Source organism: Alkalibacillus haloalkaliphilus, assembly GCF_007991275.1.
In the GTDB taxonomy this organism is placed as follows: domain Bacteria; phylum Bacillota; class Bacilli; order Bacillales; family Alkalibacillaceae; genus Alkalibacillus; species Alkalibacillus haloalkaliphilus.
Window position 1 is genome coordinate 1 of sequence record NZ_BJYA01000013.1, and the last position, 57,337, is coordinate 57,337.

Consider the following 57,337-nt stretch of genomic DNA (forward strand, 5'->3'; position numbering starts at 1 on the left):
ATGGGCGTTTTTTCATGAAACTCCTCCTTTTCTTAAATAATTTGTTATATCCTTAACAATCCGTTAGCACCATTAATTACTTGCAAAAACATGTCTTGCTTCCTCTGATACCCAGTCACTTAGTAATTTTAATTTTTCTAATTGTTCACTTGATATCATTTTAGATTCATCTGTAGCATACAATGCTATTTTTATCTGTTCAGCCTTGTTGGGGTAGCAGTTCATAAATAATTTAGCCATATCTTCTCGATCTGTAGCCCAGACACCTTCTTTTGCAGATGCAAAACAAGACCCTGTACGAATGACCTTCCTAGCAATGCTTCTTTGAATTCGAGCTTTTTCTAAAGCAGTTTGTCCCTCTCTATATTTCTTCCAAAGCCTGTTCAAAACGTCTGGTGCATCACCATTTAATGCTACAGCAACTCGTTTTGTCGGTTTATAGTACGGATAATCAACACTCAGGTCACTCCCATATAAACATACACATAAATGTTTTAAAAATACTTTCAGCCCAAGAGAATCTGGCCCTTCATGTATTTCTTCCAAATAAGTATAGGCTAAACCAACTTCTCGTAACTTACCTTTAAATGTTTGACTTAATTCTTGGGAAAGTTCATCAATTTCTTTAGATATTTGTTCGTTTGGCTGGTATTTAAAAACAACTAAAACATCAAGGTCTGACTTTCCTACTATTGCTCTCCCTGCTACAACACTCCCATATAAATATATACTATGAATATATGATCCTAGCTTGGACTCAAGACTATTAATGGTTAAGTGAACAACTTCATCGAATTGTGATGAAATGTTTTGTTTTGAAACTTCCGTTATTATAAAGCCTTGATCATTCACAAATGAATTAGCGCGATTGCCGTTCACTATCATCCCTCCCCAAATCCCTATTTTTTCTTTATTAATCACAATTTACTCATTAATAAGTCTTTATGATTTTTATAAAGCTTTAATACCTCGAGCTGATTCAACTCAACTAACTGAAGGATTCTATTAGCTTCATTGTATGCTAGATTAAATATCTCCTTATTAACAATCCCCTTATTAAAGGCTTGTTGAAGTTCATCCTCATCTAACAAAAATACTTGTCCGTTCGGCAAAACGACTATATCTAAAAATAAATCATCATAATATGGAATGATATTCTCTATACCATTCCATAGCGATAAATCGATATACCATTGAACTACTTCACCTTTTGCGTTAAACATTGTTGTTACTGTAAAATGCTGCCCTTCTGGAAAGTGCTGTAACCATAAATACCCATTATCAACAACACAAATTTCATGAACTCCATAAGAAACCTTCAGCGGCTCAGAAACTTGATTAATTTTTAGTAAAGTCACATACCCTTTAAAATAATCGTCATCAAAATATGATTGTGTATAGTCTCTAGCTTTTACTCTCGCCCACTCGGAACGATCGGCATACCTTCTCTTCAACACTTATTGATACTCTCCCCAAATCACTAATGTCACTCTCTACCTTATTCGACAAATCGTGTTCTACTTCCTTGAAGATGGACTTGAAAATAAATAAGTGCTCGTGAAATTTATTTGGCCTTCGCGGCACCTTTTTTGGCGCTCACGAAATTTTTCTGGCGTTCGCGGCTCTCTTTTTGGCGTTCATGAAATTTTTCTGGCGCTCGTGAACTCTTTTCTGGCGCTCCCTGATATTATTTGGCGTTCGTGGAACTTTTTTGGCGCTCACTTAATTTATTTGGCGTTCGTTCGAGAAATTTTATCAGCGCTCGTAAACTTTTATCAGCGTTCGCACACCTTTTATCAGCACTCACGTAATTTTATCAGCGTTCGCACACATTTTATCAGCACTCACGTAATTTTATCAGCGTTCGCACACATTTTATCAGCGCTCACCAACACTAAGTAGCCATCACAGCTGATCGCGGTGCCCTAGACTGGTACCATTGATAAAATAAAATAACAATAATAACCGCATCGATGACGTCTCCGCCATAGTACATCAGCATCCCACCGCTTTGGGCTTCGCTAGTTGGCACACCAGCAGGAGGGTAGGCATAAATTTGTTTAGACAAAATGCCATGACCGGCTAAAGCAAAAATAAAGACGATCGTTCGGTACATATAAGTTCTCCGATGTGGGACTGGGTCAAAATAAATGAGTGAAATCGTAAATAAATAGCCCGCTAAAAACACGTGCATATGAATGAGCAAATGAAGCAGCAGTGATTCGTGCATCGTCATATATAGTTCTGTACGATAAAGAACCCAAAGACCGCCAATGTTTAGAATGGAAGCAACGATTGGGTCAGTAAAGAACCCCGCAACGTTGGACCGTAAAACCTTCGTTAGTTTTTTGGCATTCCTAACAGATAGTGCTCGTAAGACTAGCGTCATCGGAGCCGATAAAACGATTAACAAAGGCGCTAACATACCGAGCAACAAATGACCTAACATATGATAGGTGAAATCTATATGAGCTCTTACACCAAGAGGCCCAATGACAGAAACGAGTGCTAAACTCGTCCCCAAAACAAATAAAACCAGTCGATATATCGGCCACTCTCGACCTTTCTCTTTTGACCTTTGATAAGCATATAGGTAAATTACAAAAGCTATAACAAAAGGAATCGCAAGTAAAACTTGTGACAAAAGCCCATCTACATCTAACACTGAACTCGAATGATGTACATGCCCCTCCATTCAAATCACCCTTCTTTCACTTCATGTTGAGTCGCTTTTCTTAATAACAAGATGCCAATAATAATTAAAATGATTGAACCGATATTCCAAACTAAATCGTAAACGATCAAATTATCGACATAGCGGATTTGGTGAACGCGCAAAATTTTATGTAACACAATGCCATCAAATAACTGAAATACTCCAGCGCCTAAAATGACCGCTCCCCACCATCTTGTCCGTTGGAAAATTTGCTGTCGTTTTAAGTCTGCCAACAGAAACAACCCACCGATCGTTGCAAACCAAGCAAACGCATTAAAAAGACCATCTGCAAAAATTCCAACTTCAGTGGTCGACCAGTCATAAAAGTGATGCCACTGCAAAAGTTGGTGAAAGACTAACTCATCAATAAATCCCATAACGCCAATTCCGAATAATATACCTGACCATATATTCCTTTTCTTCATAACAAACGCTCCTAAACACATTTTTAACTATATATTGTGCCCATTTCACAAATAATTATTCACTTTTTTCTGAAATGATCTTTGACATCAATAACAAAATCATGTAAATTACAATTGTAATGCGAACAATTAAATACAAACTAAAAATATCATTCGTTATTCAAGGAGAGATCTCAATGGAAAATGTGTTTGATTATGAAGACGTACAGTTAATCCCAAACAAATGTATTATTAATAGTCGCTCAGAGTGTGATACAACGGTTCAATTCGGTAACCATTTCTTTAAGCTTCCAGTCGTACCTGCCAATATGCAGACGATTATCGATAAAAATATTGCGACGCACTTAGCGCAAAATGGATATTTTTATATCATGCATCGCTTCAATCCAGAAACACGAACGAATTTCATTAAAGATATGCAAAGGCAAAACCTTGTATCATCTATTAGTGTTGGCGTTAAAGAAGATGAATTTGATTTCGTTAAACAATTATCTGAAGACCAACTAGTGCCTGATTACATCACAATCGACATTGCGCACGGACACTCGGATTTAGTCATCAACATGATCGAACACATTAAATATTACTTACCGAAAAGTTTCGTCATTGCTGGTAATGTCGGAACGCCAGAAGCTGTAAGAGAGTTAGAAAATGCAGGCGCTGATGCAACAAAAGTTGGTATTGGACCAGGTAAAGTATGCATTACGAAGATTAAAACTGGATTTGGAACAGGTGGTTGGCAACTAGCAGCTCTTCGTTGGTGTGCTAAAGCCGCTTCAAAACCAATTATTGCTGACGGAGGCATTCGTACTCACGGTGACATTGCCAAGTCGATTCGTTTTGGTGCATCAATGGTTATGGTCGGCTCGTTATTTGCAGGCCATGAAGAATCACCCGGTCAAACAGTAGAAAAAGACGGAAAACTTTATAAAGAGTACTTTGGTTCTGCTTCAGAATTCCAAAAAGGCGAGAAGAAAAACGTAGAAGGTAAAAAAATGCACGTTGAACATAAAGGGGCATTACAAGATACTTTAACGGAAATGGAACAAGACCTGCAATCAGCCATTTCTTACGCTGGTGGCAAACAACTTGATTCCATTCGCCAAGTTGATTATGTCATTGTAAAAAATTCAATCTTTAATGGTGATAAAGTATTATAATTAAAAAGGTGAGCTCATCTCACCTTTTTTATTTTGTCCGATTATTATATACTAGCAAAAATACACTTTGTACGAAGGAGCATCGCGATTATGACAGAGCAATCATTTAACACAAAAATCGTCCATAATAATATTTCACAACAAAATGTCGGTAAATCTAAATCGACACCGATCTATCAAACATCTGCTTTTACGTTTAAAGACCTAGACCATGTTGAAAGCTACTACGCTGGAGACGTCCCTTATTTATACACTAGAGAAAATAATCCAAATACAAATGAACTAGGACAAGCTGTGGCCCAGTTAGAAGGTGCTCCAGCGGGGGTCGCTTCATCTTCAGGTATTTCTGCAATTATGGCTGGCATTTTCTCAGTCGTTGAAGCAGGTGATCACATTGTGGCAGCTGAAGACTTATACGGCGGTACACAACAACTCATCACAAAGCAGTTATCTAGCTTCGGTATCGAATACACGATTGTTGACTTTAGTTCTGAAAAGGCAATCAAAGAAGCAATCCAACCAAATACGAAGTTGTTATATACTGAATCAATCACAAACCCATTTTTACGTGTAGAAAACATTGAGCAACTCGTTAACATAGCCAAAGAGCATAATTTAAAGACAATGGTCGATAACACATTTGCGACTCCGTACCTTTTACAACCATACACACAAGGAGTTGATCTAGTCGCCCATAGTGCTACGAAGTATATCGGCGGTCATAGCGATGTTACTTCAGGTGTTGTCGTCGGACATGAAGAATTAATTAATAAAGCCAATCAAAAAGTCGTTGGTCTCGGTACTAACTTAAGCCCATTTGAAGCTTGGTTAACACAACGCGGTTTAAAAACGTTAGCATTAAGAATGAAACAGCAATCAGAAAATGCAAATGCTGTAGCTGGACAACTACAACAATCAGAAGACATCAAACAAGTTTACTACCCTCAAAATGTTTCTGAGAATGGTCATGGTGCGATCGTAACAATTGAGTTAGCTCACCACGTTAATGTGGACACGTTTTTCAAATCATTAGATTGGATCAAAATTGTACCAACGCTCGCTGGTGTGGAGACGACGGTTTCATACCCTATTGCGACATCTCACCGCGCCCTAACTGATGAAGAACGACAAACGGTAGGCATTAACGAGTACGTCGTTCGAATCTCAATAGGGATTGAAGAAGCTCAAGACATCATCAGCCAGTTGTTGAAAGCTGTACAAACTGCAAAATAACACTATTTACCATACCCAAGTTTAGGAATATATGTGCTCTTTTCTTCAAACAATACGTGAAGAAAGGAGCACAACTTTTATGCGCGAAAAAATGACTACTGTATTTATAGCTTCCTTAGCCATCATGCTAATACTCGTTGGTCTAGGTATTTTTTGGCCAGATGGACTTGAAGAGATCACAACTAATGTACAAGCATTTATATCAGAATCTTTTGGCTGGTATTATTTACTGGCTGTTACCTTTTTCACGATCGTTTGTTTAGTGTTTTTAATTACTCCTCTAGGGAAAATTAAACTAGGTAAACAAGATGAAAAACCAGAGTTCAGCCGCCCAACATGGATTGCTATGCTGTTTAGTGCTGGTATGGGGATTGGGTTAGTCTTTTGGGGATCTGCTGAGCCAATAAACCACTACTCCTTGATGTCGCCTACAGCGAGTGAGCTCGGAACAGATCAAGCAGTGAAAGAAGCCATGTACTATACATTTTTTCATTGGGGAATTCATGCATGGGGGATATATGGAATAGTCGCATTAATTTTAGCTTATTTTAGCTTCAGACATGACAGATCAGGATTAATAAGCGCTACACTGCATCCATTATTCGGTAGAAAGAGTATGGAAGGTAGTCCTGGTAAAATAATTGATATATTAGCAGTGATCGCTACCGTCATTGGTGTAGCTACAACACTAGGGTTTGGGGCAGTTCAAATAAACGGTGGGTTAGCATACTTACTCGATATCCCAAGTGGTTTTATGCTACAACTTATCATCATTTCAGTCGTAACCGTATTATTCATGATCTCTGCTTGGACCGGGCTTGCTAAAGGGATTAAAATTTTAAGTAACGTCAACATGGTACTAGCTGTCCTTCTATTTTTATTTATGATTATAGTTGGACCTACTTTATTTATTATGAATATGTTTACAAACTCAATAGGTAGTTACGTGCAAAACTTACCCACAATGAGCTTCCGAATAGCACCACTTAATGAAGAAGTTCGCGAGTGGATTGACGCGTGGACAATTTTCTATTGGGCATGGTGGATTGCTTGGTCACCATTTGTCGGAATCTTCATCGCCAGAGTATCGCGTGGCAGAAGCATAAGAGAATTTGTCTTTACTGTTCTCATTATTCCTTCACTGATCGGATTTTTATGGTTTTCAACTTTCGGTGGTTCAGCAATTTCGCTTGAACACAACGGTGTTGATACACTATCGAACTTAGCAACTGAGGAAATGTTGTTTGGAGTATTTTCTCACTATCCATTCGGTATGGTTGCATCAGTGATTGCGATTATTTTAATTAGTACATTCTTTATTACATCTGCTGACTCAGGTACGTATGTATTAGGCATGATGACAACGAATGGTTCGCACCATCCAGGTAGAAGAATCAAGCTAATCTGGGGTGTTATTTTATCTGCAACTGCTTTAGCCTTACTTTACACAGGTGGTCTACAAGCTCTAGAGAATACGATGATCGTCGCCGCTCTACCTTTCTCAGTTATCATGTTACTCATGGTAGTCAGCTTCGTTAAAGCGATCTATAAAGAAGGAAAAGAGCTTGGTATTGGTGATATTAAAAAGCAAGAAAAGTAAAAAGAAGGTCTAGAGTTTGTTAAGCTCTAGACCTTTAGTTATTTAAAATCTTTTTTACTTTTTCGACTTTCTCAACTTCTAAACCATCAACCACTAAACTTGAACTTTCAATTGGTGCGCCTACTCTAGGTTTAGCAAGGACTTCATCATCTAAATATACAGGTAAATACTGACCCTGATGCTCTTCTGTAAATTCTTTAACTAAGCTTGCGTCATAAAATTCAATTACTAGTGCTTCATAATCTTGATTTTCAATATCAGTTGTTGATGCTCCTTCAAAGTCTGACATAGTCGCGACTTTTTCCCCTTCATCATTAGCGATATACACTTCATGTTCGTTACTCAAATCATTACCCGCTCCAGCTGTTCCGCAACCATATAAAAATATAAGTACACCAATTATTAATAATTTTTTCACTGTCTGTAAACACCCCTTAATTAATAACTATACACAATTCCAAATATATCCTAAAAGAAGGAATTTAGCAATACGAAATAGAATAGGTTTAAAGTGAATTAATGACTATAAGAAAGAAGGCGATTTTGATGTCTGAAAACATTAAAGCGGTAAAAAAGTACACAATCGAACAATTTCAAAACACAGAGAATATTGCAGGGGCTGCTTTATCTCATGATGGCTCTTCCATTTTATATGCTAGTGATCAAACAGGTGTATTTAATGCGTTTTCCATTCAGATTAAGGACATGCTACCGACTCAATTAACAGAGTCGGCGACGAACGCTATCTTCCCGATTAGCTACTTTCCTCAAGACAAACGTTTCTTATATGAAAGTGATGAAGGGGGAAATGAATTAAACCACATTTACTTACGTGAAGAAAACGGTAAAGTAACAGACTTAACACCTAGTGAACAAGCAAAAGCAGAATTTTTCGGGTGGGCTGAAGACGAGAGAAGTTTCTTCTATGAATCAAATAAGCGTGATGAACGATTCATGGATTTATACGAAATGGACATTGATTCCTTCACTTCTCAACTGGTTTTCAAAAATGAAGAAGGCTATAACATTGCATCGGTTTCACCTAACAAGAAATATATTGCTCTATACAAAACGGACAAACCTAATAATTCAGACATGTACATTTATTCTAAGGAATACGGGATTAAGCATATTTCAGAACATGTAGGTGATGTTGACTACCTTCCTGTAACATTCGACCAATCTTCAAATCATCTATACTATTTAACAGATGAAAACCATGAGTTCTCATACTTAAAGCGTATGAATTTAACCACTCAATCAACTGAGACAGTTGCCATTGAGGATTGGGATATTGTAATGGCTAAATTCTCTTATAACTATAAATATCTTATTTACGCTATTAACAACAATGGAAAAACAGAAGTTAAACTATTGGATACAGCTACTGGCAATTATGTTGAAATAGAAAATTTACCCGAAGGACAAATAAGTAGTGTGTCGATCTCAAAAAATGAAGGGAAACTAGCTTTCACATTGAACAGTTCAAATGCACCGAGCAATCTATATTGTTATAACTTAACAACAAAATCCCTTACTCGTTTAACTGACACGTTAAACCCAGAAATGAATCCAAACGATTTGGTGAAGGCTGAAGTCGTCCATTATTCATCGTTCGACGACTTATCGATTCCTGCAATATATTATAAACCTCACCTTGAACATAATGAAAAGATACCAGCGCTCGTCTTTGTCCACGGTGGACCAGGTGGACAGTCAACTGTCGATTATAATCCTCTGTTTCAATACTTAGCGAATCATGGTTATGCCATCTTAGCTGTTAACAACCGTGGTAGTTCTGGATATGGTAAGACGTTTTTCAAAGCAGCTGACAAAAAGCACGGAGAAGTAGACCTTCAAGATTGTATTGAAGGTAAAAACTACTTAGCCTCCCTAGAGTATATTGACGAAAATCGTATCGGGATTATTGGCGGTAGTTATGGAGGGTACATGGTCCTTGCAGCCATGGCTTTTCAACCCGAGGAGTTTGAATTAGGCGTTGATATTTTCGGCGTTTCAAATTGGGAGCGAACATTGAAAAGTATTCCACCTTGGTGGGAAGCAATGCGCGATGTTTTATATAAGAAAATTGGTGATCCATACGAAGAGAATGAATACATTAGAAGCATTTCACCTCTATTCCATGCTAAGAACATTTCAAAGCCACTGATCGTCTTACAAGGAGCTAATGATCCAAGAGTTCTTCAAGAAGAATCAGATGAAATTGTAGAAGCTGTTAAAGATAACAACGTGCCTGTTGAGTATATCATCTTTGATGATGAGGGCCATGGATTTACTAAAAGGAATAACAGAATCAAGGGATATCAAGCTATTAAACAATTTCTAGACCAACATATGTAAAACCGACTTAAAAGGGTAGTCATTAAGATGGCTGCCCTTTTATATTATCGAGCATTTTATCGTCCAACCAATGTTTCTTTCTATTCATATACTTTAATAGAGACTACTTGTAAAGGAGAGTAGATGATGGGAAATTGTACAACATGTCACTTTGATAAACCAGGGCACAGCTTAGTGTCAGATGATTTTTGTGGCAATTTTTTAGTTCCTTGTGATGGAGAGATGCATATATTGTGGCAGTTGGACCCTAGTTTTTTTGCTGGTGGAGCCCAGTCAGCTGGTACTGTAAGTATTTATTACGGGCATAGTTGTGACGAAGATTTAACTGTCATCATAACAAGAGAAGATTTTACAACAGAACAATTTCAAGTTTCAAATGGTAACACACGGTCACTTACTGTTTTAAACTTAAACTCTGTTGCCATTGTTTGTCCTAACCAAAATCAAAACCGCAACAGATGTGAAGGGAAGTACTGTATAGACCTTCATTACGCAGTGGAGTGACGACATACTTCACTGCTCTTCTATATCCACCCCTGCTATACGTGGCAAGCACTGGTTAGCCGGAACTTTAACTGTCGTTTTGTAGACGACTTTAACTTCAATACACAAGTCAACTTCTAAATCTATTCGATAACAATCCTTAGACCTTCGAACATGCGTAACCTGAGAATGAAACGATATTAAGTCACATACAACCTTAGTCCCGGCTGGAGCACATAACAAAAGAGTTCGCGTGAATTTAAAAGGCACTACACAAGCTTTACCTTCGTAGATCAACTTAATTGCGCCTTCTATTAACAAAAAGACTTCCTGCAAAATGATCAGGCGTCCATCAGGCAACCTGATTTCCTTACACTTTCGAGACGCTATTTCCTTACAAGTCAATTTTACAGCTTTATCCTCAACTTCGATAACCTCTTTGTTCATGTTAGGAAAATGAAAAAAGTTATAATGCAAGATTAAGCAATACTTACCTCTTATCGGTAATGATGGACGGTTTAACCTCACCTCAAGCATCCTTATGTTCCTTGACGTTTGTGATAATTGCATTCCTTCTGTCTCTACTTCTTTACCATTTATGAAAACAGATAAATAACTTAAATCACCATACTCTAAATTTAATGAAATTGTCCCTGATATAGGGTCATCAAGTGTAGATTCCCACAATTTCACCTTCTCATTAACGTTAGATAATAAAAAGTTGCCACAAACATCATCTGTTACGATATGACTTGGACATGGGACTATAGCGCATAATTGCTTATGCCAATCAAACGTGATCCAATCATATACTTTTTCGACATTAATACAATACTCAGCCATCCAACCACACCTCAACTAAACTTCTATCACCTAATATATGTAATTTCACAATATATGATTGTATATTTACCTTTATCTATGTAAGAGTGAAGAACTCACCCAAGAAAAAAGCTTGAGTGAGCTCTATAAATTATGGGCGTGATGTTTGAATTACATTGACCGTTACTTGACCAATAATTGTTTCACCACCAGTAGAAAACACATACAACTCTTGTAAATCCGGTACATAAACTGTAAAACTACTATCTTGTTCAGCTGTTGCAATAATTTCAGTACCAGCGGCGTCAGTACTAACATTCGCCTCATCACCACTAGCATTAAAGTTTGCTAACGTTACATATCCTGAAGCACGCCCGTTTGCATGCTCAAAGATTTGGACCGCATCCGCTGCTACAGCATCTGTATTAAATGTATTACATGTCTGAACGGTCACCACCTGAGGTTCAGGACAACAACTCATAGGAACTCCCTCCCAACTGCCATATTTGGCTGTTCTATTATAGTAAATTCAATAGACTCTACTTTTGTATGTACTCTTGTGCAAACAAAAATAAAAGGGCATCTCTATTTATAGAAATGCCCTCTTTCCGTTTATAATTAAATTAAGCCGATTAACTTCAAACCATTCATCACACCATCTTCATCGACGTGTTTCGTTTCATAGCTTGCAGCTTTCTTAGCTCGGTCATGACCATTCCCCATCGCCACTCCTAAAGGATACTGTGACAACATTTCAAGATCATTTAACGAATCACCGAATGTCGCAACACGCTCTTTCGAAATATTTAAACGTTCAATGATTTTTTCAATCCCCTCTGCTTTTGACCCACCAGCTGGAATGACATCTGTTGATAGCTCATGCCAACGAATGAAATCAAAGTTGTCAAATTGCTTTTCATACACCGCTTCTTCACCCTCTTCACAAAAAATGAGCGCTTGATAAAGTTCACGATTTTTATACTCCGGGTCATATGTTGGAAACTGATCTATTTTAAGAGAAGATATGCTCTCAGTAATGTAATCATGTTCAGGTACGTTAGCCTTCATATCTACATGATCCATATAAACGACTGGGTGGTTATTTTTAATCGATTCATCCACCATTCTTTCAAGTGACTTTGTATCTAATGGATTCTTATAGATTACTTCACCTTTCAACACAACATACTGGCCATTGAAACTAACATATGTATCAATGCCTAATTCATCTCTAAGATCTTCATACATAAAAGGAGCTCTTCCTGTTGCGATTGCAACTTCATGACCGTTGTCTTTTAATTGTTGGATTGCTTGTTTAGCTGAAAGTGGTAAGTTTTTCTCTTCATCTAAAAGGGTACCGTCTATATCAAAGAAAACGATATGTTGGTTTGTCATAATTAATGCCTCCATCGAAATAATGAAATTCCCCATCATTATATATGAGGCTATATAATATGCCAACTTAAAAGCAAAACTAATTTTTACTCACAATTCTTTATATTTATTAATAATTTCATGGTTTTTGCTTGTATTTTTAAATCTACTTTGGTACATTATAGGTAACTAAATAAAACCTTTCTTATTTTAAACTTTTTTAAAGTAAGGATAGAGGAGCAAAAACCATGAGTACATATGTGGAAGAGAGTGAGCTCTTTTGAAGCATATGAAAAGGGGAATTTGCCGAAGCTTTAATGATTCTCACAATCGTGAAGCTGGTTCTGATATTTAAAAGATGCAGAGCTGTCATATAGGAGACTATATGGAGGGCTATCTCTGACTTAGGACTACATGATGTTCTTAAGCAACAACGAGCCCTCTCGTTGTTGCTTTTTTGGTCCTCCACACCTAGAGGTGAACGATTTACAAATTTTATTGAAAAGGGTGTGTGTATCATGAATTTTGGTCAAGTAATTACAGCAATGGTAACGCCATTCGATCAAAATGGTGAAGTCGACTACGATGCAACAAGAAGTTTGATTAACTATTTAATCCAAAACGGATCAGATGGTTTAGTTGTTGCAGGAACAACAGGTGAATCACCAACATTAACACATGAAGAAAAATTACATTTATTCCGTCTAACAGTTGATGAAGTTAACGGGCGTGTGCCAGTTATTGCAGGTACTGGCTCTAATAACACTAGAGAATCAATTGAACTTTCTAAAGAAGCAGAATCAATTGGTGTTGACGCGGTTATGTTAGTAACACCATATTACAACAAACCATCCCAAGAAGGTATGTACCAACACTTTGGTACAATCGCAAATAGCATTAACTTACCAGTAATGCTTTACAATATTCCAGGCCGTAGTGCTGTTGGCATGTCACCAGATACGATTATTCGTCTATCACAAATCGAAAACATTGTATCAGTAAAAGAAGCAAGCGGTGACTTAGACCAAGTGACTACCATTATTAACAACACTGCTCCTGAATTCACTTTATACACAGGTGAAGACAGTCAAACATTACCGACCGTTGCAATAGGTGGTACAGGTGTTGTTTCAGTATCAGCACATGTGATTGGTAATGAGATGCAACAAATGTTAAATGCACTACACAACGGAGATGTCGCATTTGCTTCTAGAATGCATGGTTATATCGTACCGTTTATGAATGCGATGTTCTCAGCACCAAGCCCAACACCAGTTAAAGAAGCATTGAACCAAATCGGTGTATCAGTTGGCGGTGTTCGTTTACCACTTATCCCGTTAAACGACACAGAACGCGCTTCACTAACACAATTAATTAACGAGTATAGAAGCCAAGAAGACGTTGGCTAATAAACCTTTTTAAAAGAACAAGTGATGTGATCGCTTGTTCTTTTTTTTATGTTGTCTGTTATGAGAAACAGTTATAAAGTCAATACTACTAATGTTATGATAGAAATAAATACATAATAGTAAGATCAATAGAATTGAGGTATAGTTTGATGTTAACGGATCGTTGGATACAAGACTTATTTTCTACCACAGTCTATCAGAGAGGATTAGTCTATTATAATCTAGGAAAAGTTGTTCATATGCAATATAATGAGGATATTGATCAATACCAAGCGAGAGTTCTTGGAAGTGAGCTATATAATGTAAAAGTGAAAGTTGACTCTTCGCAAGTTTCCTATTCTTGTGACTGCCCTGCTCACAGTCAATATAATCAATGTAAACATTCTGTTGCTGTTTTACTTAAAATTTCAAATCAACTAGAAGCAGAGATTACACATTATGACGACATTCATAGCCGTCTTAAACGATACAATAGTTTTCAAGAACAACGTGATTATTCAACTGAAATGATTCAATTACTTTCTAACCACCTTCAAGGAACTTCAACTAACAAAGATACGTTACAAGTTGAGTTTATTTTAAAACCTTATGACCCGTTGTTACATGATCATATGTTGTCTATAGAAATGAAACTAGGGGTTGGAAGAACATATGTCGTCAAAAGCTTGAAAAAGTTTTTAGAAAGTGTAAATGAGCAAAAAGAACACTATTTCACACCGAACTTTAGCTATGACCCTGAACTTCATCAGTTTACTGATGAAGACCAACGAGCGGTGAATTTATTACTCGAAATGTACCGTAACGATGTATTTTATGATAATAGGTGGCAAACACCACCAAGTTCTAAAGCTATGACTATTCCGCCTGTAATCGCCCAACAATTACTACGAGCACTTGCGGACTGTCATTGTCAGCTAGAATATAATAACGAATATTACGGTGAGATCAATTGGGTTGAAAATGGTACGCCATTCCAATTTTCATTAAACCAAAATGAAGAGCAATACGAGTTATCTTTAGAAGACTTTCATGATGCTCAATACTTCAAAGATTATGGGATCATTCGTGAAAGCGAAACCTTTTTCAAACTTAATAACAAACAAATGAACATTATGAACGACTTGTATAAGCTTTTATACAGAAGTAAGCAAGCATCAGTCCCAATAAAAAAACAACAAGCTGATTCGTTCATCTCACATGTTATTCCTAACTTAGAAGAACTCGGTCAAGTACAAATGTCTGAAGAAGTGCAGCAATCCATCGTTAACCCATCTCTTCAAGCGACGATACATTTAGACCTTGATGAAGACCGGTTAACGGCTAACGTTCGTTACAATTATGATGATATCGTTATTGATCCAATGCAACCAGATCACATACAAAAGCAAAATCATGATCACATTTTAGTCCGTGATGTCGTTGAAGAGAATAAAATTATGAGTTTAATTGAATATGCATCATTTAAGTTCAATGGCCAAGAGCTTTATTTAGATGATGAAGAAGAAGTTTTTACGTTTTTATATGATGTTCTTCCTCAACTAGATGAGTCCATAGCAATTTATTCAACTCAAACGGTTAGAAACTTATTATTAGACGACATTGAATATCCGACAGTAAACGTTGAATACGACTCTGGCGAAAACTTTTTAGAAGTTGATTTTGACCTTGGTGACATTGACCAGAGTGAAATTAGTCAAATCATCCAATCTGTCGTTGAGAAGAAGCGTTTTTACCGCTTACCGAACGGGTCTTACGTGCCACTTCAGGACGATTCTTTTGCCGAAATGTCACACATGTTAAAAGAACTTCGATTAAACACACAAGACATTAACGAAGGAACAATACAGCTTCCGGCCTATCGTGGACTACAAATCGACGAGATCTCTCAAGGGTTAAAACGAAAGTATAACGAAGCTTTTGAAAAGCTCATTCAAGACATTAAAAACCCAGAAAACTTTGAGGCTACTATTCCATCATCACTAAATGCCGACATGCGAGAATATCAAAAAGTCGGATTCCAATGGTTGAAATCGCTGAGCCGTTATCAATTTGGTGGCATTTTAGCCGATGACATGGGGTTAGGTAAGACGCTACAAGCAATCGCTTTTCTTCAGTCTGAAAAAGATGAAAATGCAAGCGCTCAACCAGCAATCATTGTAGCGCCAGCTTCTTTAGTTTATAACTGGCAAGCTGAATTTGAGAAGTTTGCCCCAACTATGAACATTAAAGTCGTTCATGGTTCAGTCGGAGAGCGTGAAACCGTATTAAAACATGTCGATCAATACGACGTGATTATTACGTCATACCCTTTAGTTCGACAAGATATCGAGCACTATCAATCGATGCAGTTTTCAACGCTAATTTTAGATGAAGCACAAGCGATTAAAAACAGCTTAACGAAACAAGCTAAAGCTGTAAGAGCTATTCGAGCTAGAAAACGTTTCGCACTAAGCGGGACACCAATTGAGAATTCACTCGATGAGCTTTGGTCGATATTTGACGTTATTTTACCAGGCTTCTTCCCAGCGAAAAAAGAATTCCGTAACTTATCGGAAGAACAAATTTCAAGAATGAGCCGACCGTTCATATTAAGAAGAATTAAAGAAGATGTATTAACTGAATTACCCGATAAGATCGAAACAGTCCAACATTCAGAACTGACAACGAAACAGAAACAGCTTTACCTCGGTTACTTAGAAAAAATTCAAGGTGAAGCAGCTAACGCTTTATCGACAGAAGGGTTCCAAAAGAACAGGATGAAAATATTAGCCGGGTTAACTCGACTGCGCCAGCTTTGCTGTCACCCATCACTCTTCATTGAAGATTATGACGGAGAATCTGGTAAACTCAATCAATTACTCGAAATGGTCGAAACAGCACGTGAAAGTGGCAAGAGGATATTAATCTTCTCACAATTTTCGAGCATGCTTAAAATTATTCACAACAAGTTATCCGAATCAAATCAGGACGCTTTTTATTTAGACGGACAAACACCTTCCAAAGATCGCGTTGAAATGGTTGAACGATTTAATGAAGGTGAGAAAGATATTTTCCTCATTTCATTAAAAGCTGGTGGAACGGGGCTTAACTTAACTGGGGCAGACACCGTCATCTTATATGACTTATGGTGGAACCCTGCCGTTGAAGAACAAGCAGCAGGACGTGCGCACCGAATGGGACAACAAAACGTCGTCCAAGTATTCCGTCTCATTACGAGAGGAACAATTGAGGAGAAAATCCATTCCTTACAACAACGTAAACGTGAGTTAATCGAAAATATTATACAACCAGGTGAAACGACATTCCAAAGCCTTAGCGAACAAGATATTCGTGAACTGCTTAATGTCTAAAAAATCTCAGCTCTATGGCTGAGATTTTTTTCTTAAAGGTTGTGATAAAATTTATAACCATTCTTCCCACTCTTTTTAGCTCCATACATAGCCGCATCAGCATATTGAAACAATTCTATAGCACCTTTACTATCATCAGGATATAGACTAATACCTAGACTAGGTGTAACACGTAATACATGTCCGTCAATTTCAACCGGCGCATTAAGAGTGTCTAGGATTTGTTCAACTATTTGCTCACACTTTTGTCGATCTGCATCCTTAGAGATAATTACAAACTCGTCACCGCCAATACGGTAGATTCTCCCTTTACCCTTTACAGAACGAATGAGGCGTTCGGCTACAGATTGCAATAAATCATCGCCTATATGATGACCATATTGATCATTCACATCTTTAAAACCATCTAAATCTAAAACAATTAAACCTACTTTTTCATCAGTTTCAAAAGCTTTGTTTAGGTCTTCTCTAAACTTTGAACGATTATACATTCCTGTTAAGGAGTCATGGTAAGCTAAATACTTATACTCTTCCATGAAATTTTGATTATGACGTAATAAGATCATGTTTCGTACAAGAATAAGAACAAAGATAAAAAATAACCCAATTCCAAGAGCATTCATTTTCCAATCGTAACTATGAAAAACGAGTAAGGCTAAAACTACAACAAGAATTGAAGGATATACTTCATTTTTTAGAACTAAACGGTTCTCTTGCTCTTTGTCCCCTACCTCAACATGCTCCTCAGCATAAAAACTAGCATAGCCGATTAATAAAATAGCTAATAGCCAAAATGGATCAATGTATCCACCTAAACGGTAAGCATCATGAATGACGTAGTAAATATAAAACGAATCTGCAAAAACTAAAATGATAAAACCTAAAGCAATATAACGGTTCGTATTATTAGCCTGACGAGATAAATAGTATAAAATAAGAACCATTGAAACAATCACTAAATCTAGTAAAGGATAAATAATGGTTAAATTATTAACCTCTATTGGCGAATTAATAAAAGATAAAATTGGATTAATTAAATAATAAACACTTAAAGAAGTCGCCACAGTTATTAAAATAATAATATTAAAGACAAACTGCTGACCAGCCTTATAAACACTGATTAAATGGACTTTATAAACAAGTGCCAAAAAGAAAAACGCATATGCCATAATCCATAAAAATCCTGCAAAATCGCTAAATTGTTCTGTACTGCTTGTTAGTTGACGAGATAACCAAACGACATTAGTCAAAACGTAAAATAACATTCCTAAACTTAACAACAACCAAAAATGCCGATTATTTGTGTTCAACCTTTTATAAGCCTTCAAAAGCCATACTAAAGCAATACTGCCACCGATCGTTGGAATAACTGATGCTCCAACAAGTCTCACATATTGGTTATGTTCAAATATAGCAATCCAAATTAAAAGAATAGTAACTATAGTGACAATGGTTATAATCGCGAATTTTCTTGATGTGTTCATAGATAACTTCCTCTCATCTATCAATCTAAAGAACTATTTCATTAATAGTACCATATTACTATATTGAAATTAAACAAAAACAGAGAAGAGGAACCTCCCCTTCTCTGTTTAGTCTAATACTCTTAAATCAATACCGTGAGGGTCACCACTTAACTCGATTAAACCAACTTTCTCTTTACTTTCAACATCAATAATCGCAACACCTGGTGTATCCCCTGCCATATCGTGCGTTCCTGTTGCTGGTTCAGGACCACGTAACGAAATATAAGCATACTTACCATCTGGACTGAAAACGAGTAGATCTGGTGCATCTCCTACAAAATCAACCATTTCAATAACTTCAAATGTTTCAGGATCGATAATTGAAGCATCGTCTGTTACACGGTTAAGCATCCATAAATACTCATCATCTGGCGTAAACTGAACTCCATGAGCATCAATTCCACCTGTTTCACCTGTATAAATCAACTCATCTGTTTCAGTATCAAACACATAATACTCAGCTAACTCAGTTGAACCTGAGTTGGCAAACATATGTTTTCCATCCGGTGAAAGAATTGTTCCACAACCATGTGCACCAATATCTGATTTACCAAAAGCTTTTACTTCTTCAAATTCTTCAACGTCCATAATAAACAATCCACCGCCACCTAACGTGACATAAGCTTTACTACTATCTGCTGTATACTCTAAACAAATTGGTCGATGATTCGGAAACTCTTCTTCATCTTGTAGCAAATCTACTTCAGTTAGTTCAAGGTGACGACCAACAGCATATTCTTCATTGTCATGATCAATTAAGATCTCAGTCATCGATTCACCCGGTGTATTGGCTACAAGTACACGGCTTCCATCAGGTGTTGGTACTGCAGCGTGCGCCCCTTCATCCGTTTCAAGAGTCGCTACCACTTCACGTTCTTCTGCTCTAATTACAGATACCGTACCAGACCCCATATTAGCTGAATACCCATATTCACCTGCACTATCAAAAACAAGCATATGTGGTTTATCACCAACGTCTCCAAAATCAACCATATCTATGATTTCATGAGTAACCCCGTCAATAATATGAATTTCATTCGTCCCTTGATCAGCAATCCATACTTCATATTGCGGTCGTTCTTCACTTTCAGCCGTTACCTCTTCTTGGTCTTCTTCCTCTGACTGAGATTCATCTATCTCTTCAACCTCTTCTTCAGTTTCCTCTTCGACTTCTTCCGGCTCTTGTTCACCACTTTGACAAGCAACAACAGTCATTAACATAACTAAAACTAAACCAAACCAAATTTTATAACCTTTCAACGTTTAATCTCCTTCCATCCCTCAATAACTTACCTGTTTACTCGGAATTCCTTTTCTTTTAATCATTGTATGTAACAGTTAAAATAAGTTTCCTACAAAATAAAAAAAACGTGTGAAAACCACACGCTTAAATGTTTACTAAAATAAAATCTAATAATCTTATATCCAGAGCATCAAATGAATCGATCGGTTCTAAGCCATCCCATAGCATAATATTAGAAGTTTCGTCGTTCGTTTTAAATGGTTGCAACTCTTCTAGTTCTCCATAGAATACTGGATTGTATTTAACGGCTCCACTCTTTATAACTTTTGATTTCAAAAGTCCTTTAAATGTAAGGTTCTTAACCTCTTGACCTGTTTCTTCATAAAGTTCTCGTTTTGCACAACTCTTTGGTGTTTCCTCACCTTCTCGACTACCAGCTGGGAACTCCCATTGCCCACGCCAAATGTTATAACAGATTAAAAGTTTACCCTGGCAGTTGATGATAGCATATGAGCCTTTAATCGGTTCGTATTGGTCTATTTGGGCTTCAGAAACTTCAATAAAACTCACAAACTCGACACCATGGCTTTGTAACTTGACCACCTTTTACACCTCATTTGTTGTATAAGTTGATGGAATGACAACTGCACCACAAGCCTTTTCAAAAAACTCAATTGGCCCCGCACCACCAATAACAGCATACGCATAACCAATCTTCTTCATATCTCGTAAACAATAATGTAATAAAGCATATCCTACTCCACCTATTCTATTAGAAGAAGTTACTCCTATTGGGCCTATGTAGCCTTTCTTTCCTTCAAACACATCGTATGCAGCAAAACCTATTAACTGGTCGAAATCATCATATGCATTAAATTTCACGATCTCTTTTCACTTCAAAATTTGGTCTTGTTAAATAATCCATATACTTCACTCGCTCATCATCTAAATAGCTTTGATATCGTGTACGAATGGCTGAAGCTTCAATCCAGTCTAACACGTCATTCTTCGGTACCCATCTGCTGTCAGTTGTTTCTTCTGAAGTGGTTAACTCACCACCAATGGGCTCACAAACAAAGTCAAACATAACTTTTGTTGGAACATCTGTTACACCATCATGCCACTTATGAATCCCTGTATTTGAATAAACTCCCACTAAGTGAGATACGACAACATCAATTCCACTTTCTTCTTTCACCTCTCGAATGACACCATCTTCAAGATTTTCACCGACTTCAACTTGCCCACCAGGAAAGACCCAACCACCATGATTCTCTTTTACAAGAAGAATATTTCCACCTTCATCTACAACAATTCCACCGCATGCAACTATATGTGTTGGAAAGGACACCTTATTACCTCCTAAATTTTGGTCTTAATATAAAGTAATTCTACAAAAATTTACATCCACCTTCCTAAAATTAGAAAGTACGACAAAACATTCTTAATTTTATGATATTATATGAGAAGCATTGAATGATAGGAGAGAACACATTGATTGATGTTACGAAGTTGAACTTAGAAAAGAACAGACGAATCATTTTAATATCAGATATTCATGGTAGTTTAGATTTATTCAAAAAACTATTAAATAAAGTTGATTATACAACTGACGATTACTTATTTATAAATGGTGATCTTTGTGAGAAAGGTGACAACAGTCTTGGCGTGATTCATTATGTAAGACAATTATCATCAAAGTCTGAGCGAGTATTCGTGACGAAAGGTAATTGTGATATTCTCCACCGTTATGTTTTTGAAGGTCACGAAGCCATTTTAGACTATATGAAAGACGGTAGAAAATCTATCCTTAATGAAATGCTAGAGGTGAATGATCAGGCATTAGACGACTTTCACGACATAAACGATTTAGCTAATTATTATTATAAGAACTTTAAAGAAGAAATAGATTGGTTAGATTCATTACCTACAGCTTATGAAACAGAACAATCCATTATCATTCATGCAGGGTTAAATGAAACTTTGGAGCAAACTGATGAAAAGGCAGCATTAACTACTTCTTCTTTCTATGAAAAAGGACATTCAGAACAGAAAATAGTAATCGTAGGTCATTGGCCTGTATCTAATTATCGTATAAATGACATAAGTTCCAATAATCCATTGATTGACTATGATAAGCGAATTATTGCCATCGATGGCGGCAATAAAATTAAAAGAGACGGTCAACTAAATGCTTTAATCATTGAAGATGACCATTTTTCCTATAGGTTCGTTGACTCATTACCCTATCAATCTTACATACAAAGAGATTACACACCTACACAACCAATTAAGGGAACAGTAAGTTATCCCCACTTTGAAGTATCTATTATTAAAGAAGAAGAAAACTTCACATTATGTAAAAATATTAGTCTCAATATAAAACAATGGATTAAAAATGAATATTTAAAAGATCGTAATAGGGACAAAGCTAAAACAAATGAAGTAAGTACTACCATCCTTTCCGTCAACGCTAATGAGAAAGTATGTATCTTAGATCACAGTTGTGAGGGGTATACGTTAATTAAAAAGGAAAACGGCGAAGTTGGTTGGGTACCAAAGAGTTGTATATAATTAAAGAGCATTAAATGACTATAGGTTATTTAATGCTCTTAATAATAAAATTAATATATTACGTCTTTTAATATCTGTTCAGCAGCTTTCATCGGAACATCAGCTTGAGCTATATCCGAGATCACTGCCACCCCATCTGCGCCTGCCTCAATAACTTGTGACGCATTATCATGTTTAATCCCGCCAATTCCAACAAGCGGTATGTCAGGCAGTTGTTCTCTAATCTCCTTGATGACGACAGGACCTCTGACTTCCTCGATATCATCTTTCGTTGCCGTATTAAACATAGGCCCAACGCCGATATAGTCTACGCCTATTCTATGAGCTTCCAACGCTTCTTTTACATTGTGAGTCGAAACCCCAAATAATTGATGACTCTTAAGGGAATCTTTAATTTTCTTCATATCCCCGTCTTCTTGGCCGATATGTAATCCGTCTGCGTCTAACTCTATTGCAAGTCCAAGGTCATCATTAACAATAAAAGGAACGCCATGTTGATGGCAAACTTCTTTAAGCTGAAGTCCTAATTCGATCTTTCCTTCACCTGTTCTAGAACCTTTTCCTTTTTCTCGGAATTGAAAAAACGTCACACCGCCTTGAATAGCTTTCTTTAACGTCTCAACAGGGTCATGTTTACAGTTTTGACTGCCCATGACAAGGTATATTTCCAGCTGTTGTTTTATGTTGTTTTGTTTAATCATACTTTCGCTCTCCTACTTTGAAATGCCCAATGATTCGTTGGTCCATGACCAGATCCAATGTGTAAATCATCTTCAATCGCAACTTGAATAAATTCCCTTGCAACACGAATGGCATCTAGACTATCTGCACCTTTTGCAAGTTCAGCGGCGATGGCAGCTGCAAATGTACACCCTGTACCGTGTGTGTTTTCTGTAATCTGACGGTCATTTATTAATTGTGTAAAAGTCTCACCATCGTATATAAGGTCGATTACTTCTTTTTCTTCACCGTGACCTCCTTTAATGATGATATTTTGAGCGCCTAAATGGTATAAACGTTTGGCCGCTTCTTTTCGATCGTCCATAGAATTTAATGTTAGACCTGTAATTGCTTCAGCTTCAGGGATGTTTGGTGTTACAACGGTTGCAACTGGTATTAAATGCTTTTTCATTGCATCGATTGCTTCATCTTGTAACAATTTTGCGCCACCCTTCGCAATCATAACAGGATCAATAACAACATTGTTCATGTCATATTGTTGGATCTTTTTCGCTACAGCTTCAATAATTTCTGCACTAAATAACATCCCCGTTTTTAATGCATCAGGCTTTAAATCTTCTCCAATTGAATCTAACTGTTCTTCAACTTGGCTTACCGTTAGAGGATAAACGCCTTGTACGCCTAACGTGTTTTGCGCTGTAACAGCTGTTAGGACTGACATTCCATATGCTTTTAATTCTTGGAACGTTTTTAAATCTGCTTGAATGCCAGCTCCTCCTCCAGAGTCAGAACCAGCGATCGTTAATGCTTTGACTACCGTCACTCCTATTCCTCCCTATTAACCTAATAATTGATGGTAGATTTTTTTCGCTTCTACTATATCTTTCATTCCGTGAATAAGTACGCGCCCATCTTTGAAAAAGACAACGCGCCTGTCTTCAGATTGATATGAGACTAAAAATGGGTTTTGTTCAATGGCCCCACCTTGATTTTCTAACTGTGTTACTAAAGCGTTTAAATCACGGTTAACTTTTTTAGGCGGTCGAATTTGTACCGTGTTACGACCACAAAGAACTGCTGTTTTCGTCTGGTTTTCATATGATAAATATGGATAAGTTGGAGGTTCTCCACACGATGGGCAGTCTTCCTTTCTCAAACGACTAACATCAATGGCAGACTGCTCATTTTTCCATAAATCAAATGAAACGAGCTTTTGACGAACCGCTTCAAAATCTTCGACTAAAATTTTCAATGCTTCAGCTGATTGGTAGGCAACAACCATTTGAACTGCTGGTGCAATGACGCCAACAGTATCACATGTCGCACCACCGAGCGGGATCGTTTCAAGTAAACAATTCAAGCAAGGCGTCTCACCAGGTATAATCGTAAAACTTAGCCCATAACTACTAACACACCCACCGTAAATCCATGGAACACCGTATTTTTGTGCAACATCATTAATTAAAAAACGAATATCAAAGTTATCAGTCGCATCAATAATTAAATCCACATTAGAAACAAGCCGATCGATTTCCTCCACAGTAACGTCCATGATTTTCCCGTCCACTTCAACATCAAGGTTAATGTCGCGTAACCTTTTTTGAGCGGCAACCGCCTTCGGTATTCTGTCATTGGCATCATGTTCGGTATATAACTGTTGTCTTTGTAAATTACTTACCTCTACGTAATCACGATCAACAATCGTTATTCGACCGACACCTGCGCGGGTTAAAATTTCAGCATTGCCTGTTCCTAAAGCTCCTGCACCGACAATTAAGACGTGTTTTTTCTGCAAGTTTTGTTGTCCTTCTTCCCCGATCCCGTCAAATAGTATTTGCCTTGAGTAACGTTCCTGCATCTGATGGCCTCCTTTGATCAACCACCGCCAACGAAGTGAACGAGCTCCACTCGATCACCATCTTGTACTGTTATTTCTTCGTGTTGACTTGAATCAACGATATTGGCGTTAAGTTCAACGATAATTTTTTTATCACCTAGTTCAAAATGATTAAGCAAGTCAGATACCGTCTGAATATCATTCGATAATTCACGCTGCTCCCCATTAACATGAATAACCATGACGAACACCTCCTAGATAATGCTTTGCTTCTTCTATTGGTTTCTCTGAATCTATTAAACCTGACATGACAGCAACACCCCTAGCACCATGAGTCATCACACTTTCCACTCGTTCAGGTGTTATACCACCAATTGCAATGACAGGGGTACTAATAGACTCAGTCAACTGTTCTAATTGTTTTAAACCTCGCGGGGCTAAACCTGGCTTAGAATTCGTCTCAAAAATATGTCCAAAAATGACATAGTCTACCCCACCATTAGCCGCATGTTGAGCTTCTTCAATGGAATGGACTGATCGACCAATTAATAGATTAGGGTATTTTGTTCGGACAGAAGAGACACCTTCACTATGATCCGTTAATTGAACACCTTTAACCCCCGTTTGAACTGCCAGCGCGACGCGTTCGTTGATGACGAGTTGATCTTTCGAAATGCCGTTTTTCACTAACTCATCAATCCACTTAATTAGTTCATCATCTGTTCGATGTTTTTCTCTAATATGAATGTAGTTGACGTAAGGTGACACTGCTTTTGCGACACTTACAAATTGCTCTAAAGACTGTTTACCATTTGAAATTAAATGGATCCCTTCAGTCATTTAAATCAACTGCCAATCTTTCATAATCGGTTGATAACCATACGTTAACAACATTCGTTTCACTTCATCAACTGAGCGTTCATCAGAGATTTCAAACTGACTTTGTGTGTTATCAGGTTCACTGTAACCACCGACGACAGTTGATGATGCTGCTGACATTTTCGTCGGACCGAGCGGTAAAATTTGCTCACGGAACTTTGGACTCTCCCTTGTCGAAACCGTAATGCCAGAATGCGGTTGAAAAATACGGTAGGCTAACATGGCTTGAACTAAGTTTTGATCGGTTACTTCTACTCTAGGTTGGAAGCTACCCGCATTCGGTTGAATTCTAGGAAAGGCTACTCCAACTTCAACGTCTAAATACTTCTGCTGTAAATATTGCGCATGTAACCCAGTAATATAGCTTTCACGACGCCAATCATTTAACCCTAACAGTGCTGCAATTGAAACAGCTCGCATACCCGCTTCACAACCGCGCTCAGGTGTGTCCAAGCGATACTTAAAGAAGCGTTTCGGTCCTTTTGTGTGTAACTCACGGTATATTTCCTCATCATAAACTTCTTGATAAACCGTTAAATTATCTACACCACTCTCCACAATCTCTACGTACTGTTCTGTATCCATTGGCTGAATTTCTAACCCGACTGATGAAAAGTATTTCTTCAGCACTTTCATGCACTGTTTAAGATATTTCACAGACGAATGCATCATCGACTCACCAGAGAGGATGATAATATGTTCAACACCCATATCTGCAATGACTTTCGCCTCTTCTTCAAGCTCTGTCATCGTTAAAATTCGACGTGGGAAATCATTGTCGACACTGAAGCTACAATACTTACACGTATTAACACAGTAATCTGAAACATAAAGTGGCAAGAAAATTTGCATCGTGTTACCAAAATGTTGAACCGTTAATTGATGTGCTTTTTGAGCCATTTCTTCTAAATAAGGTTCAGCTTTCGGTGACAACAAAGCAAAGTAATCCTCTTCATTAATTCGATCTTTTTGTAGCGCTCTTTCAACATCTTGGTGGGTGACATTTTCCATCATGTCTTCTAAAGGAAGTTGATTGACCTTCTCTAATACGTTATAAAAACTCACGTTAAATCATCCTTTTTTATGAGTGTAGAAATCCTGTAAGCGGAGAAGAAGCATTCGCTTTCGTTAATGATGCTCCTAATCCAGAAATATATGCCGAGCGACCTGCTTGAACAGCTAAGTCAAAAGCTCTCGCCATCTCGACTGGGTCTTTTGCTGTTGCAATCGCTGTATTAACTAATACAGCATCAGCCCCCATTTCCATTGCTTCTGCTGCTTCAGAAGGACGACCAATTCCAGCATCTACAACAATTGGCACGTTAATCTCATCGATCATAATTTGAATCATTTCTTTCATTCGAATGCCACGATTTGATCCAATTGGTGAACCTAATGGCATAACTGTAGCAGCCCCAGCTTCTTCTAGTCGTTTAGCTGCCATTAAGTCAGGACTCATATACGGAAGCACGACAAAGCCTTCTTCAACTAATGCTTCTGTTGCTTTAATCGTCTCTTCATTATCAGGAAGCAAATATTTACTGTCTGAGATGACTTCGATTTTAATCCAATTACCCATTCCAGCTGCTTTAGCTAAATGAGCAATTCGAATCGCTTCTTCAGCTGAGCGAGCACCTGAAGTGTTTGGCATTAACGTCATATAGTCAGGAATATCGTTTAGGATATATTGATCTGACCCGCTTAAATCAACTCGACGTACCGCTACTGTAACGACCTCTGAACGCGATTGTTGTAATGCCTCTTTCATTTTGCTATGATCAGCAAACTTCCCTGTCCCAACAAACAACCGACTATTTAATTCTTTACCTGCAATGACTAATGAATCTTGCATCATACATTCCTCCATTCGTTAATACATCTTATTAAGCTAGGGCTACTAGAATCCTAAGATTTTAGTTTTTCAGCTTCTGCTGGCCATTTTTCTAAGTTGTACGCCATTTCCCAAAATGCTAATTCGTAATGGCAACTAATCGTGAAGTGTTCTTTCATACGTTCTCGATCCGCTTCTGTCACTTGTTCAGCAATGTCATCTAGACGATTAATTTGTTCTTCGACTAACTCTTTAAACCACTCGCCACCGTAAGCGTTAATCCACTCTTGATAAATCGGCTCATCCGGTTGATAGTTTTTAAGTTTCTCGCCAATTTCTTGATAAATCCAATAGCAAGGTAAAATTGCTGCGATCACATCACCTAAATGACCTTGATAAGATGCGTGATACAAGTGTGATGTGTATGCATATGCTGTAGGTGCTGGCTTGAAGTTCGCTTGTTCTTCTTCAGTAATATTTAGTCTTTCTGAAAAATTACGATGAAGTTCTGACTCCGCTTCATAAGTCCCTTGAGCATGTGCTGCCATACGACTCGTTGTGTAAAAATCATCTGCTTTCGTCCCACCTAGTGATTGAATTCTAGCAAAGTGCGATAAGTAATAAGCATCTTGCATGACATAATAACGGAAACATTCAATCGGTAACGTCCCTTCTCCAATCCCTTTAATAAACGGGTGATTAAAGTTCGCCTCCCAAATGTGATTCGTTTCCTTTCTTAGTAACTCTGAAAATTTCATACCAATCCCTCCAAGATCATTTTTTATTTAAATTTGGAAAACTTCGAGTGCATCATTTTCCAAATAAAAAACCACTTTCTTATACCAGACATAAGAAAGTGGTTGACTTGGAGAAATATGGATAAGAATTATAATCCAAAAATCCGAGCAACTACACTTCCCTACGCTGGTATAAACCAGATCAGGTTCAAAGGGTCGGAATTACTCCTCTCAGCCATAGAAAATGGCACCCCTAGCTTTGTTACTTTATAAATATTTGCTTGTTAAATTCATATTAACAAATTTCTGACATTATGTTAACCATTTTTTAACACTATGATACTATTAATTTAGAACTTTCGATAAAGGAGCTTATTAAAGTGAACCACACTAATAACCACGACGCGGACCAATCCGTCGTCGTCCTTCTCCGTCAAGACGATGAATTTATTTTAATTAATCAATACCGAAAACCAATTGACTCATATATCATTCAATTACCAGGTGGCGGTGTTGAACAAGGTGAACAATTAGAAAATGCAGCTAGAAGAGAGTTACTCGAAGAAACGGGATACCAATGTGGAGAGCTTGATTACTTAGGTATGATGCACGCTGCTCCATGGATCGAAAATGAAATGACACATGTCTTTTATTCTAAAAAAATTTTAGGTCGAGTTGCTCAACAACTTGAATCACACGAGACGATTGAAGTCATAACCATGCCTGTTGAGCGATGTATACGACAAATTAAAGGTTCAAAAATAACCGATCCAGAGGTGTGCTATGCTGTCCTGCAATTAAAACTTCAAGAGCGTATATAAGGAGGAACATTATGAGCGTTATGACCTGGCTTATCATTTTTGCCATTGGGTTAAGCTTCATCATCATTTTACAAGGAACAAACATTTTATTAAGAAAAGCATTTAATGTAGATAAAGTAAAGACGGGGTTTCTTAAACCATATAAAATAAATGACCAGCATTTAAAGATTAATTTGATTGTTAGGTTTGGTGGTGGTTTTTTATCTTTAATCATCTTTTTTTATGTTACTAGTCAACCTAATCTATCGAATTACATAGCCTTTGCTTTCATGTTATCTTGGGTAGTTGCAGAGCATTTAGTTAATGCATTTTATGAGTGGAAAGATTCTTCGACACCACGCCGTGCATTTGTAAGTCTGGGTGAAAGTTTTGCCCTAACAATGCTAGTCGTAATCGTTATATACTTTGATTTATTTGGACTACTTGAACTATATATAAATACATAAAGGTTAGGAGGAAAAATCCTAACCTTTTTAAAGTGCTAGACTCATTACCCACTGTTCGCCAACCGGGCCATCAACTCTTCTCCCAGTATCATAATAGCCGACATTGAAGTATAACTTTTGTGCGGCTATGTTTTGATGGTTCACTGCTAGTACAATTTCGTTACAATTAGGGAATTCGTTATGTACAAAATCCTTTATTAATAACATCGCTTGTTTAGCATACCCTTTCTCTTGTTCTTTCTCATCTATAGATAACGATGATAAGAGTAAGGCGTTTGGGTTATCTGTAAAAGTTTTCACCCGTTCTGTGTTATTTAACAAAAAGAAGCCAATTGGACGGTCCTTTGCGACGATCACGACTCGATGCTGTCCTTCACTAACCTCCGTTAATTGGTGTGGAAGCGTTGTAAATTTGGCTTGATCTTCGGGTAGATTAATCTCATTTAAAGCTTGTAAATGTTCCTCTGAGTAATGCTCTAAGTTGATCATCATGACTTTCCTCCACTCACCTTCCTAATTACATACGAAGTTCTGATTCAATATAACTTAAATATCTTCCTATTCTCTCATTTGGTTGATTTCGAAGTGGCTCAATATCTTGACGAACTGGAATTTTGCCGGCCATATAAAATATTCTTAAAGCAGTTCCTATTCGAATGACTTGCTCATCAAAGTGATCACCATAACCTTCTATAAAAGCTGGCCAAAATTGTTCATGTTGTTTTTCAGCCATTAAGTGCAGTCTGATAACACCTAAATCAATACTTCTATGCCCAAATCCACACTCATCAAAATCGAGACAATACCAATGCTTTGAAGAAGCAATAATGTTACCAAAATGTAAATCAGCATGGATAAGGCTTTCGTCACGACTACACTTTTTAAAATCCTCTTCTAATACTCTAGCAATTACTTCACAACGATCCTTATTTTCAGCTGACAGTAGTCCAAAGTTTAACAACCGTTTGAGTGGTTGATGATTGAGTAAGTCAGAATTATATATAGGCCTGTCGAATCCAGTCCAACCTAATTCTTTTGACTTTACAATTTCATCTGAAGTTTTATGTAATTGAGCCATTAACCCCCCTAACCTTTGATAATCTGACTCAGTCGGACTGGCAATAAAATCTCCAGGAATATGTTCAAATAAAACATAAAAAGTTTGTGAGACAGAAGTAATCATCTCACTGTTTTTATTCGTAATGACTTTAGGAACATTTAAATATTTTTTCAACTCTTGCATCCAAGTTATTTCTGATTGGATTTGCTTCCATGAACATTGATCTCGTCTATATTTTCTTAAAACAAACTTTTGGTCAGAAGTGTTAATAAGGTATGTTTCATTTTCGCCCTTATGCATTAAGCCATAACTTGATCGTTCATTCCAATTGTACACACATTTTAAGTAATTCCATTCTTCCATTTTCATAAAACTATCACCATCTAATTCATTTTACCATAAAATGATAAAAGCCCGGGATTCTCCCGAGCTTTACTACGTTATGTCCCGCAAAATGTTCTATAATCATCATCAGATTCTGGTGGCAACTTTGTATATTCTTCTTGGTCTGGTGTGTAAGCATAAGGTTTAGAGAGCACTCGTAGAAGGTTTTCCATCACCGTTAGATCACCGTCATTTTCTGCAGCTTCTAGTGCTTCTTCAACCCGGTGATTTCGTGGGATGATTGATGGATTAGATTGCTTCATCAATTTCTTAGACTGCTCTTCTGATTCATCTTGTCGACCTAAACGCTCTTGCCATTTTTCATACCAGTTCGTAAACCCTTCTGACTCGAATAGATCCATTCCTTCAAGCTCCCCTAGTGTTAATGAGCGAAACGTGTTCGTAAAATCAGCCTCATGATCTTTCATTAACGTTAACAATTCATCGATTAACGTCTCATCCTCTTCTTCAACGTTGAACAGACCTAACTTCGAACGCATGCCTTCCATCCAATGCTCTTTATAAAGTTCTATAAATTGATAAACTGTCTTCTCAGCAACTTCGACCATTGATTCAGGATCATCACTCATAATAGGAAGTAAACTCTCTGCTAACCTCGCTAAGTTCCACATCGCAATCCTTGGCTGGTTACCATATTTATAACGACCCTGTTCATCAATTGAACTAAATACTGTCTCAAGGTCATAAGCATTCATAAAAGCACACGGCCCATAATCAATCGTCTCACCACTAATCGTCATATTATCGGTATTCATGACACCGTGGATAAAACCGACTAGTTGCCAATCGCTTATGACTTTTGCTTGTCTTTTCACCACTTCTTCTAACAAATATAAATAACGATTTTCAACATCTTCATAACCTGTGAAGTGTCGCTCCAACGCATAGTCAGCTAACTCCTTTAGATCCTCTTCTGTTCCCCACTGACGGGCATACTGGAACGTTCCGACACGAAGGTGACTTTCTGATACACGTGTTAAAATTGCACCAGGATATATAGTTTCACGTTGAACTGGTTCGCCTGTTACAACGACTGCAAGACTGCGGTTTGAGGCAATCCCTAGTGCATGCAACGCTTCACTCATAATATACTCTCTTAACATCGGCCCTAAAGCCGCTCTCCCATCACCTCTTCTTGAATACGGTGTTGGTCCAGCCCCTTTTAATTGAATATCATATCGCTTACCGTCAGGGGTTACTTGTTCACCTAACAAATGGGCACGTCCATCACCTAACATGGTAAAATGTCCAAATTGGTGTCCTGCATATGCTTGTGCGATTGGCTTGGAACCTTCTGGTATTTTGTTTCCAGAAAAGATTGCAACACCCTCTTCTGACTGCAAAGCTTGAGGGTCAAGCCCTAAAGATTTCGCTAAACCTCCATTTAGAAACACTAATTGAGGTGAATCCACTGGGGTTGGTTCGTCTTGGCTGTAAAATATATTTGGTAGCTCAGTGTAGCTATTCTCTAACTTCCATCCTAAATTCGTCATCTTATCCCTACTTTTTCTTTTATTACTTCCCATATAAACACACTGTCACTTTTATTGTCTACTCGAGGAGGTCGATTATGTACAAGGACGTTATAGAGAACATTTTGACTAACTAATGTCGATTTTTGAACTTTTTTCTTTACAATGTGTTAACAATTATAAAAAAATATAAAAAGATTGGACAAACCCCTAGAATTTTTATATACATTGTGTATACTAGAGTTTGTGGAAAAAAATTCATACAAATTAGGTTTAAACATTACATATATGGGTATATGTTTTGTAGTAGTAAAGAGCTAGGGGGAGAAACCATTGGCTAACTTAGATGATTCAACATTAATTAACGCTTATCATGAAGCGGTTGAGATCAACTTATCTAAAGATTTTATTAACTTACTAGAAAAAGAAATTACTTTCAGGGGCTTTAACCTCGAAGACATAAATCCGAATCAGCACTAACCGCAAGAAGACTTGGCAGCGGAGCCAAGTCTTTTTTTCTCCAAAATAAAAGGAGCTTGGTTTTTCCAAGACTCCCCGTTCAATCACTATTTTATTGAATCCCAATGCTTCACTTTAAAGTCTGAACTTGCTCAATTATTGTAAAAAAAAGTTTGAACGATGAAATAAACGGGTACTTAATAAATATAAATTCAGCTGTATTCCCCTTTTTTCCCTTAAAATAAAGTGGGAATCGTTCTCTTGTATGAACGATTCCCACTTTATTTATGCTATGATTTTTTTACTGGGATCCATATCTCGCTCTTAAAATTTGGCGAAGATAAATCCATTTCTTCATTCCATAAGATCTCTGGTCCTTCTACCTGTTCATAACTTGATGATGGAAACCACTCTGAATATATTCTTCCCCAAACATCCTGAAGGGTTTCTGGAAAAGGACCTTCAACATTAAACACAGCCCAACTTGATTTTGGGACAGCTAATTCTGATAATGAACCTGTTGAACCCTCTGTAGTTGCAACCCCTACGTAATGATCAAGTTCACCCTTCTCTTCCATTCTCCCTTCAGAAAAATTAGCAGAAGCACTAATTAAACCTCTAGGTTCAATGTTAGACAGGTCTTTAAGTTTCTTTATCATTTCATCGTCTAAGCTTTCCCACATAGAAGCAATCTCTGGATTAACTCCTTCAAAAATAATTGGAACTCTCTTTTTTAAGCCAACAATACTAAACGCTTCTTTCTCAACAATTTTGTATTCCATCTCATTTCCTCCTACTATTGATAATTGAAGAGTCATTGGTGGGTAAGATTTTAGTGAACTCCCATCTTCCTTAGCTTCTGATGGCGTAATTCCATGAAGCTTCTGGAAAGCTCTAGCAAACGAATCCGATGAGTTATATCCATACTTTAAGGCAATATCTATAACACGTAATTCAGTATTAGTTAATTCAAATGCCGCCAAACTTAATCGTCGACGTCGAACATATTCAGATAACGGAATGCCTGATAGAGAAGAAAACATTTTCTTAAAATGATACTCTGAACAAAGTGTAATACGCTCCAACTCTGAAAAGTTAATATCCTCTTTGAGATGACTGTCGACATACTTAATACCTTCATTCATTCTATTTATAAAATCCACACAATCCCTCCTCAACTAATACGATAACAGGAGTTGAAATAGTAAACCCGACAATCTTTGGTCATTTATTGTCGTTAAAGGTCCTAAAATAAGGAGAGCCAGTATTCTGCTCTCCTTATTTATGAGTTCAATGACTCCTTAGCCATTTGTTTATATTCATCAATATTAGATTTAAGAGCAAACTCAGCAATATCCACTGGGTAAGTAGCTGTTAATTCAATGACATGTTCTTTCATCTTAGGCCACACACGTCCACCTGAACGTTCATAAGCGTTTATCAACTTACCAAGTTCTTGACTCCCATGCGTTTTTAAATAACCTGCGAAATCATTTGAGATATCTGCTACTTTAGCTTCCGTCCAATCAATTAGACCTGTGACATTTTCCTTCTCACCAATCAAAGTATGTCCTGCATGAAGATCACCATGAGTAAAACTTGTATAATCAGGCCAAAGTGAATCATTATGAAGCCACGTTTGCCAACGCTTCCAAAGGTGATCGGCCACCCCAAATTCAGCTTTGGCATGTTGCATACGTGTTTCCATTTCAGAACGAACTTGCTCTATCGTCTTCACTTCAAGGCCTTGTTCTTCAACTTTGCTTAAAGGAATTTGATGTAACGATGTCATGACTTTTGCTAATGAGTTTGTAAACGTCTCACTTATATGCTCTGGGTCCATTACCCAATCATATTGTTGTTTCTCTTGATTGACAGTTGCTGCCGGTAAGCCTGTTAAAGCCTTATAAGCAATCAGTTCATTATTCTCAACTTCCCAGTTCGGAACTTGGAAGTTAACATTTGGCTTAACGACTTCAAGAATTGCTTTTTCTTTTTGAATGCCCGAAGTAACATCTTCTCGTCTAGGAATACGAAGAATCCACTTGTCACCATGATGGTCCTCCGCCATTACAACTAAAAAATCTAACCCAGATTGATTAAACGAAATGGATTCTTCTTTTAGACGTAAGCCGTACTTATTTGCGATTCTTATTATTTCTTCTTTGTTTTGTTTCATTGTCTATCACCTAACTATATATTATTATCATTACATTTTAACCACGATTATTCGAACACCAAAAAGTATAGGCGATACCCGCTACTAAATTCGGGTCAAATTGATGATTTCTAGAATCTATTTCGACTGAGAAATGGCGGTTAGTTAAAAAACCTACCCCGCGTGTCCTTCCCACTTCACGATTGTTAATCAAGATCTTTCCTTCTGGCTTCACACCCCAATCGGCTTCGATTGTTAGAATAGATTCGTTAAAATGATAGTCGACTCGATGCTTTTCTTTCAACCCTTTTGAACTAGTAATGGATGATATTATTTGATTGTCCTGACGAAACTCCCAATAGTAACCTTCGCGGACAGAGAATGACTGTTGTGTAATCTGATAATCAGTGGATCCTACCACTTCAATGTTAACGTCATATTGAGGATTGGTTGAAGGCCTTTCTTTAGGTGGACGAACCCAACGTCTCATCTTACCTATTGAAACATTACCTTGTTTAATATTTAAGAACTTTTGCGTTGCTATAAATGGACGGTCGAACGTAATCTCCATTTTAACCCCTCCAAAATAACCTTATAATAACTCCATCTCAAAATTTTCATTATAGAAAAACTCGCTTAACTGTTCAGAATCAAACACTTCTACCATACTCTCAAAATCACTGGCCAACTCATAATTTTTCAGCTCGTCCTTTTTAATCCAAAAGACTTCCCCTTCATCAGAAGAAGTTAACTCACCTTCATATAGATCAGTTTTATAGAAGAAAACAATATAACGATCAGCATCCTTTGGCTTAAACTGTTTTACACCACAAAGAACTGGTGATATGACCGTCAAACCAGTTTCCTCAAAAACTTCACGAATGACCGAATCAGCAAATGACTCTCCTCGTTCGATGTGTCCACCTGGAAACGTCAAGCCTGGCCAATTTTTATTAATACGGTTTTGAACTAATATGTAATCACCATCATAAACCATGCACATATTGGTCAGTACAACACTTTCACTTTTTCCCATAAATCCTTCACCACTTCTCTACTAATTTTAAAATCTAATTTGATCGTATCACAAATGACAAACTTAGCTGATTATTTCACGCCTAATTCAAAGGTATGAAGTAAACAAAATAGAACCGACAACTCAATCCCTCCAGCCACAACTTTTATATAATTACTTCTCGGTGGAAGGACTTGGTCATACGTCATTTCGCCAATGATCTTCTCATCTTCGTATATTAGTGTTCTATTATTAAATGCTTCTTTTGAAATCAAATAGTTATTCCCGTTTAAGGAGAACTCTAGCTGTTTATTCGTTACATTTAAATTGTTCACAACTGTAGCGATCATCTCACCTTCTTGATAAATAGAGTTTACATAGAATTTCTTTTTAAAAGACCATGGTTCTGTCGCAGTTACAAGCACCTGACCTTGAGAACCTTTCAGTTTTACACTAACAGCACCTCTTGGGTTACGAGCTGACAATATAGCATCAACCCAATTTTTATTATATCGTTGCAAAAAATATATAATGTTATTCTCCTGATCATACACGGGGACATCTCTTCTAGAGCCTAGATTAAACTGCATTTCATAGTAATAATATTGTTGATTCAAAATACTGCACTCCAATTACAACCAAATTTTAACCGTTAATACTAAGGTTACAAGTATAATTGACGGAAGCGTCATCCATCTTTTAAACCGCTTCTTCGCAAAAATTGTCTTGGAATTCGAATACGGTACCACAGTGAAAAAATCACTAGAAACTAGTTGGTCATATACACTGTTAAACCAAGAGTGGATAAAAGCTATAAAACTAATATAAATAATAGCGACAAACCAATAAGATGGAACGATTATAATGACAAACAATGTAACTAGCATAATTTGTAGATAAGCCCCGATATACTTATGGTGTCTTATAACAGATTTAATTAAGATTTCTAGTAAAACATTTTCTTCTGTCCTCTTCTTAAATAGTCTCCTAGACCTTAACCTAACCCTCTTCATCGGTTTAGTTCTCATATCAACTTCAACATCATTCGACATGTGAAAGATCATGTTGATCAATCTATTTCTTAAGTGATTTTCCATTTCTATATCTTTAAGTAAGCGACGTTTATAGTCCATCTTCATAAATAAGTAACCTGTAATGAAAGTAAGAACTAGCCCAATTCCCACATATACTACCGGAGAAATAAAAGTTAAAATCATCCCAACTAAACTTAAAACAACCAAAGACATGAGCACACTAACTACTAAATGGTTAAACCTTTTTCTAATGAACAATATTGTAGTTTTATATCCAATTAAAAGCAGCATTAAAAATATAAAGTCCATCACTTTCAGTTCATAAATAACGAGTAGCACTGGCAAAAACAAAAGAATGACCATTAAGATATTCATAGCCGATTTCACGACTGACAACCCAAAACTATATAAACGCAAACGCTTTATAAGATCAGGTCGCTGTAACAAAAACAATACATCCGCTTCATACAGATAAGTTCTAATGCTACCGCTAGAACAAAAAAGCATTATCAATAAACTTACAACATAAAAAGGAATATCTTTACTCCAGTATTGGCCAGGGCTGATCCAAATATCTAACATTAAAACCGCTACCAAAGGTAAAATGAGGTAGACTATAGTCGTCCAATCGATAACAGTCCGAACAACTTTCAACTGTCTTTCAACGTCTTGCTTCAACCTTTTCCTAAACAATTGATTAGCCACCATAAACGTCACGTTCAGTTAAAATATTAAAGCAATCAAATAACGACCCGCCGACGAGTCGACTTTCTTTTTGAACAGCTCGTAATTCACCCTGAACCAGTATTTTACCGTTCGATAACAAAACAAACTGATCACAGATCTTCTCAGCTGTATCTAATGCATGAGTACATAATAAAACCCCTGCGCCTCGTTCTTTTTCTTGATTAATTAATTGAAGAAATAGGTTGATAGCTTGCGGATCCAATCCCATAAACGGTTCATCAATAATATACAAACTTGGCTTTCTTAAAAAAGCTAACACCATCATCGCTTTTTGCTGCATTCCTTTAGAAAAGGAATCAGGTAAATCATGCACAACGTTCAACAACTTTAACTTCTCTAATAAGGTTTCTGCATCAGAAAAGAAAACTTCTTCATCAACTGATAAAGTCGAATATAAAAACTCAATATGTTCCCACAATGTTAAACCTTCATAAAAAATAGGCCTCTCTGGTATGTATGAGTATTCCTTATAATCGACTTCCCCCTCAAAAACAGGCATAACCCCAATAATTGACTTAATAATGGAACTTTTCCCCGCTCCGTTAGGGCCGATTAAACCTACTAAACTACCAGCAGGAATGGAAAATTGAATGTCACTTAATACTACTTGGTTCTGATTATACTTGGCCTCTTGTATATCTACTGTTAATAGCATATAACCACCACTTTCAGCGAGCTCTTCATATAATTTTAACACAATTTTCCACATTTTTTCCACTGGATTTCCGAAATATGGTAAGTTGTATTTAAATAAATTTTACCTGGAGGTGAGCTTATGAAGAGTTATTTAAAAGAGCCATTTTTCAAATTTAGTATGATTGTGACATTCGCAACTTTAATCATCATGTTTGGATATATTTCCGGGCACTTTATGTTAAGTCTAATCTATTAAAAAAGCTGATATGATTATCAAATCATACCAGCTTTTAACCTTTAACCTAATCGATCCGCAATCATTTTAGCTGCTCTTTTGGGGACTAAACGGTACAATCGATCCATCATTTTTGAATCTTTACCAGCTAACACACGGTACTCGTCTTTTTCCATTCCGTCTATTATGATCTCTGCTGCTTCTTTAGGTGATAACAACTTATGCGCTTTACCTTCATCATTTTTTGATTCTCTCGTTCCTTCTGCACCAGAGTTCTTCATAATATTAGTTCCGACTCCCCCTGGGAAGACAACCGTTACATTAACATTAGTGTCTTTTAACTCTGAATGTAACCCCTCAGTTAACAACTTCACGGCAGCTTTTGATGCACCATAAATCGTCTGCCCTGGCACCGGTAGAAAACCGCCCATACTTGATACGTTCGTAATGTGCGCTTCTGGCCTTTCTAAGAAATAAGGTAAAAATGATTTCGTCATATACAAGGTCCCATTAAAGTTGACATCCATTACGAGGTCTATTTTCTCATAGTCTAAATCATTTACATTAATAAATGGCTGAATGATTCCAGCGTTATTAATGATCCCATCAACTTGTCCATGGTGATTAATTACTTCACCCGGTAATGCTCCTACTGCATCCCGGTCCGTGATATCTACAACATGTATTGATACACGATCTTGTTGGTCTCCTGCTAGCTTAACTGTCTCTTTTAAGCCCTCTTCATTTACATCGACAGCAGCAACAGAAGCTCCCTTTTCAAGTAAATTTAAAACTATTTCACGCCCTATTCCATTACCTCCACCTGTTACAACAATCACTTTGTCTCTAGCTTTCATCCAATCCTCTCCCTAAAAAATTATTTAACGCTAAATGGTAAAATATATATTGTGATTACTTTCTAATTTTATTATACACTTGTATAATAAACATGTCATTTTAAACGTTAGTTAAGGAGAGACTTCCATGAACGAAGATTTAAGAGTCATAAAAACTAAACAAAATTTAAAAGTTGCATTATTGGAATTACTGAGCCATAAATCATTAGAAGATATTACCGTTACAGCACTCTGTAAACAAACAGGGACCACTAGAAGAACGTTCTACCTTCACTATAATAACGTTCCTCACTTTTTTGAAGAATTTGTTAATCAGTTGCTTGAAGAACTTGAAGAGTCCATCGTAAAAACATCTCAAGAACGAATAGATAACGATGACCAACTCGAACCTAAAATGATTAATTTATTTAAACATGTATATGAAAACAAAAACTTTTATAGTTTTATTTTTAGCAACCATTCTAAGTTTGCTTATTATGAAATGTTTTTCAATAAAATTAAAACACTTATTCAAGATTCGATGAACTCGCTGAACGTTGAAGAGAATCAAATAGAATTTAAAGTTGCTTTTTACGCTAATGCTGTTTTAGGTTTAGTTCTAGCGTGGTATAACGAGGATTTCCAAACACCAATTGAGGAGATGAATCACATCTTAATTAAGGAGCTTACAAACTAAGTTCGAGAAATAAAACAAGGGCCATTTATCATAAAAAGGCCCTTGTCCATATACCGGAAAGATCAATCAAACTTTGTAACCACAATTGTCCCATTAGTTTTATAATCACTCATATCATTGAATACACGCTCTACTTCTGATAATGAAATTTCATCAGTTACCATTTGACCCGGATTAAGGTTTCCTTGGCCAACCATGTTCAACATTGGTTCGAAACGGTGTCCAGGCATCCCTAGCGTGGTGATAAACGACTTCTCAGCCATTACCATATCATCAATTGGTAGACTAATATAACCAGCTTCTTTTTGAGTTGTTACACCAATTTGTAAATGGCGGCCACCTTTCTTCAAACTATTAATACCATTTAAGCAAGTTTGAGCAATTCCTAATGCATCAATAGAAACATCTGCCCCACCTCTAGTGATTTCTTGTACAGCTTCTACTGGGTCATTATTTATACTATTGATTATGTGGTGTGCACCCATTTGTTTGGCAAGATTTAAGTTATTATCATTAATATCTACACCGATTACTTCAGCACCCATCGAATTCGCAATGTGTATTGCAGAAAGCCCAACACCGCCGCAACCATATACGACAACCCTCTCCCCAGGCAAGACTTGAGCTTGGTCGATTACACCGTGGTAACTTGTCATAAAACGACAGCCCATTGCAGCTGCGTCCTTGAAACTAACAGATTCAGGAATATGAACGACATTTCGATCTCCATTAGGAACACCAACATACTCACCATAGCCACCTTCATAAGCAACACCCGGGACTAAAAATGAGTCACATAAGTGTGTATCACCCTTCAAACAGTAAGGACATGTACCATCACTTCCTGAAAATGGGACTATGACGCGATCACCTTTTTTAAAATTTTTAACTTCACTTCCAACTTCCTCAACAACTCCAGCAAATTCATGCCCAATAATTGGTTGTACAAAGTCAATATCCCCTACCCACATATGCCAGTCACTTCGACAAACACCGTTTGCCATGTTCTTAACTACAATTCCTTTACTGTCAATCTGAGGATCAGGAACATCTTTTACTACTGCACGCTTCACATCCTCCATAACTAATGCTTTCACTTAGCTCATCCCCCCTCTTTTAATATCAAAACCTAATATTTTAAAAATTCTGACCAATCAGTTTATATGTTACACCATATTAAACCTTATACCTATTCCCTTTTTCGTATAGGTCAGTTCAAACTAAAGGAGGATAAACTTCACCAGTTAACACATACTTTTGGAGAAATTTTTTGATGAAATTTAACAAAACCAAACAACATATCAGTAAGGAAATTAAATAACCCAGCTAACCTAAGTAGCTGGGTCTCTTTCATCTTAATGATGACCGATTTTTTCGATGTTCTTTCCGAGCAAGTGCGGTATCATATAATCTTTTCTCTTCTTCGGTCTCAGGAATAATTTCAGGCACTTGAGTAGGATTACCATCTTGATCAACAGCAACCATGGTTAGAAATGACTCTGTCGTTAATTCTTTATGTCTTCTCAATAAATCATCAGCGTAAACTTTCACATACACTTCCATCGAAGTACGCCCAGTTCTTGTGACGAACGCTTCTAACGTTAACGCATCACCCACTTTGGCAGATGATAAAAAGTCCACCGAATCAATCGATGCCGTCACAACAGCGGCATTTGAATGTTTCATGGCCGTTAAAGCTGCTATTTCATCGATAAATGCTAATACTTTCCCACCGAAAATTGTGTCTAAATGATTCGTATCTGGTGGCAATACGAGCTTTGTTTGTTTCATCTTCGAATAACTTACAGGTATGGGTTCCAACAGTTAACCTCCTAAATTAATATAATTTGAGTAAGGATCAACCGTCATCATGGAACCCTACCATAATGGTTGTCTTTCATGACGTAACACCCTCCTATCTCCCGTAGGAATTCATGTTCTTCCTTATGGCAGGTCTCCTGGCTCAGATTCATCAACATATAGCCCTTCCCATTCATTGAACAGTGGATTATCTACATGTCTCCTCATTACAGTGGCGGGACCGCGTTGGACTTGCACCAACCTTCCCTTTTCAGCTTTTAAAGCACCATAAGGCTCATTCAATTTTAAAAGAGAAACTTGTTCTCACCATTAATATCTCTTATAGCAGCTTAGTTGTCAACTGGACAAAACTAACGGTCGTTAGGTTGAACTAGTTAAAAAAAGTACTAATCCCTAACTCGGTTAATACACCTAAGATTACACCATATATTCCAATACTAATTGCTGATGATATTAGAAGCTTGCCTTTTTCCATTCCTACAAACTTTCCAATAACTGCTACAGCCCAAGCTCCCACAATCGGTGTAGCAATTAATATAAACGTAAAGCCATTTCGACTTACACGGTCACTAAATTTAGATTGTGATAGTTTAATAAAGTATTTATTTAACCTTTTAATCTTTGATAATTGATCGTAAAAGACTACAATAAAAGGGATGGCTATAAAGTTACCAAAACTCGACCAGATGATCGCCGACACTACATCTAATCCCATCGCCATTGCCCCTGGAATTGCGAGATATATTTCAAACAGAGGAAAGAATCCCATAAACCAGGCCGTCAAACTTAACCAAATATACTCTAGCATCTTTATCTTTCCTCCTTATCATGTTAAGATTGAAACAAACCTAACGAACGGTAGGTTGTCTGTATAATAATTTTAGCACACCTATTAATATAAGAAAAGGGTGACAAACATGAGTAAAAAAGAACAAATAATTAAAGAGAGCATACAACTTTTTTCTGATTACGGCTATGAAGCAACATCTATGACAAAAATTGCCGAGCAAGTCGACATCAAGAAGCCGTCTTTATATGCGCACTTCAAAAATAAAGACGCCATTTTTTATAGCGCAGTTAAGCAAGTGACTGGTGAGTATGTCGACTTTGTTCTAACTACAATCGATCAGACAAAGGGTCAAACTTCCAAAGATACACTTTATAATGTATTACATCATGCTTATACTAATGAATACCAAACCGAATTTTTAGGAGAATTCTTTTACCGATTTGTATTATTTACACCTAACGAAGTTGAGGCTCAAATTAAACCATTAATAAAGAGAAGTGAAGAAAAACTCGAGTCAGCATTGATCAAGATCGTTGAGGAAGGTCAAGCCAACCGAGAGATCGATGCAACGCTATCTAGTCGCATTGTTTTAAGAAATTACTTGTTTATTTTTAATAACTTAGATGTAGATGTTCGTTACTATTCACTTAGAGGGTCGGAGTTAGAGCAATATTTAAATGATATTTGGAGTGTTTTTTGGAGAGGAGTCAAAAATTAAACTCGGCTGTAAAAGTACAGTCGAGTTTTAATTATAATCATCTGCTGGTAATTTCTCCAAAGTTAGAAGAATAAAAGTTGCGATTGGACCTAAAAAGATTGATGCGAAAAACCAATTAAGACCTGAACGATTTTTTCCTTGAGCCAACCCCGCATTAATTAATGCAAGAGTACCCCAACCAACATAATATTGACCATCCACAGTTCTACCCCCTAATCATCTGCAGGCACGAAATAGATCTTAAGTTATTTAGACTTCGAACTTGGAAATATGGTATACGACCAAGAATAAATAAAATCAATGACAAAAATGACAGTCCATAACATGCCAATACTATATAGCGTTTCATTTGGGTATGGTGAATCTTCAAAATTCCCTGATTCAAACCAAGATAAGTCTGTTATGTAGCTTCTAATTTCTGCAAAATTTTCTGTCCCAAGAGACCAGAAGTAACTTTGAACAGTTACAAAAATAAGCAAATGAATCATGGCACTTATACGATTTACTTTCGCAACATGTTTAGGGTCTTTTTGACGATTCATAATAGCGTAATCTTCATCCGTTAACAGTTCTACTCCACGCCAAGCTCCAAACTTCTTGCGCATCCAACGATCTAATTTGCGGAAGTCATTAATACCAAAAGTTAACGCGTAAATGACAAAAAGCAAAACAACGAGTTGAAACGTTGAGAACTCACCCGTTTCTTGATAAATGATAACGCCCAAGACTGCCTCTATGACTAACAAAACAATAAATAACAATATAAAGACTAAGCTTTTTTGTTTATGTCCAAGGTAATAACGGAGAACGCCAAATAACAACAAAGCCACAACTGATAAGACTTCTAATGAAATAAAGATTTCCCACTGGTATTCTATTAATAGATTCATATTAAACTCCTTCGATCCAATGGCCACTTTGATAATTTTGGTAATTATAGTATAGCATATAAAAGTGTTAGCCAAGATATCACTTTTTTATATGAATAAAATTACACCTCACATAACGGTGCACAAATTGTGGGGAACTTTATAGAGTAAGTTGATATCCTCAAGTTAATGGGAGGTCAGTTGTATGGATTAATAACAACAGGCCTTGGCATTTGCCAAGGCCACCTTTAATAATTATTTTTTCATAATGGTGAACACACCACCACAATGTGAAATTTGCTCATAATCAACGTTGTAATCATCTCCTAAAGATGAAGCCAATTCTTCATATACAAAGTAGTATTCATCTTCATCCCAATAAACTTTATTGTCCTCATAACATGCATCAAGGTCCGCACGTGTTTCAAATGAGATATCACCAATTAATACTTTACCATTTTTATTTAAAATTGACGCTAGTTGCTTAATAAACAAAACTTTATCTTGATCTGCTAAATGATGTAATGTATAGGAGCTGATAATAAAATCATATTTGTTCCCAATAACTTCAGAAGGTAATCCATTTGTTATATCCCACTCTACTAAATTAGCATCTGGCATTTTTCCCTTAGCAATCTCAATCATTTTAGAAGAAAAGTCGATGCCATTAATTTGATGGCCGTGATCGTACAGTTCACTTGCTAAAACACCCGTACCTAAGCCGATATCTAGCACTTTAGCTTCTTTTTGACTCATCACTTCATTATATATCGTATTTAATATTTCCTTATAACCGGCAAATGGATAAGCATTATTCTCTTCACTAATTTGAACTGTTTTGTCATAATCAATTGCCCATAAATCAAAACCTTGTTTGTTTAACATCTAAGCTCTCCTTCATTTTCAATTTTGTCATGATCCAAACAAAATATCTTGAATGTATAACACTACAAGCCAAGACACTAATCCCAAACCAATAGAAATACTTAAAGACATTGAGTACTTTAAAGACAAAGCAACTACTAGTAATAGTACTGCTGTTGCAGGAAATCCCCATAATACTCCAAGCGCAAAGTTACTTAAATTTGTGATTTTTTCCCCTTGTACACTTAACCAAAACAAACTTAACAAGCTCACTAATGGTAATGCTGCTATAATTCCACCATACTTAGGAAAGTACCTTGCCACTTCGGTTACGGCTCCAATAATTATGGCTGAAACCATAACTTTTGTTAAGAAAAACACTTTATTACTTCCTTTCTAAGCAAAGAAAAAGCTTGTTCAACCTGATTTTTTTCCTCAACAGATAGATTGTCTAAAACTTTATTCAACTTTGACTCATCTAAGTGTGTATGTTTATGAAGTTCTAACTCCCCATTATCAGTTAATGAAATAACAACTCTTCGTTCATCGTTTGAACTCCGTTTTTTAACCACTAATCCCTTACTAGTTAACCTTTTTATATGTTCAGAAGCAGTATTATGAGTAACATCTAGTAACTCTGCCAATTCACTAACTGAGCAATTACCTATCTTTTTAATATGTTGCAGTAACCTAATAACTTGGTGTGACAAATTCTCTTGATGTTTGTAGTGCAGCAAATAATAAATGTCGGTCCAATTTTTATTTATTTCTTTTGCAAGATTATCATTTTCCATACTTTACCTCCTTACAATTATATCTTAATTTACGATATAATCGTCAGTCAAGATATTTATCTCAAAAATAGAGTGCAACAACTACCTTGTTGCATTCTAGAACTAATAATCAACGTAAGCTTACTAATAAATCCAATGCTTGTTTTGTAGAACTCAATAACTCATCGTTGCCTTTCAGTACTCTCAAATCATATGCCTCATTTAAGCATTGCTCTGCTTGGTCAAACTGTCTCAACTCTATTAAACACTTCCCTTTATGTTGTAAAGCAAAATCTAAAAAGTGTGTCTCATTAGACGATTTACATTTACTAATTGATTCATCAAACAACTTAATAGCATGCTTATGTTGAGAATTATACTTATAAGCTTCACCTAAACGAATAAGCGTTACAATTTCTTTCTTCATTACATTATGATGCACTGCGTATTCATAGCACTGTTTTAAGTAATGAATGGCACGTTTAGGTAATTCACTTACTCTATATAAATTACCTAAAATTCCTTGTATAAAATATTGATCTTCTTCTATCTCACAAGTTCTTAACATTTGTTCAGCTTCCTTAATCAACTCATTCACTTTTGATGAGTTAGAAACTTTTTCACGTAAGTAATCATCTTCATCAAAATAGACAAACTTATTTATATACGATAACTCTTCTTTTAACTTATCAAGTGTCACTTTAACTCCCTCTTCTTCCTTCAAGCTCTAAACACCTTCTTTTTCTTCTTTGTAAAAACCTTTATAGTTCGGTTTAAATAAAAATAAACTGTAAACTAGTGCAGACATAAACATGAATGAAGCAAGGCTTACAATCGTCATCCTTAATGAAATGACATCCCCTAAGAAACCGACTATTAATATAAGCAAAATTTGAGCGATGCTTTGAATGAGTTGAGTAATGCTTGTAATTCGTCCCATTAAATCTACTGGGACATTATTCTGGTAAAAAGTCGTGATTCCTGCATTTAAAAAGACAAGGAAAAAGCCTAATACGATAAACCCAGCCGTAATTGACAGAAATGACCACGAAAAAGCATAAACTAGATAACCAATAGATGACATAATCACACCGACAGCAATCATATACCTTAAAGAAAAATGCTTTGAAAATATTGATAGAACCACTCCACCAGTGACTGACCCTATACCAGTAATACTAATTAACAAACTATACTCGAATTCGGACAAACCAATAACTTGTTGGGTGAAGACAACTTCCTGTGAATCCATCGCGAAAGTCGCAACCATAATTAAAATAAAAGTAATATAAATAAATGATATATATTTATTTTCACTAAAGAACTTTAGTACAAGTGAAAAATCCTCTTTAATTTGGTGAGTCGTCAATTTAGGAATCGATGATTTTTCTCGTTCATCTAAATCAGGTAAAATAATTAAAATTAAAGTAGCTATAATAAATAAAAAACCGTTAACCCAAAGTGTAGCGTTAACACTCGTTAATAAAATGAGTGAACCACCTATGGAAGGACCAATGATAAAGGCGGATGAGGATGTGAACGATCGAATACCGTTAAATCTTTTCCGCATCTCGATCGGAACAAGCATTGTTGTGTATGTCATAGAAGAAGGCCTAAAGAAGGCTCTTGCAATACTTAGAAATACTAATAATATATAGATAACAACAACACTAGGTGCTAATGGGATCATCATAATGAGTAGACCACGTGCTATGTATGTCTGAATCATAATCTTTCTTTTACTTCGAAAATCGATATAACTCCCAGTCCAAAATTTCGTTAAAATGTTCGTTAATGGACCAATGATCCAAAGTAGCGCAACAGCTGTAGCCGATCCAGTCATTTGATACACAATAATATTGATCGCCACAAGATAGATAAAATCTCCAACATTAGCAAGTCCTAATGAGGATAGTAGAACGATAGGATTTTTCCATTGTTGTAATCTATGACTCATCGTTCTACCTCCATACTAGTTATTAAACTCGTCCTTTAATAAACCCATGTGTATAATGTCACGCCAATTACCGCCCCTATACAAAGCTTCCCTGCTACGTCCCTCTTCCTTAAATCCTAGCTTTTGATAAAGGTGTATGGCCGCCTCATTAAAATCAAAAACTTTCAGTGAAACTCTGTGTAAGTTTTGTTCCATAAACGCGTAATTTAACAATAGGGTTAATGCTTCTTTCGCATACCCTTTACCCCAATATTGTTTGTTCCCCAAATCAATAATACACTCGGCGTTTCTATTTTTATAATCCATGTTAATTAAAGATGTAATGCCTATTGGAGTTTCACCATTTCTTTCTACAATGATATAGCTTTTGGAAGTGTTGGAATTTACGAGTACATTTTCTACAAATCTTCTTGTATCTTCATATGAGTAAACATCTAGTGAAGGGTTAGTTGAATACATGACATCCACATCATTTCGCCAAGACTGATAAAGCTCCGTGTCTTCCATTTCTACTTTTCTTAAATATAATCTGTTTGATGAGAACATTGAGGATCCCTCCCTAAAATTCAATCGTGTACAACAATATGCTTCGAACTAGAATTTAACTCTTTCAATTCTTCTTTTATAAATTCAGGCTGTACAGAGTAGTCTTTCAATTGATCTAATCGTACCCATTTGTAAATTAAATCTTTTTCGCCCTCTTTTCCATAAAACACTTCTTGCTGTGGTAACCCGTTATCAGATTCTTTCACTTTAAAATAAAACCCAATTTCATGGTAGCTAGATTCTCTGTAAGTGAAGAAGTTTTCGGCTGACCATAGTAACTTTTCAACTTGTATATCGACACCTATTTCCTCTTTAAACTCTCGACCAACAGCCTTTGAAGCCTCTTCAGTCACCTCTACTCTCCCACCTGGCAAAGCCCAGAAGTCATCTTCCTTGTCTTTATGTAAAAGTACACAATCATTATGAATTAAAACTCCAGCAACACGGTAGTTGAAAATTCCTTCTTCTGTTTTAAAAACTGCATCCATACAAAACCTCCTAGCTTATTCATATGACCTGTTCATTAATACAACCCGCCAACCATCTGGATCCTCTATAGTGACGCCCTTTTCTCTCCAATATTCATTTTCAGGCTCCACATCCCCATAACCCATTTCGTTAAGGTGACTTACAACTTTATTAATCTCTTCTTGTTCTGTAATATAGAAAACTAATAAATTATCTTTAGTAGGTGCAGGACAAGGACTCCCGTCAACATGTCGAGTAAATTCTAAATGGTAACTTACATCTGGCAATCCTAAAATAATACCTTCATAGCCACTGTGACCCTTAAACCGCTCAATTTCTGCTAAACCTAAACCATTTTTATAAAAGTCGATGACTGCTTCAAATTGATCAGTTGGTCTAGCGATTCTAACTTGTGAAGCATTAAAGTCATTAAACTTCATATGCTCTTCTCGAACATCTTTGTTTTGCTCATTGACCTTCTTGAATTCTTCTAGAATATAATTTGACCCAATAATGGTACAAGCAATTACTGTAAAGATTAGTGCCAAGAGTAATACATGTGTATGTAGATGGTATGAACCTTCAACAGTTGAATATCCAAATATGGATGAAAGTATTGGTGATAGAGTTATTAACGAAACAAAATATAAACATACAGCTCCAAAAGCAGACCACACTAAAGTTTTCATGTGAACCCCTCCTTCTCCCCAAAGGTCTAACACCATTTTAACAATATTCAAACATCTATTGTTAAAAATTAGAAAACTTTTAAATCAAACTGTGCTGATCCAATTGACCTAATATTTCAAAAAAAGTAAAATCTAAAGAAATACTGTGTTTTATAACATACAGTAAAGCGACTGTTCATAATTTACGTTTAGTGCAGTCAGTAAGGAGAGGTTAATATGAATATGATTGTATTGCTGACTGTAGCACTAGTCTTCATTATCGGCCATTACACGGACAAATGGTTAAGAAACAAATATGATATTAGAGATACATTCGTGGGTGTTTTAAGTTGGTTTAACAAATTACATATTGCGATTGATATTGGGATTGTCATTGTGTTCGTTTTCTTCATACTTCAAACGACGTACCCGACCAATTTCTTTTTAGTGCTTGCTATGTTATTTGCATTATTAGCTGGAAGATTAATAATGTATTATTACTACGCTAAAAGCTCAAAGGAATGGATGTTAATTCTAAATCAGCTTGGAATGGTCATTGCTCTGTTCGGATTATCATTACTATTTACTTTAGTATTGGAACTATAGATTTTCACATTAGGGGGATTGTTATTTTTGAATTACGTTTTTCAAGATGCCAAGACGAGATGGATTATTTTATGGAGTGTTTTAGCGTTTATCGGTGTATCTATTGTACTGATGATTATTAGAATTCCACTAGAATATAGACCGATCATTACTTCATTCGTAGCTTTATACCTTATACCACTTCTATGGTTTAGAGCGAAATTACAAGATGAAGATTATCAACTTAAGGACTTGTTTCGTAAATCTGAAAGTAGTTTCTCAGCCAAAAACTACTCTAGTGCTATTGTTTTCATGACGCTTTATAGCCTAGGTGCAATCACGATTGTCACTGCGATTTTGTGGCAATTTCTATCAGAAAGTACTAGGTCTTTTATTTTAGAAATTAACGAAGTAGAACTGACTCTTATGATCTTACTTCTTAATTTAGTCATAACCATCGTCGTTGCACCAATTTTTGAAGAGATTATTTTCAGAGGATTTTTATTTGGGAGAATGAGCTATAAGTTTGGTGTAACGAAAGGTGTCATAATTTCCTCAGTCCTATTTGGGTTACTTCATGGGCCAAACTTCATCGGGGCAACGCTAACAGGGATTATTTTGTGTCTCATATTTATTAAAACAGGAAGTTTAATTATACCTGTCATCTTACATATGATTTATAACATCTTTGCGTATGCGACAGAAATAGTTCAAGTAAATTTAGGATTTGGAGTACATTTACTTGAAGAGCTAAATTTCACCACATTAGTTTTAATTGGCGCTATTTTACTAACTATTGGTCTCTTTTGGTTTATTTACTTCTCAAGGAATAATTGGAGTTATGTGAGAGCAAACCAATTTCCGATCGATTAATAAAAAGCAGTTAGACAGCATATAGCTGTTTAACTGCTTTTTAGTTTACGAGTTTAAGATTTTACAACTTTAATTCGATAGGATAAACAGTCTTCTAAAGATGCTTTCGGATTATACTTCCACTCATCCCAGTCCATTGCTCCACCTGGGAACCAACCAACAATTTTCAGTCCTGCCTGATCACACAAACTTTCAATCTCATTAGGTTTATAACACGCTAATGTCTGTGTGTATGTGTCATCGGGTGCTCCTTCTTCCCACCACGTGTCGACCATTCTTTGATTTTCTTGATCATAGTCGTATTTACGTAAAACACTTTTGGACGGATCAATATACATCGATTGCCCAGCTGCCTTTTTCCAATAGTTCGGGTTGTAAATATCGATCAACCCAACGCCATTAGGTTTAAGCCACTGATTAATTCGCTTTAATAAATAGAGTTGTTCGTCATCACCATCGACTCCAAAACCGTCGATATACAATAGAACATCGAATGAATCAATTAGATCGACATCATAAAAACTAGCGCAAATAGACGTGACACCCAGAGGTTCGTCTTGCCTTGCGAAATCCACTAAATCAGGGACTAACTCAACAGTGGTCACATCTTTTCCTAACGAAGCCACTGCTTTTGCGAGATGACCGTTACCAGCCCCAATTTCTAAAACCGACTGAAACGGCTGATTAACTTGTTGTTCAATTTCTTTAGCCCAATCTAAATAGTTCTCACTGTACTCATGTAAATAAGCAAACATCTCAAATTGTCGATTGTAAAAAGGTTTTACCCATTTTGATTCCATATCATAACCTCCTGTAATTTTTGATTAAATTACAGGTCTAATTAGAAATTCAAAATCCCCATCGCCTTTCCCTCACTTTACAATTTTCTAAAGATATAAATATTGAGAACAAATAAACCTATTAAAAGGATCCTGGTCATCAACTGCTCCCCTAAGATTAAAATTAATGCCAGAAGTATAAGATTAATCGCTATTTCTAGTAGGTTTAAGAAGATTGAATTGCCTTCATTAACTTGGTTAGAAACCGTCATTAAAACAATTGAAAAGAAAATTATAGTTAAAAGTACAACTGTGTTGATTTCGATTGCTATGCTTAGAAAAGCTACCGTAATTAGTATTAGAATACCTAAAGTTAAATAGATATTTGGTTTTTTAACGATTGTCATTGGACGACCCCATTCAAATTCTTCCATTTCAGTCTATCGTACAAGAAACAATAGGTGGTGGCAATATTTCACAAAAAATCAAATGGTGAACCGGTAAGATACAACGGTGTATTTTTCTTCACACCCATTAGCTTTCATTATATTTCTCATCGGTTTATTGTCTTCCTCTGTAACTCCAAGATATGACTTAGCATTAAACTCATTACGCAATCTCTCAAGGCTAATGGCATGAAGAATCTTCCCATAACCTTTTCCTAAAAATTTCGAATGAACTCCCATCCAAAAGATTCTCCCTTCTTGATCTGTATTAGGCTCAATATGAGGGAGTACAACCCCGACAGGCTGTCCATCTTCTACGTAAACAGTGAACATTTGGTCCGCCTGGTTAGGTAATTCTTGCTTCATTCCCTCTAGAAACTGCTCAGCTCTGTCATAATCAACCGCCATAATCTTTGAGAGGAATTCAATCGACTTTGGATTAATTACTGACCAGACGTCATAATCATAATGCGGGAGCGGTAACTTTTCTAAAGTGTTTGTATAAACTACTCTTTTACCTTGTACCTTCAACAATTTATTTATCTTAGGGAACTGATCATACATTTCTGTTCGACATTCAAATAAGATCCGATTGTATGGCGTTTGATCTAGTTCTTTGCACAAATTATACACTAATAAATCAGCTTCTTTTGCTTGTTCAATATTGTCATCAAACTTCTCTAATATAACTGTATTCTGATTAATTAACACTTGAACATTAAAAGATTCAAGGTCTTTAAAGATTTTCACTGCCAACTCCCCTTAAACAAAACAAAGCACGCATTTGTTTACGTTAATTGTAATCACAAATGCGTGCTTTTTAAATACTAGTTTATTAGATTATAATCGAAATCTATTTATTGGTTTCCGTTTTTCACTGATTGTGCAATGTTAACCGTACGTTTCGCTTGATGTTTAACAGCACCTTCAACATCTTCAACCATATTACCTTCTTGGTCGACTGTTACACTCGTTCCGTATGGGTTTCCTCCAGCTCCAAAAATAACAGGATCTGAATAACCTGGTGCAGCAATAATCGCGCCCCAATGCATCATAGATGTATAAAGTGATAATAATGTTGCTTCTTGACCACCATGTGGGTTTTGTGCAGAACTCATACCACTTACGACTTTATTAACTGTTTTACCACTTGCCCAAAGGCCACCTTGCGTATCTAGGAATTGCTTCATTTGTGCAGGCAAGTTACCAAAACGAGTTGGTACGCTGAAGATAATCGCATCTGCCCACTCGATATCATCTGAAGTAGCTACTGGTACATCTTTTGTAGCTTCTACAGTTGCTTTCCATGCTTCATTTTCATCAATTACTGACTGAGGTGCTAATTCTTCAACCTTCAACACTTTTACGTCTGCACCTGATTCTTTTGCACCTTCTGCAGCCCATTTAGCCATTTCGTAATTTGTTCCACCCATACTATAAAATACTACTGCTAATTTAACATTTGACATATCTTGACTCTCCTTTGTTTTTCCAAAAATTTTATCTAATAACCCCATAACGACACCTACTTTCATTATTTTTCAGAGAAACTAATGAAACCACCTCCACCAGTTAAAAGGTTAATAGTAATTTTAACCTCTAATGAGTATCATAAACTTATTTTATCTTGAATTCAAGATAAATGTTTATAATAAAAAAAGCTCGGGTTAGTTAAACCAAACCGAGCTTCTAATACAACTTCTCTTATTTCGTACTTGTAAAACCACCATCGATCCTAATCACATCTCCATTAATATATGGTGCATATGATGTAAGTAAGAATGTGACGAGTTCAGCTACTTCTTCAGGTGTCCCTAATCTTTTTTGTGGAATGCCTTGCTCTGCGCTTTCTTTCATTTCTGGATTATCTTCAAAATATTTCTTAACCATTGGTGTTTCGGTTGGGCCTGGTGCAATGGCATTAACGCGTAAGCCATCTTTCGCATATTCAGCCACCATACTTTTCGTCATGCCAACAATACCATGTTTTGTAGCTGAGTAAGTGACGACTGTACTTTGGCCAATGACTCCTGCACTTGATGAAGTATTGACGATCGAACCTCCACCGTTTTTCACCATCACATCAGCCACATAATGCATCCCATACAAGGCTCCGAGCATATTAATCTCAACAATTTTATTAATTTCATCAACATCTGTTTCTAAAAATAACTTCCCACTACCTGAGATTCCGGCGTTATTAAAGAAATAATCAATTGTTCCATATTTCTCTACAGTTTGGTCAACGTATTTTTTAACTTCATCAGCTTTTGACACATCCGCTTTTACGAAAAAAGCATCAGCCCCTGCTTGTTTAACTAATTCAACAGTTTCTTGTCCGCTATCTTGATCGACATCGACAACAACTATATTAATACCTTTTTCCGCCATCTGTTTGGCTGTCACTCGACCTAAACCACTTCCACCACCAGTAATAACTGCTACTTTGCTCATTAGAATACCTCCTAAAAAATTCATCCATTATAAGTATTCCTTTTTTCACTACCATTAATCAGGTGAGATAGGATAAAAAAGAGAGGAAACAGTATTCTGTCTCCTCTCATCACCTTACTAAGAGATAATAAACTTTTTATCTCCTGTTATTTCATTGTTCTCTTCAAACTCATCAAGTAATGCACGAACTTCATCAGTAGTGTTCGTATCCATTAACTTGTTGCGCAGCTCTGCTGACCCGCGGAATCCGCGAACATATATTTTGAAAAAGCGTCGAAGTGGTTTAAACAACCTTGGCTCAAGTTCCTCTGAATATTGATCATGAAGATCAAGCTGCAACCTTAGAAGATCAAGTAATTCATCACTTGTATGCTCTTTTTTCTCTTTTTCAAACGCAAACGGATTATGGAAAACGCCGCGTCCAATCATAACGCCGTCTACACCGTATTTTTCTACGAGCTCAAGTCCTTTTTGACGATCAGGAATATCACCATTGATCGTCAATAACGTATGAGGAGCTACTTCATCACGAAGCTTCTTGATCTCCGGAATGAGCTCCCAGTGAGCATCAACGTTACTCATTTCTTTTTTCGTACGTAGATGGATAGAAAGATTGACAATATCTTGTTCAAGGACGTGTTTCAGCCAGTCACGCCATTCCTCTACTTCTGTATATCCAAGTCTCGTCTTCACACTTACAGGTAAGCCACCAGCTTTGGCAGCTTGAATAATGTCCGCTGCAACGTCTGGGCGTCTGATTAGCCCACAGCCCTTTCCTTTTGGTGCTACATTAGGAGCTGGACAACCCATATTAATATCAATACCTCTGAAACCTAGCTCAGCCATCCCAATACTCATTTCTCGGAAATACTCGGGCTTATCTCCCCAAATATGAGCGACAATCGGCTGCTCGTCTTCAGTGAAAGTAAGACGACCACGCAGGCTGTCTCGCCCTTCTGGATGACAGTAGCTTTCCGTATTGGCAAACTCCGTGAAAAACACATCTGGTCTAGCCGCTTCACTTATAACATGGCGGAATACGACATCCGTCACAGCTTCCATTGGTGCAAGTACGAAAAACGGTCGTGGTAACTCATGCCAAAAATTATCTTTCATCTCAATTCGACCCCTTTCCTTACAAATTTCCCTTGTCTAATATTTAAACGTTAAGGTTTCCTAACAATCTTATAGTTTTTCAACCATTATATACTTTAATAGGTACAAGAGAAAAGTGCAAGGTAAATCGGTTAAGATATCCTTCCGTTTATTTCTAGAGCATAAAAAAGAATTTTTGGTTAAACGTTCTTCTCTGACATCGTGTCATATTTACTCTCCTCAGCAATATATTTGAACCAAGTGTCTATGTCTCTGTCTGATTAAGTATAACCGATGCATTTTCGATTCAAGAAGTTTTGGAAGTAACGTCTGCTTGGCTTACTTCATATCGTAATGATATCCCCTTTAACAATTATTCACTTACTAATCACACTTAAATTTTTCAAGACTTGGAAAAGAAAGGGAAAGTGCCCTCTTTATAAACAATTTTAGAAATACTCGTTCATTATTTTGTTGCTTAAATTCAAAGTTGGTGGTAGAATTTAATTTGTTAAACCTGACTAAACAACTATGAATTATAGGGATTAGGAGGATGGAGAATTTGAAAAAGTTTTTATCGGTTTTATTTATATCAACAATCGTATTGCTTGCAGCTTGTGGTACTGCAGATGAAGACGGATCACAAGGTGATACGTCAGAGGTAGAAGAAACTGGGGAATCTGCCAATGGAGAAGATACATTGTGGCAAGATGTTCAAGAAGCCGGCAAACTTGTCGTAGGGACATCAGGAACATATGCACCAGTCACTTATCACGATGAAAATAACGAACTAACTGGTTTCGATGTTGAAATGATGCGTGAAATAGGGGAACGTTTAGGAGTGGAAGTCGAATTTAGTACGATGGATTTCGATGGGATCCTTCCTGCGTTAAGGAATGGACAGATTGATATTGCCTCGAATGATTTTGCAATCACTGAAGAACGTGAAGAAATTTTCACTTTTACAGAACCTTATAAGTTTTCGTATGGGTCGGTTATTGTTCGATCAGACGATATGGGGAATTTCGAATCAGCCTATGATTTAGAAGGAGTTCCAGTTGCACTTGGTTCTTTAACAAGTAACTATGCAATCTTCGCAGAAAACATTGGTGCTGATGGGACCGCTTATGACGGTGGTGTCGATGCTATTTTAAGAGATATTATTAATGAGAATCAAGATGCCTACTTAAATGATGTGCTTGTCTTGCATCGAACATTAGAAGGGTTCGATGATGACAGTCTAGCAGTTGCTGAACAAGTAAAGTTTCACGCAACTGAAAGTGCATTCCCAATGCTGAAGGGAAATAATTCACTGAAGGAAGTCATTGATGAAGTTCTGCAAGAAATGAAAGAAGATGGCACGGTTGCA

At 36.7% G+C, this 57,337-nt stretch carries 67 protein-coding genes and 3 riboswitches (1 of these 70 cut by a window edge); of the genes, 16 read left to right on the forward strand and 51 right to left on the reverse strand.

The genetic code is table 11. The features are described from left to right. Positions 1-72: 72 nt before the first annotated feature. The 4 genes from AHA02nite_RS09405 to AHA02nite_RS09420 form a co-directional block, all read right to left on the reverse strand. Positions 73-879 carry a nucleotidyltransferase domain-containing protein gene (locus tag AHA02nite_RS09405; protein ID WP_170236044.1) on the reverse strand — a complete coding sequence of 269 codons (807 nt, stop codon included), beginning with the start codon at positions 877-879 and terminating at the stop codon, positions 73-75. 38 nt (positions 880-917) lie between these two features. Then, positions 918-1,457: a DUF402 domain-containing protein gene (locus AHA02nite_RS09410; RefSeq protein WP_146816679.1), complete on the reverse strand. Its 540-nt coding sequence runs from the start codon at positions 1,455-1,457 to the stop codon at positions 918-920. A 437-nt stretch (positions 1,458-1,894) separates the two neighbouring features. Next, positions 1,895-2,695 carry a cytochrome c oxidase assembly protein gene (locus tag AHA02nite_RS09415; RefSeq protein WP_146816681.1) on the reverse strand — a complete coding sequence of 267 codons (801 nt, stop codon included), beginning with the start codon at positions 2,693-2,695 and terminating at the stop codon, positions 1,895-1,897. A 5-nt stretch (positions 2,696-2,700) separates the two neighbouring features. Continuing rightward, positions 2,701-3,141: a DUF2243 domain-containing protein gene (locus AHA02nite_RS09420; RefSeq protein WP_146816683.1), complete on the reverse strand. Its 441-nt coding sequence runs from the start codon at positions 3,139-3,141 to the stop codon at positions 2,701-2,703. A 176-nt stretch (positions 3,142-3,317) separates the two neighbouring features. Between AHA02nite_RS09420 and guaC the strand changes: the two genes are divergently transcribed. From guaC to AHA02nite_RS09435, 3 genes are all read left to right on the forward strand, one after another. After that, complete coding sequence (guaC, locus tag AHA02nite_RS09425; RefSeq protein WP_146816685.1) at positions 3,318-4,301, forward strand: GMP reductase; 984 nt, start codon at positions 3,318-3,320, stop codon at positions 4,299-4,301. A gap of 90 nt (positions 4,302-4,391) precedes the next feature. After that, positions 4,392-5,534, forward strand: coding sequence for a trans-sulfuration enzyme family protein (locus AHA02nite_RS09430; RefSeq protein WP_146816687.1), 1,143 nt, complete (start codon positions 4,392-4,394; stop codon positions 5,532-5,534). A 79-nt stretch (positions 5,535-5,613) separates the two neighbouring features. Beyond that, positions 5,614-7,134, forward strand: coding sequence for a glycine betaine uptake BCCT transporter (locus AHA02nite_RS09435; protein WP_146816689.1), 1,521 nt, complete (start codon positions 5,614-5,616; stop codon positions 7,132-7,134). A gap of 34 nt (positions 7,135-7,168) precedes the next feature. Here the strand turns inward: AHA02nite_RS09435 and AHA02nite_RS09440 are convergent, their stop codons facing one another. Further along, a complete protein-coding gene (locus tag AHA02nite_RS09440) occupies positions 7,169-7,552 on the reverse strand; it encodes a hypothetical protein (RefSeq protein ID WP_146816691.1) in 384 nt (127 codons plus the stop codon). A 128-nt stretch (positions 7,553-7,680) separates the two neighbouring features. Between AHA02nite_RS09440 and AHA02nite_RS09445 the strand changes: the two genes are divergently transcribed. Together AHA02nite_RS09445 and AHA02nite_RS09450 are read left to right on the forward strand one after the other, a co-directional pair. Then, complete coding sequence (locus AHA02nite_RS09445) at positions 7,681-9,495, forward strand: S9 family peptidase (RefSeq protein ID WP_146816693.1); 1,815 nt, start codon at positions 7,681-7,683, stop codon at positions 9,493-9,495. A gap of 126 nt (positions 9,496-9,621) precedes the next feature. Further along, complete coding sequence (locus tag AHA02nite_RS09450) at positions 9,622-9,999, forward strand: S-Ena type endospore appendage (RefSeq protein WP_146816695.1); 378 nt, start codon at positions 9,622-9,624, stop codon at positions 9,997-9,999. A 9-nt stretch (positions 10,000-10,008) separates the two neighbouring features. Here the strand turns inward: AHA02nite_RS09450 and AHA02nite_RS09455 are convergent, their stop codons facing one another. The 3 genes from AHA02nite_RS09455 to AHA02nite_RS09465 all read right to left on the reverse strand — a co-directional run bounded on the left by AHA02nite_RS09455 (position 10,009) and on the right by AHA02nite_RS09465 (position 12,195). Continuing rightward, on the reverse strand, positions 10,009-10,821 hold the full coding sequence (locus tag AHA02nite_RS09455) for an S-Ena type endospore appendage (RefSeq protein ID WP_146816697.1): 813 nt from the start codon (positions 10,819-10,821) through the stop codon (positions 10,009-10,011). A gap of 130 nt (positions 10,822-10,951) precedes the next feature. After that, positions 10,952-11,281 (reverse strand): S-Ena type endospore appendage, encoded by a 330-nt coding sequence (locus tag AHA02nite_RS09460; protein WP_146816699.1) that lies wholly within the window; start codon positions 11,279-11,281, stop codon positions 10,952-10,954. Positions 11,282-11,418: 137 nt separating this feature from the next. Next, positions 11,419-12,195 (reverse strand): Cof-type HAD-IIB family hydrolase, encoded by a 777-nt coding sequence (locus AHA02nite_RS09465; RefSeq protein WP_146816701.1) that lies wholly within the window; start codon positions 12,193-12,195, stop codon positions 11,419-11,421. Positions 12,196-12,398: 203 nt separating this feature from the next. Continuing rightward, positions 12,399-12,578: riboswitch (Lysine riboswitch) on the forward strand. A 114-nt stretch (positions 12,579-12,692) separates the two neighbouring features. Here AHA02nite_RS09465 and dapA point away from each other — a divergent pair. Both dapA and AHA02nite_RS09475 read left to right on the forward strand, forming a co-directional pair. Next, positions 12,693-13,583 (forward strand): 4-hydroxy-tetrahydrodipicolinate synthase, encoded by an 891-nt coding sequence (dapA, locus tag AHA02nite_RS09470; RefSeq protein WP_146816703.1) that lies wholly within the window; start codon positions 12,693-12,695, stop codon positions 13,581-13,583. Positions 13,584-13,732: 149 nt separating this feature from the next. Continuing rightward, entirely contained in the window at positions 13,733-16,933 is a 3,201-nt protein-coding gene (locus AHA02nite_RS09475) for a DEAD/DEAH box helicase (protein WP_146816705.1), read from the forward strand. Positions 16,934-16,965: 32 nt separating this feature from the next. Here AHA02nite_RS09475 and AHA02nite_RS09480 read toward each other — a convergent pair whose 3' ends face one another. The 5 genes from AHA02nite_RS09480 to AHA02nite_RS09500 form a co-directional block, all read right to left on the reverse strand. After that, a complete protein-coding gene (locus AHA02nite_RS09480; RefSeq protein ID WP_146816707.1) occupies positions 16,966-18,417 on the reverse strand; it encodes a GGDEF domain-containing protein in 1,452 nt (483 codons plus the stop codon). Between the two features lie 108 nt (positions 18,418-18,525). Continuing rightward, the gene (locus AHA02nite_RS09485) at positions 18,526-19,719 is read right to left on the reverse strand and encodes a YncE family protein (protein ID WP_146816709.1); all 1,194 of its coding nucleotides are present in this window, start codon (positions 19,717-19,719) and stop codon (positions 18,526-18,528) included. A 127-nt stretch (positions 19,720-19,846) separates the two neighbouring features. Then, the gene (locus tag AHA02nite_RS09490) at positions 19,847-20,305 is read right to left on the reverse strand and encodes an NUDIX hydrolase (protein ID WP_146816711.1); all 459 of its coding nucleotides are present in this window, start codon (positions 20,303-20,305) and stop codon (positions 19,847-19,849) included. Positions 20,306-20,308: 3 nt separating this feature from the next. Next, positions 20,309-20,584 carry a GNAT family N-acetyltransferase gene (locus tag AHA02nite_RS09495; protein WP_246118844.1) on the reverse strand — a complete coding sequence of 92 codons (276 nt, stop codon included), beginning with the start codon at positions 20,582-20,584 and terminating at the stop codon, positions 20,309-20,311. Next, positions 20,574-21,053: an NUDIX hydrolase gene (locus tag AHA02nite_RS09500; RefSeq protein ID WP_146816714.1), complete on the reverse strand. Its 480-nt coding sequence runs from the start codon at positions 21,051-21,053 to the stop codon at positions 20,574-20,576. Before AHA02nite_RS09500 ends, AHA02nite_RS09495 begins: the two co-directional genes overlap by 11 nt. A gap of 143 nt (positions 21,054-21,196) precedes the next feature. Here AHA02nite_RS09500 and AHA02nite_RS09505 point away from each other — a divergent pair, with 143 nt between their 5' ends. Beyond that, on the forward strand, positions 21,197-22,276 hold the full coding sequence (locus AHA02nite_RS09505; protein ID WP_146816716.1) for a metallophosphoesterase: 1,080 nt from the start codon (positions 21,197-21,199) through the stop codon (positions 22,274-22,276). A gap of 50 nt (positions 22,277-22,326) precedes the next feature. On the opposite strand, the gene thiE is transcribed toward AHA02nite_RS09505, so the two are convergent. From thiE to tenA, 8 genes are read right to left on the reverse strand one after another with little or no spacing between them, the layout of a single operon-like run. Further along, positions 22,327-22,977: a thiamine phosphate synthase gene (thiE, locus tag AHA02nite_RS09510; protein ID WP_146816718.1), complete on the reverse strand. Its 651-nt coding sequence runs from the start codon at positions 22,975-22,977 to the stop codon at positions 22,327-22,329. Then, complete coding sequence (thiD, locus tag AHA02nite_RS09515; protein ID WP_146816720.1) at positions 22,974-23,780, reverse strand: bifunctional hydroxymethylpyrimidine kinase/phosphomethylpyrimidine kinase; 807 nt, start codon at positions 23,778-23,780, stop codon at positions 22,974-22,976. Before thiD ends, thiE begins: the two co-directional genes overlap by 4 nt. Before the next feature lie 15 nt (positions 23,781-23,795). After that, the gene (locus tag AHA02nite_RS09520) at positions 23,796-24,815 is read right to left on the reverse strand and encodes a thiazole biosynthesis adenylyltransferase ThiF (protein ID WP_146816722.1); all 1,020 of its coding nucleotides are present in this window, start codon (positions 24,813-24,815) and stop codon (positions 23,796-23,798) included. A gap of 17 nt (positions 24,816-24,832) precedes the next feature. Further along, entirely contained in the window at positions 24,833-25,036 is a 204-nt protein-coding gene (gene thiS / locus AHA02nite_RS09525; protein WP_146816724.1) for a sulfur carrier protein ThiS, read from the reverse strand. Beyond that, a complete protein-coding gene (locus AHA02nite_RS09530; protein ID WP_146816726.1) occupies positions 25,020-25,634 on the reverse strand; it encodes a thiamine phosphate synthase in 615 nt (204 codons plus the stop codon). The genes thiS and AHA02nite_RS09530 overlap by 17 nt, the downstream gene beginning before the upstream one ends. Beyond that, positions 25,635-26,738, reverse strand: coding sequence for a 2-iminoacetate synthase ThiH (gene thiH, locus AHA02nite_RS09535; protein ID WP_146816728.1), 1,104 nt, complete (start codon positions 26,736-26,738; stop codon positions 25,635-25,637). A gap of 16 nt (positions 26,739-26,754) precedes the next feature. After that, the gene (locus AHA02nite_RS09540; RefSeq protein WP_146816730.1) at positions 26,755-27,525 is read right to left on the reverse strand and encodes a thiazole synthase; all 771 of its coding nucleotides are present in this window, start codon (positions 27,523-27,525) and stop codon (positions 26,755-26,757) included. 53 nt (positions 27,526-27,578) lie between these two features. Beyond that, positions 27,579-28,262, reverse strand: a complete 684-nt coding sequence (gene tenA / locus AHA02nite_RS09545) for a thiaminase II (RefSeq protein WP_146816731.1) — start codon at positions 28,260-28,262, stop codon at positions 27,579-27,581. 141 nt (positions 28,263-28,403) lie between these two features. After that, a riboswitch (TPP riboswitch) is annotated at positions 28,404-28,506 on the reverse strand. A gap of 115 nt (positions 28,507-28,621) precedes the next feature. Between tenA and AHA02nite_RS09550 the strand changes: the two genes are divergently transcribed. After that, positions 28,622-29,062, forward strand: a complete 441-nt coding sequence (locus AHA02nite_RS09550; RefSeq protein WP_146816733.1) for an NUDIX hydrolase — start codon at positions 28,622-28,624, stop codon at positions 29,060-29,062. 11 nt (positions 29,063-29,073) lie between these two features. Beyond that, positions 29,074-29,508, forward strand: coding sequence for a DUF4181 domain-containing protein (locus AHA02nite_RS09555; RefSeq protein ID WP_146816735.1), 435 nt, complete (start codon positions 29,074-29,076; stop codon positions 29,506-29,508). 27 nt (positions 29,509-29,535) lie between these two features. Here AHA02nite_RS09555 and AHA02nite_RS09560 read toward each other — a convergent pair whose 3' ends face one another. From AHA02nite_RS09560 to AHA02nite_RS09570, 3 genes are all read right to left on the reverse strand, one after another. Further along, the gene (locus tag AHA02nite_RS09560; RefSeq protein WP_146816737.1) at positions 29,536-30,000 is read right to left on the reverse strand and encodes a GNAT family N-acetyltransferase; all 465 of its coding nucleotides are present in this window, start codon (positions 29,998-30,000) and stop codon (positions 29,536-29,538) included. A 25-nt stretch (positions 30,001-30,025) separates the two neighbouring features. Continuing rightward, on the reverse strand, positions 30,026-30,937 hold the full coding sequence (locus AHA02nite_RS09565; protein ID WP_146816739.1) for a phosphotransferase enzyme family protein: 912 nt from the start codon (positions 30,935-30,937) through the stop codon (positions 30,026-30,028). Positions 30,938-31,008: 71 nt separating this feature from the next. Next, positions 31,009-32,466, reverse strand: a complete 1,458-nt coding sequence (locus AHA02nite_RS09570; RefSeq protein WP_146816741.1) for a protein adenylyltransferase SelO — start codon at positions 32,464-32,466, stop codon at positions 31,009-31,011. Positions 32,467-32,778: 312 nt separating this feature from the next. Between AHA02nite_RS09570 and sda the strand changes: the two genes are divergently transcribed. Next, the gene (gene sda / locus AHA02nite_RS09575; RefSeq protein ID WP_146816743.1) at positions 32,779-32,925 is read left to right on the forward strand and encodes a sporulation histidine kinase inhibitor Sda; all 147 of its coding nucleotides are present in this window, start codon (positions 32,779-32,781) and stop codon (positions 32,923-32,925) included. Positions 32,926-33,194: 269 nt separating this feature from the next. Here the strand turns inward: sda and AHA02nite_RS09580 are convergent, their stop codons facing one another. The 8 genes from AHA02nite_RS09580 to AHA02nite_RS09615 form a co-directional block, all read right to left on the reverse strand. Continuing rightward, the gene (locus AHA02nite_RS09580; RefSeq protein ID WP_146816745.1) at positions 33,195-34,067 is read right to left on the reverse strand and encodes an AraC family transcriptional regulator; all 873 of its coding nucleotides are present in this window, start codon (positions 34,065-34,067) and stop codon (positions 33,195-33,197) included. A gap of 119 nt (positions 34,068-34,186) precedes the next feature. Further along, positions 34,187-35,083, reverse strand: coding sequence for a macrolide 2'-phosphotransferase (locus AHA02nite_RS09585; protein ID WP_146816747.1), 897 nt, complete (start codon positions 35,081-35,083; stop codon positions 34,187-34,189). 37 nt (positions 35,084-35,120) lie between these two features. After that, complete coding sequence (locus tag AHA02nite_RS09590) at positions 35,121-35,633, reverse strand: hypothetical protein (RefSeq protein WP_146816749.1); 513 nt, start codon at positions 35,631-35,633, stop codon at positions 35,121-35,123. Between the two features lie 21 nt (positions 35,634-35,654). Next, positions 35,655-36,098 (reverse strand): 8-oxo-dGTP diphosphatase, encoded by a 444-nt coding sequence (locus tag AHA02nite_RS09595; RefSeq protein WP_146816751.1) that lies wholly within the window; start codon positions 36,096-36,098, stop codon positions 35,655-35,657. 71 nt (positions 36,099-36,169) lie between these two features. Beyond that, complete coding sequence (locus AHA02nite_RS09600) at positions 36,170-36,694, reverse strand: tubby C-terminal domain-like protein (RefSeq protein ID WP_146816753.1); 525 nt, start codon at positions 36,692-36,694, stop codon at positions 36,170-36,172. 15 nt (positions 36,695-36,709) lie between these two features. After that, the gene (locus AHA02nite_RS09605; protein WP_170236045.1) at positions 36,710-37,804 is read right to left on the reverse strand and encodes an ABC transporter permease; all 1,095 of its coding nucleotides are present in this window, start codon (positions 37,802-37,804) and stop codon (positions 36,710-36,712) included. A 4-nt stretch (positions 37,805-37,808) separates the two neighbouring features. Further along, entirely contained in the window at positions 37,809-38,513 is a 705-nt protein-coding gene (locus AHA02nite_RS09610; RefSeq protein ID WP_146816950.1) for an ATP-binding cassette domain-containing protein, read from the reverse strand. Positions 38,514-38,791: 278 nt separating this feature from the next. Next, positions 38,792-39,586: an SDR family NAD(P)-dependent oxidoreductase gene (locus tag AHA02nite_RS09615; protein ID WP_146816757.1), complete on the reverse strand. Its 795-nt coding sequence runs from the start codon at positions 39,584-39,586 to the stop codon at positions 38,792-38,794. A 127-nt stretch (positions 39,587-39,713) separates the two neighbouring features. Here AHA02nite_RS09615 and AHA02nite_RS09620 point away from each other — a divergent pair, with 127 nt between their 5' ends. After that, the gene (locus AHA02nite_RS09620) at positions 39,714-40,262 is read left to right on the forward strand and encodes a TetR/AcrR family transcriptional regulator (protein WP_146816759.1); all 549 of its coding nucleotides are present in this window, start codon (positions 39,714-39,716) and stop codon (positions 40,260-40,262) included. Positions 40,263-40,324: 62 nt separating this feature from the next. Here the strand turns inward: AHA02nite_RS09620 and AHA02nite_RS09625 are convergent, their stop codons facing one another. The 3 genes from AHA02nite_RS09625 to AHA02nite_RS09635 form a co-directional block, all read right to left on the reverse strand. Next, complete coding sequence (locus tag AHA02nite_RS09625) at positions 40,325-41,359, reverse strand: zinc-binding dehydrogenase (RefSeq protein ID WP_146816761.1); 1,035 nt, start codon at positions 41,357-41,359, stop codon at positions 40,325-40,327. Between the two features lie 253 nt (positions 41,360-41,612). Continuing rightward, positions 41,613-42,083, reverse strand: coding sequence for an acyl-CoA thioesterase (locus AHA02nite_RS09630; protein WP_146816763.1), 471 nt, complete (start codon positions 42,081-42,083; stop codon positions 41,613-41,615). A gap of 110 nt (positions 42,084-42,193) precedes the next feature. After that, positions 42,194-42,368, reverse strand: a riboswitch (cobalamin riboswitch). A gap of 85 nt (positions 42,369-42,453) precedes the next feature. Further along, entirely contained in the window at positions 42,454-42,891 is a 438-nt protein-coding gene (locus AHA02nite_RS09635; protein WP_146816765.1) for a small multi-drug export protein, read from the reverse strand. A gap of 109 nt (positions 42,892-43,000) precedes the next feature. Here AHA02nite_RS09635 and AHA02nite_RS09640 point away from each other — a divergent pair, with 109 nt between their 5' ends. Then, on the forward strand, positions 43,001-43,591 hold the full coding sequence (locus tag AHA02nite_RS09640; RefSeq protein WP_146816767.1) for a TetR/AcrR family transcriptional regulator: 591 nt from the start codon (positions 43,001-43,003) through the stop codon (positions 43,589-43,591). A gap of 27 nt (positions 43,592-43,618) precedes the next feature. Here the strand turns inward: AHA02nite_RS09640 and AHA02nite_RS15140 are convergent, their stop codons facing one another. From AHA02nite_RS15140 to AHA02nite_RS09685, 10 genes are all read right to left on the reverse strand, one after another. Then, entirely contained in the window at positions 43,619-43,792 is a 174-nt protein-coding gene (locus AHA02nite_RS15140) for a hypothetical protein (protein WP_170236046.1), read from the reverse strand. Between the two features lie 44 nt (positions 43,793-43,836). Beyond that, on the reverse strand, positions 43,837-44,481 hold the full coding sequence (locus tag AHA02nite_RS09645; RefSeq protein ID WP_146816769.1) for a hypothetical protein: 645 nt from the start codon (positions 44,479-44,481) through the stop codon (positions 43,837-43,839). A 234-nt stretch (positions 44,482-44,715) separates the two neighbouring features. Continuing rightward, entirely contained in the window at positions 44,716-45,345 is a 630-nt protein-coding gene (locus tag AHA02nite_RS09650; protein ID WP_146816771.1) for a class I SAM-dependent methyltransferase, read from the reverse strand. Positions 45,346-45,372: 27 nt separating this feature from the next. Then, on the reverse strand, positions 45,373-45,705 hold the full coding sequence (locus AHA02nite_RS09655) for a DUF3147 family protein (RefSeq protein WP_146816772.1): 333 nt from the start codon (positions 45,703-45,705) through the stop codon (positions 45,373-45,375). Then, on the reverse strand, positions 45,693-46,118 hold the full coding sequence (locus tag AHA02nite_RS09660; RefSeq protein WP_146816774.1) for a MarR family winged helix-turn-helix transcriptional regulator: 426 nt from the start codon (positions 46,116-46,118) through the stop codon (positions 45,693-45,695). Before AHA02nite_RS09660 ends, AHA02nite_RS09655 begins: the two co-directional genes overlap by 13 nt. Before the next feature lie 109 nt (positions 46,119-46,227). Beyond that, positions 46,228-46,821, reverse strand: coding sequence for a tetratricopeptide repeat protein (locus tag AHA02nite_RS09665; RefSeq protein WP_146816776.1), 594 nt, complete (start codon positions 46,819-46,821; stop codon positions 46,228-46,230). Between the two features lie 3 nt (positions 46,822-46,824). After that, complete coding sequence (locus tag AHA02nite_RS09670) at positions 46,825-48,054, reverse strand: MFS transporter (RefSeq protein WP_146816778.1); 1,230 nt, start codon at positions 48,052-48,054, stop codon at positions 46,825-46,827. 15 nt (positions 48,055-48,069) lie between these two features. Next, entirely contained in the window at positions 48,070-48,600 is a 531-nt protein-coding gene (locus tag AHA02nite_RS09675; protein WP_146816780.1) for a GNAT family N-acetyltransferase, read from the reverse strand. A gap of 20 nt (positions 48,601-48,620) precedes the next feature. Then, on the reverse strand, positions 48,621-49,088 hold the full coding sequence (locus AHA02nite_RS09680) for an NUDIX hydrolase (protein WP_146816782.1): 468 nt from the start codon (positions 49,086-49,088) through the stop codon (positions 48,621-48,623). 15 nt (positions 49,089-49,103) lie between these two features. Beyond that, on the reverse strand, positions 49,104-49,508 hold the full coding sequence (locus AHA02nite_RS09685) for a VOC family protein (protein ID WP_146816952.1): 405 nt from the start codon (positions 49,506-49,508) through the stop codon (positions 49,104-49,106). 465 nt (positions 49,509-49,973) lie between these two features. On the opposite strand from AHA02nite_RS09685, the gene AHA02nite_RS09690 reads away from it, so the two are divergent. Further along, positions 49,974-50,342, forward strand: a complete 369-nt coding sequence (locus AHA02nite_RS09690; RefSeq protein ID WP_146816784.1) for a DUF4181 domain-containing protein — start codon at positions 49,974-49,976, stop codon at positions 50,340-50,342. A gap of 27 nt (positions 50,343-50,369) precedes the next feature. Then, positions 50,370-51,194, forward strand: a complete 825-nt coding sequence (locus tag AHA02nite_RS09695) for a CPBP family intramembrane glutamic endopeptidase (protein ID WP_146816786.1) — start codon at positions 50,370-50,372, stop codon at positions 51,192-51,194. A gap of 53 nt (positions 51,195-51,247) precedes the next feature. Here AHA02nite_RS09695 and AHA02nite_RS09700 read toward each other — a convergent pair whose 3' ends face one another. The 6 genes from AHA02nite_RS09700 to AHA02nite_RS09725 all read right to left on the reverse strand — a co-directional run bounded on the left by AHA02nite_RS09700 (position 51,248) and on the right by AHA02nite_RS09725 (position 55,989). Then, entirely contained in the window at positions 51,248-51,994 is a 747-nt protein-coding gene (locus AHA02nite_RS09700) for a class I SAM-dependent methyltransferase (protein ID WP_146816788.1), read from the reverse strand. Between the two features lie 77 nt (positions 51,995-52,071). Then, on the reverse strand, positions 52,072-52,380 hold the full coding sequence (locus AHA02nite_RS09705) for a hypothetical protein (RefSeq protein ID WP_146816790.1): 309 nt from the start codon (positions 52,378-52,380) through the stop codon (positions 52,072-52,074). A gap of 78 nt (positions 52,381-52,458) precedes the next feature. Continuing rightward, entirely contained in the window at positions 52,459-53,169 is a 711-nt protein-coding gene (locus AHA02nite_RS09710; RefSeq protein ID WP_146816792.1) for a GNAT family N-acetyltransferase, read from the reverse strand. Between the two features lie 107 nt (positions 53,170-53,276). Then, positions 53,277-53,888 carry an NAD(P)H:quinone oxidoreductase gene (gene wrbA / locus AHA02nite_RS09715; RefSeq protein WP_029424963.1) on the reverse strand — a complete coding sequence of 204 codons (612 nt, stop codon included), beginning with the start codon at positions 53,886-53,888 and terminating at the stop codon, positions 53,277-53,279. Between the two features lie 235 nt (positions 53,889-54,123). Next, positions 54,124-54,873 carry an SDR family NAD(P)-dependent oxidoreductase gene (locus AHA02nite_RS09720; protein WP_146816794.1) on the reverse strand — a complete coding sequence of 250 codons (750 nt, stop codon included), beginning with the start codon at positions 54,871-54,873 and terminating at the stop codon, positions 54,124-54,126. A 117-nt stretch (positions 54,874-54,990) separates the two neighbouring features. Next, positions 54,991-55,989, reverse strand: a complete 999-nt coding sequence (locus AHA02nite_RS09725) for a tRNA dihydrouridine synthase (protein WP_146816796.1) — start codon at positions 55,987-55,989, stop codon at positions 54,991-54,993. A gap of 532 nt (positions 55,990-56,521) precedes the next feature. Here AHA02nite_RS09725 and AHA02nite_RS09730 point away from each other — a divergent pair. Next, on the forward strand, positions 56,522-57,337 hold the 5' portion of the coding sequence (locus AHA02nite_RS09730) for a transporter substrate-binding domain-containing protein (protein WP_246118845.1). The gene runs 81 nt beyond the window's last position; 816 of the gene's 897 nt are visible here — the first part of the coding sequence; its start codon is at positions 56,522-56,524; its stop codon lies beyond the right edge, outside the window.

What these genes read in the sequence shown, in the direction of transcription:
- AHA02nite_RS09415 (WP_146816681.1), bottom strand. Translation starts at nt 2,695, where the DNA reads ATGGAGGGGCATGTACATCATTCGAGTTCAGTGTTAGATGTAGATGGG.
- AHA02nite_RS09420 (WP_146816683.1), bottom strand. Translation starts at nt 3,141, where the DNA reads ATGAAGAAAAGGAATATATGGTCAGGTATATTATTCGGAATTGGCGTT.
- guaC (WP_146816685.1), top strand. Translation starts at nt 3,318, where the DNA reads ATGGAAAATGTGTTTGATTATGAAGACGTACAGTTAATCCCAAACAAA.
- AHA02nite_RS09430 (WP_146816687.1), top strand. Translation starts at nt 4,392, where the DNA reads ATGACAGAGCAATCATTTAACACAAAAATCGTCCATAATAATATTTCA.
- AHA02nite_RS09435 (WP_146816689.1), top strand. Translation starts at nt 5,614, where the DNA reads ATGCGCGAAAAAATGACTACTGTATTTATAGCTTCCTTAGCCATCATG.
- AHA02nite_RS09445 (WP_146816693.1), top strand. Translation starts at nt 7,681, where the DNA reads ATGTCTGAAAACATTAAAGCGGTAAAAAAGTACACAATCGAACAATTT.
- AHA02nite_RS09450 (WP_146816695.1), top strand. Translation starts at nt 9,622, where the DNA reads ATGGGAAATTGTACAACATGTCACTTTGATAAACCAGGGCACAGCTTA.
- AHA02nite_RS09455 (WP_146816697.1), bottom strand. Translation starts at nt 10,821, where the DNA reads ATGGCTGAGTATTGTATTAATGTCGAAAAAGTATATGATTGGATCACG.
- AHA02nite_RS09460 (WP_146816699.1), bottom strand. Translation starts at nt 11,281, where the DNA reads ATGAGTTGTTGTCCTGAACCTCAGGTGGTGACCGTTCAGACATGTAAT.
- AHA02nite_RS09465 (WP_146816701.1), bottom strand. Translation starts at nt 12,195, where the DNA reads ATGACAAACCAACATATCGTTTTCTTTGATATAGACGGTACCCTTTTA.
- dapA (WP_146816703.1), top strand. Translation starts at nt 12,693, where the DNA reads ATGAATTTTGGTCAAGTAATTACAGCAATGGTAACGCCATTCGATCAA.
- AHA02nite_RS09475 (WP_146816705.1), top strand. Translation starts at nt 13,733, where the DNA reads ATGTTAACGGATCGTTGGATACAAGACTTATTTTCTACCACAGTCTAT.
- AHA02nite_RS09480 (WP_146816707.1), bottom strand. Translation starts at nt 18,417, where the DNA reads ATGAACACATCAAGAAAATTCGCGATTATAACCATTGTCACTATAGTT.
- thiE (WP_146816718.1), bottom strand. Translation starts at nt 22,977, where the DNA reads ATGATTAAACAAAACAACATAAAACAACAGCTGGAAATATACCTTGTC.
- AHA02nite_RS09520 (WP_146816722.1), bottom strand. Translation starts at nt 24,815, where the DNA reads ATGCAGGAACGTTACTCAAGGCAAATACTATTTGACGGGATCGGGGAA.
- thiS (WP_146816724.1), bottom strand. Translation starts at nt 25,036, where the DNA reads ATGGTTATTCATGTTAATGGGGAGCAGCGTGAATTATCGAATGATATT.
- AHA02nite_RS09530 (WP_146816726.1), bottom strand. Translation starts at nt 25,634, where the DNA reads ATGACTGAAGGGATCCATTTAATTTCAAATGGTAAACAGTCTTTAGAG.
- AHA02nite_RS09540 (WP_146816730.1), bottom strand. Translation starts at nt 27,525, where the DNA reads ATGCAAGATTCATTAGTCATTGCAGGTAAAGAATTAAATAGTCGGTTG.
- tenA (WP_146816731.1), bottom strand. Translation starts at nt 28,262, where the DNA reads ATGAAATTTTCAGAGTTACTAAGAAAGGAAACGAATCACATTTGGGAG.
- AHA02nite_RS09555 (WP_146816735.1), top strand. Translation starts at nt 29,074, where the DNA reads ATGAGCGTTATGACCTGGCTTATCATTTTTGCCATTGGGTTAAGCTTC.
- AHA02nite_RS09560 (WP_146816737.1), bottom strand. Translation starts at nt 30,000, where the DNA reads ATGATGATCAACTTAGAGCATTACTCAGAGGAACATTTACAAGCTTTA.
- AHA02nite_RS09565 (WP_146816739.1), bottom strand. Translation starts at nt 30,937, where the DNA reads ATGAAAATGGAAGAATGGAATTACTTAAAATGTGTGTACAATTGGAAT.
- AHA02nite_RS09570 (WP_146816741.1), bottom strand. Translation starts at nt 32,466, where the DNA reads ATGACGAATTTAGGATGGAAGTTAGAGAATAGCTACACTGAGCTACCA.
- AHA02nite_RS09585 (WP_146816747.1), bottom strand. Translation starts at nt 35,083, where the DNA reads ATGAAACAAAACAAAGAAGAAATAATAAGAATCGCAAATAAGTACGGC.
- AHA02nite_RS09590 (WP_146816749.1), bottom strand. Translation starts at nt 35,633, where the DNA reads ATGGAGATTACGTTCGACCGTCCATTTATAGCAACGCAAAAGTTCTTA.
- AHA02nite_RS09595 (WP_146816751.1), bottom strand. Translation starts at nt 36,098, where the DNA reads ATGGGAAAAAGTGAAAGTGTTGTACTGACCAATATGTGCATGGTTTAT.
- AHA02nite_RS09610 (WP_146816950.1), bottom strand. Translation starts at nt 38,513, where the DNA reads ATGCTATTAACAGTAGATATACAAGAGGCCAAGTATAATCAGAACCAA.
- AHA02nite_RS09615 (WP_146816757.1), bottom strand. Translation starts at nt 39,586, where the DNA reads ATGAAAGCTAGAGACAAAGTGATTGTTGTAACAGGTGGAGGTAATGGA.
- AHA02nite_RS09620 (WP_146816759.1), top strand. Translation starts at nt 39,714, where the DNA reads ATGAACGAAGATTTAAGAGTCATAAAAACTAAACAAAATTTAAAAGTT.
- AHA02nite_RS09635 (WP_146816765.1), bottom strand. Translation starts at nt 42,891, where the DNA reads ATGCTAGAGTATATTTGGTTAAGTTTGACGGCCTGGTTTATGGGATTC.
- AHA02nite_RS09640 (WP_146816767.1), top strand. Translation starts at nt 43,001, where the DNA reads ATGAGTAAAAAAGAACAAATAATTAAAGAGAGCATACAACTTTTTTCT.
- AHA02nite_RS09645 (WP_146816769.1), bottom strand. Translation starts at nt 44,481, where the DNA reads ATGAATCTATTAATAGAATACCAGTGGGAAATCTTTATTTCATTAGAA.
- AHA02nite_RS09650 (WP_146816771.1), bottom strand. Translation starts at nt 45,345, where the DNA reads ATGTTAAACAAACAAGGTTTTGATTTATGGGCAATTGATTATGACAAA.
- AHA02nite_RS09660 (WP_146816774.1), bottom strand. Translation starts at nt 46,118, where the DNA reads ATGGAAAATGATAATCTTGCAAAAGAAATAAATAAAAATTGGACCGAC.
- AHA02nite_RS09670 (WP_146816778.1), bottom strand. Translation starts at nt 48,054, where the DNA reads ATGAGTCATAGATTACAACAATGGAAAAATCCTATCGTTCTACTATCC.
- AHA02nite_RS09675 (WP_146816780.1), bottom strand. Translation starts at nt 48,600, where the DNA reads ATGTTCTCATCAAACAGATTATATTTAAGAAAAGTAGAAATGGAAGAC.
- AHA02nite_RS09680 (WP_146816782.1), bottom strand. Translation starts at nt 49,088, where the DNA reads ATGGATGCAGTTTTTAAAACAGAAGAAGGAATTTTCAACTACCGTGTT.
- AHA02nite_RS09685 (WP_146816952.1), bottom strand. Translation starts at nt 49,508, where the DNA reads ATGAAGTTTAATGACTTTAATGCTTCACAAGTTAGAATCGCTAGACCA.
- AHA02nite_RS09690 (WP_146816784.1), top strand. Translation starts at nt 49,974, where the DNA reads ATGAATATGATTGTATTGCTGACTGTAGCACTAGTCTTCATTATCGGC.
- AHA02nite_RS09700 (WP_146816788.1), bottom strand. Translation starts at nt 51,994, where the DNA reads ATGGAATCAAAATGGGTAAAACCTTTTTACAATCGACAATTTGAGATG.
- AHA02nite_RS09705 (WP_146816790.1), bottom strand. Translation starts at nt 52,380, where the DNA reads ATGACAATCGTTAAAAAACCAAATATCTATTTAACTTTAGGTATTCTA.
- wrbA (WP_029424963.1), bottom strand. Translation starts at nt 53,888, where the DNA reads ATGTCAAATGTTAAATTAGCAGTAGTATTTTATAGTATGGGTGGAACA.
- AHA02nite_RS09720 (WP_146816794.1), bottom strand. Translation starts at nt 54,873, where the DNA reads ATGAGCAAAGTAGCAGTTATTACTGGTGGTGGAAGTGGTTTAGGTCGA.
- AHA02nite_RS09725 (WP_146816796.1), bottom strand. Translation starts at nt 55,989, where the DNA reads ATGAAAGATAATTTTTGGCATGAGTTACCACGACCGTTTTTCGTACTT.